General features: G+C 59.5%; 48 protein-coding genes, 1 tRNA gene and 1 pseudogene (2 of these 50 cut by a window edge). 29 read left to right on the top strand and 21 right to left on the bottom strand.

Annotated features, from left to right (window positions below; all coding sequences use genetic code 11):
- Positions 1-1,050 carry the 5' portion of a HigA family addiction module antitoxin gene (locus B9N72_RS07635; protein ID WP_085275829.1) on the bottom strand. 60 nt of this gene lie to the left of the window's left edge, so 1,050 of the gene's 1,110 nt are visible here — the first part of the coding sequence; it begins with the start codon at positions 1,048-1,050; its stop codon lies off the left edge, out of view.
- 620 nt (positions 1,051-1,670) lie between these two features.
- On the opposite strand from B9N72_RS07635, the gene B9N72_RS07630 reads away from it, so the two are divergent.
- The 4 genes from B9N72_RS07630 to B9N72_RS07615 all read left to right on the top strand — a co-directional run bounded on the left by B9N72_RS07630 (position 1,671) and on the right by B9N72_RS07615 (position 7,528).
- Positions 1,671-2,825 (top strand): ComEC/Rec2 family competence protein, encoded by a 1,155-nt coding sequence (locus B9N72_RS07630; RefSeq protein ID WP_085275828.1) that lies wholly within the window; start codon positions 1,671-1,673, stop codon positions 2,823-2,825.
- Positions 2,825-5,089 carry a ThiF family adenylyltransferase gene (locus B9N72_RS07625; protein ID WP_085275827.1) on the top strand — a complete coding sequence of 755 codons (2,265 nt, stop codon included), beginning with the start codon at positions 2,825-2,827 and terminating at the stop codon, positions 5,087-5,089. Before B9N72_RS07630 ends, B9N72_RS07625 begins: the two co-directional genes overlap by 1 nt.
- A complete protein-coding gene (locus B9N72_RS07620; protein ID WP_085275826.1) occupies positions 5,086-6,159 on the top strand; it encodes a patatin-like phospholipase family protein in 1,074 nt (357 codons plus the stop codon). Before B9N72_RS07625 ends, B9N72_RS07620 begins: the two co-directional genes overlap by 4 nt.
- Before the next feature lie 217 nt (positions 6,160-6,376).
- The gene (locus B9N72_RS07615; RefSeq protein WP_085275892.1) at positions 6,377-7,528 is read left to right on the top strand and encodes a protein NO VEIN domain-containing protein; all 1,152 of its coding nucleotides are present in this window, start codon (positions 6,377-6,379) and stop codon (positions 7,526-7,528) included.
- 65 nt (positions 7,529-7,593) lie between these two features.
- Here B9N72_RS07615 and B9N72_RS20680 read toward each other — a convergent pair whose 3' ends face one another.
- The 9 genes from B9N72_RS20680 to B9N72_RS07575 all read right to left on the bottom strand — a co-directional run bounded on the left by B9N72_RS20680 (position 7,594) and on the right by B9N72_RS07575 (position 16,139).
- Positions 7,594-8,070 carry a hypothetical protein gene (locus B9N72_RS20680; RefSeq protein ID WP_143477773.1) on the bottom strand — a complete coding sequence of 159 codons (477 nt, stop codon included), beginning with the start codon at positions 8,068-8,070 and terminating at the stop codon, positions 7,594-7,596.
- Complete coding sequence (locus tag B9N72_RS07610; protein WP_085275825.1) at positions 8,071-9,339, bottom strand: Y-family DNA polymerase; 1,269 nt, start codon at positions 9,337-9,339, stop codon at positions 8,071-8,073.
- The gene (locus B9N72_RS07605) at positions 9,336-9,731 is read right to left on the bottom strand and encodes a LexA family protein (RefSeq protein ID WP_159453028.1); all 396 of its coding nucleotides are present in this window, start codon (positions 9,729-9,731) and stop codon (positions 9,336-9,338) included. Before B9N72_RS07605 ends, B9N72_RS07610 begins: the two co-directional genes overlap by 4 nt.
- 427 nt (positions 9,732-10,158) lie before the next feature.
- The gene (gene istB / locus B9N72_RS07600; RefSeq protein ID WP_085275823.1) at positions 10,159-10,959 is read right to left on the bottom strand and encodes an IS21-like element helper ATPase IstB; all 801 of its coding nucleotides are present in this window, start codon (positions 10,957-10,959) and stop codon (positions 10,159-10,161) included.
- Positions 10,952-12,445: an IS21 family transposase gene (gene istA, locus B9N72_RS07595; RefSeq protein WP_143477772.1), complete on the bottom strand. Its 1,494-nt coding sequence runs from the start codon at positions 12,443-12,445 to the stop codon at positions 10,952-10,954. Before istA ends, istB begins: the two co-directional genes overlap by 8 nt.
- 720 nt (positions 12,446-13,165) lie before the next feature.
- A complete protein-coding gene (locus B9N72_RS07590) occupies positions 13,166-13,738 on the bottom strand; it encodes a hypothetical protein (RefSeq protein WP_085275821.1) in 573 nt (190 codons plus the stop codon).
- 1 nt (position 13,739) lies between these two features.
- Entirely contained in the window at positions 13,740-14,300 is a 561-nt protein-coding gene (locus B9N72_RS07585) for a hypothetical protein (protein ID WP_085275820.1), read from the bottom strand.
- 12 nt (positions 14,301-14,312) lie between these two features.
- The gene (locus tag B9N72_RS20675; RefSeq protein ID WP_143477771.1) at positions 14,313-15,905 is read right to left on the bottom strand and encodes a hypothetical protein; all 1,593 of its coding nucleotides are present in this window, start codon (positions 15,903-15,905) and stop codon (positions 14,313-14,315) included.
- A gap of 33 nt (positions 15,906-15,938) precedes the next feature.
- The gene (locus B9N72_RS07575; RefSeq protein WP_143477770.1) at positions 15,939-16,139 is read right to left on the bottom strand and encodes a hypothetical protein; all 201 of its coding nucleotides are present in this window, start codon (positions 16,137-16,139) and stop codon (positions 15,939-15,941) included.
- A 237-nt stretch (positions 16,140-16,376) separates the two neighbouring features.
- Here B9N72_RS07575 and B9N72_RS21705 point away from each other — a divergent pair, with 237 nt between their 5' ends.
- From B9N72_RS21705 to B9N72_RS07555, 4 genes and pseudogenes are all read left to right on the top strand, one after another.
- A complete protein-coding gene (locus tag B9N72_RS21705) occupies positions 16,377-16,637 on the top strand; it encodes a transposase (RefSeq protein WP_085275817.1) in 261 nt (86 codons plus the stop codon).
- Positions 16,638-16,762: 125 nt separating this feature from the next.
- Positions 16,763-18,199, top strand: a pseudogene (locus B9N72_RS07565) (IS1182 family transposase).
- A gap of 343 nt (positions 18,200-18,542) precedes the next feature.
- A complete protein-coding gene (locus tag B9N72_RS07560) occupies positions 18,543-19,862 on the top strand; it encodes a Fic family protein (RefSeq protein WP_085275816.1) in 1,320 nt (439 codons plus the stop codon).
- Positions 19,863-19,955: 93 nt separating this feature from the next.
- On the top strand, positions 19,956-21,044 hold the full coding sequence (locus B9N72_RS07555) for an IS5 family transposase (protein ID WP_085275815.1): 1,089 nt from the start codon (positions 19,956-19,958) through the stop codon (positions 21,042-21,044).
- A gap of 460 nt (positions 21,045-21,504) precedes the next feature.
- Here B9N72_RS07555 and B9N72_RS21700 read toward each other — a convergent pair whose 3' ends face one another.
- Positions 21,505-21,759 carry a helix-turn-helix domain-containing protein gene (locus B9N72_RS21700; RefSeq protein ID WP_200810900.1) on the bottom strand — a complete coding sequence of 85 codons (255 nt, stop codon included), beginning with the start codon at positions 21,757-21,759 and terminating at the stop codon, positions 21,505-21,507.
- A gap of 224 nt (positions 21,760-21,983) precedes the next feature.
- Between B9N72_RS21700 and B9N72_RS07545 the strand changes: the two genes are divergently transcribed.
- From B9N72_RS07545 to B9N72_RS07535, 4 genes are all read left to right on the top strand, one after another.
- Positions 21,984-22,610, top strand: a complete 627-nt coding sequence (locus tag B9N72_RS07545; protein ID WP_085275814.1) for a hypothetical protein — start codon at positions 21,984-21,986, stop codon at positions 22,608-22,610.
- 332 nt (positions 22,611-22,942) lie between these two features.
- Entirely contained in the window at positions 22,943-24,709 is a 1,767-nt protein-coding gene (locus tag B9N72_RS07540) for a pre-toxin TG domain-containing protein (RefSeq protein WP_085275813.1), read from the top strand.
- Between the two features lie 197 nt (positions 24,710-24,906).
- Complete coding sequence (locus tag B9N72_RS21580) at positions 24,907-25,041, top strand: hypothetical protein (protein ID WP_268808239.1); 135 nt, start codon at positions 24,907-24,909, stop codon at positions 25,039-25,041.
- Between the two features lie 450 nt (positions 25,042-25,491).
- Complete coding sequence (locus tag B9N72_RS07535; RefSeq protein ID WP_085275812.1) at positions 25,492-26,532, top strand: IS110 family RNA-guided transposase; 1,041 nt, start codon at positions 25,492-25,494, stop codon at positions 26,530-26,532.
- Between the two features lie 288 nt (positions 26,533-26,820).
- On the opposite strand, the gene B9N72_RS07530 is transcribed toward B9N72_RS07535, so the two are convergent.
- From B9N72_RS07530 to B9N72_RS07510, 5 genes are all read right to left on the bottom strand, one after another.
- Complete coding sequence (locus B9N72_RS07530) at positions 26,821-27,723, bottom strand: hypothetical protein (RefSeq protein WP_143477769.1); 903 nt, start codon at positions 27,721-27,723, stop codon at positions 26,821-26,823.
- A 189-nt stretch (positions 27,724-27,912) separates the two neighbouring features.
- A complete protein-coding gene (locus tag B9N72_RS07525; RefSeq protein WP_085275810.1) occupies positions 27,913-29,412 on the bottom strand; it encodes a site-specific integrase in 1,500 nt (499 codons plus the stop codon).
- The gene (locus B9N72_RS07520; RefSeq protein ID WP_085275809.1) at positions 29,409-30,008 is read right to left on the bottom strand and encodes a hypothetical protein; all 600 of its coding nucleotides are present in this window, start codon (positions 30,006-30,008) and stop codon (positions 29,409-29,411) included. The genes B9N72_RS07525 and B9N72_RS07520 overlap by 4 nt, the downstream gene beginning before the upstream one ends.
- Positions 30,008-32,197 carry a hypothetical protein gene (locus B9N72_RS07515; RefSeq protein WP_143477768.1) on the bottom strand — a complete coding sequence of 730 codons (2,190 nt, stop codon included), beginning with the start codon at positions 32,195-32,197 and terminating at the stop codon, positions 30,008-30,010. The genes B9N72_RS07520 and B9N72_RS07515 overlap by 1 nt, the downstream gene beginning before the upstream one ends.
- Positions 32,194-34,386 carry a hypothetical protein gene (locus B9N72_RS07510; protein WP_159453026.1) on the bottom strand — a complete coding sequence of 731 codons (2,193 nt, stop codon included), beginning with the start codon at positions 34,384-34,386 and terminating at the stop codon, positions 32,194-32,196. The genes B9N72_RS07515 and B9N72_RS07510 overlap by 4 nt, the downstream gene beginning before the upstream one ends.
- A gap of 236 nt (positions 34,387-34,622) precedes the next feature.
- On the opposite strand from B9N72_RS07510, the gene B9N72_RS07505 reads away from it, so the two are divergent.
- Positions 34,623-35,378, top strand: coding sequence for an aminotransferase class I/II-fold pyridoxal phosphate-dependent enzyme (locus tag B9N72_RS07505; protein WP_327078285.1), 756 nt, complete (start codon positions 34,623-34,625; stop codon positions 35,376-35,378).
- 269 nt (positions 35,379-35,647) lie between these two features.
- A complete protein-coding gene (locus B9N72_RS07500; protein WP_085275806.1) occupies positions 35,648-37,387 on the top strand; it encodes a cation:proton antiporter in 1,740 nt (579 codons plus the stop codon).
- A gap of 9 nt (positions 37,388-37,396) precedes the next feature.
- Here the strand turns inward: B9N72_RS07500 and apbC are convergent, their stop codons facing one another.
- Positions 37,397-38,485 carry an iron-sulfur cluster carrier protein ApbC gene (apbC, locus tag B9N72_RS07495; RefSeq protein ID WP_407681298.1) on the bottom strand — a complete coding sequence of 363 codons (1,089 nt, stop codon included), beginning with the start codon at positions 38,483-38,485 and terminating at the stop codon, positions 37,397-37,399.
- 539 nt (positions 38,486-39,024) lie between these two features.
- Here apbC and metG point away from each other — a divergent pair.
- The 4 genes from metG (at position 39,025) to B9N72_RS07475 (ending at position 42,327) form a co-directional block, all read left to right on the top strand.
- Positions 39,025-41,133 carry a methionine--tRNA ligase gene (gene metG / locus B9N72_RS07490; RefSeq protein WP_085275804.1) on the top strand — a complete coding sequence of 703 codons (2,109 nt, stop codon included), beginning with the start codon at positions 39,025-39,027 and terminating at the stop codon, positions 41,131-41,133.
- A 339-nt stretch (positions 41,134-41,472) separates the two neighbouring features.
- Complete coding sequence (locus tag B9N72_RS07485) at positions 41,473-41,658, top strand: hypothetical protein (protein WP_008953094.1); 186 nt, start codon at positions 41,473-41,475, stop codon at positions 41,656-41,658.
- A 153-nt stretch (positions 41,659-41,811) separates the two neighbouring features.
- Positions 41,812-42,096 (top strand): acylphosphatase, encoded by a 285-nt coding sequence (locus tag B9N72_RS07480; protein ID WP_085275803.1) that lies wholly within the window; start codon positions 41,812-41,814, stop codon positions 42,094-42,096.
- 154 nt (positions 42,097-42,250) lie between these two features.
- Positions 42,251-42,327 (top strand) — tRNA-Met (locus B9N72_RS07475).
- Between the two features lie 243 nt (positions 42,328-42,570).
- On the opposite strand, the gene B9N72_RS07470 is transcribed toward B9N72_RS07475, so the two are convergent.
- Positions 42,571-44,145 (bottom strand): methyl-accepting chemotaxis protein, encoded by a 1,575-nt coding sequence (locus B9N72_RS07470; RefSeq protein WP_085275802.1) that lies wholly within the window; start codon positions 44,143-44,145, stop codon positions 42,571-42,573.
- A 217-nt stretch (positions 44,146-44,362) separates the two neighbouring features.
- Positions 44,363-45,142: a peroxide stress protein YaaA gene (gene yaaA / locus B9N72_RS07465; protein ID WP_085275801.1), complete on the bottom strand. Its 780-nt coding sequence runs from the start codon at positions 45,140-45,142 to the stop codon at positions 44,363-44,365.
- 129 nt (positions 45,143-45,271) lie between these two features.
- Here yaaA and dtd point away from each other — a divergent pair, with 129 nt between their 5' ends.
- On the top strand, positions 45,272-45,724 hold the full coding sequence (gene dtd / locus B9N72_RS07460) for a D-aminoacyl-tRNA deacylase (protein WP_085275800.1): 453 nt from the start codon (positions 45,272-45,274) through the stop codon (positions 45,722-45,724).
- A 182-nt stretch (positions 45,725-45,906) separates the two neighbouring features.
- Here dtd and B9N72_RS07455 read toward each other — a convergent pair whose 3' ends face one another.
- A complete protein-coding gene (locus B9N72_RS07455; RefSeq protein WP_234985915.1) occupies positions 45,907-47,856 on the bottom strand; it encodes a lytic transglycosylase in 1,950 nt (649 codons plus the stop codon).
- A gap of 193 nt (positions 47,857-48,049) precedes the next feature.
- Positions 48,050-48,808: a hydroxyacylglutathione hydrolase gene (gloB, locus tag B9N72_RS07450; RefSeq protein WP_085275798.1), complete on the bottom strand. Its 759-nt coding sequence runs from the start codon at positions 48,806-48,808 to the stop codon at positions 48,050-48,052.
- A 19-nt stretch (positions 48,809-48,827) separates the two neighbouring features.
- On the opposite strand from gloB, the gene B9N72_RS07445 reads away from it, so the two are divergent.
- The 10 genes from B9N72_RS07445 to B9N72_RS07400 all read left to right on the top strand — a co-directional run.
- Complete coding sequence (locus tag B9N72_RS07445; RefSeq protein WP_085275797.1) at positions 48,828-49,568, top strand: methyltransferase domain-containing protein; 741 nt, start codon at positions 48,828-48,830, stop codon at positions 49,566-49,568.
- Entirely contained in the window at positions 49,565-50,008 is a 444-nt protein-coding gene (gene rnhA, locus B9N72_RS07440) for a ribonuclease HI (RefSeq protein WP_085275796.1), read from the top strand. Before B9N72_RS07445 ends, rnhA begins: the two co-directional genes overlap by 4 nt.
- 49 nt (positions 50,009-50,057) lie before the next feature.
- Positions 50,058-50,786 (top strand): DNA polymerase III subunit epsilon, encoded by a 729-nt coding sequence (gene dnaQ / locus B9N72_RS07435; protein ID WP_085275795.1) that lies wholly within the window; start codon positions 50,058-50,060, stop codon positions 50,784-50,786.
- Positions 50,783-51,469 (top strand): 2-C-methyl-D-erythritol 4-phosphate cytidylyltransferase, encoded by a 687-nt coding sequence (gene ispD, locus B9N72_RS07430; RefSeq protein ID WP_085275794.1) that lies wholly within the window; start codon positions 50,783-50,785, stop codon positions 51,467-51,469. The genes dnaQ and ispD overlap by 4 nt, the downstream gene beginning before the upstream one ends.
- Before the next feature lie 199 nt (positions 51,470-51,668).
- Entirely contained in the window at positions 51,669-52,145 is a 477-nt protein-coding gene (ispF, locus tag B9N72_RS07425) for a 2-C-methyl-D-erythritol 2,4-cyclodiphosphate synthase (RefSeq protein WP_008953083.1), read from the top strand.
- 86 nt (positions 52,146-52,231) lie between these two features.
- The gene (gene rpiA / locus B9N72_RS07420; RefSeq protein ID WP_008953082.1) at positions 52,232-52,891 is read left to right on the top strand and encodes a ribose-5-phosphate isomerase RpiA; all 660 of its coding nucleotides are present in this window, start codon (positions 52,232-52,234) and stop codon (positions 52,889-52,891) included.
- 65 nt (positions 52,892-52,956) lie between these two features.
- Positions 52,957-53,661, top strand: a complete 705-nt coding sequence (gene phoU, locus B9N72_RS07415; RefSeq protein ID WP_085275793.1) for a phosphate signaling complex protein PhoU — start codon at positions 52,957-52,959, stop codon at positions 53,659-53,661.
- Positions 53,662-53,748: 87 nt separating this feature from the next.
- Positions 53,749-55,242 (top strand): exopolyphosphatase, encoded by a 1,494-nt coding sequence (gene ppx, locus B9N72_RS07410; RefSeq protein WP_234985914.1) that lies wholly within the window; start codon positions 53,749-53,751, stop codon positions 55,240-55,242.
- Positions 55,239-56,312, top strand: coding sequence for a magnesium/cobalt transporter CorA (corA, locus tag B9N72_RS07405; RefSeq protein WP_085275791.1), 1,074 nt, complete (start codon positions 55,239-55,241; stop codon positions 56,310-56,312). The genes ppx and corA overlap by 4 nt, the downstream gene beginning before the upstream one ends.
- Before the next feature lie 130 nt (positions 56,313-56,442).
- Positions 56,443-57,671 carry the 5' portion of a heavy metal translocating P-type ATPase gene (locus B9N72_RS07400; RefSeq protein ID WP_085275790.1) on the top strand. Its footprint extends 1,126 nt past the window's final position, so the window shows 1,229 of its 2,355 coding nt (coding positions 1-1,229); its start codon is at positions 56,443-56,445; its stop codon lies beyond the right edge, outside the window.

The raw sequence follows: 57,671 nt of genomic DNA, 5'->3' as shown, positions 1-57,671 counted from the left end.
ATGCCCGTCATGCTGCAGTCTTCCCACAACAATACCTGGCGCAATTCCTAGTAGCCTAGCAAAATCAATAATCGACTCGCGATCGAAGTAACCAGAGTTTACAAAGCGCCGATACTCCTCACTTGAAATTAAAAAACCTGAGGCAAATCTGTCCGCTTCTTCCTCTTCAACACTCTTGATAGTTTTTGTCTGCTCTACAAATACATCCCTTTTTCCGTGTAATAAAATATGCCCAGCCTCATGGAAAAAGGAAAACCAAAATTGGTCATTTCGCTTGTAGCGAAGGCTTAGTTGGATCAGTGCCTTATCAGGAGAAATCCACCTAGTAGCCCCACAAATACCAAGCCTAGGGAACTCTGGCACAAGAACAACGGCAACACCTGCAGACCGGCACTCTTCAACCATGAAATCGCAGGTTTCATGCACATCTATGTCTGCTGTTTTTAATCTTATTTTAGTAAGAGCTGCCTTAAATCGAGCCGCATCAAATGAACTACACTCTAGTTCGCGTCCTTCAATTTCACCTTGTCTCAGCCAAGTAGCTACCAAACCAAGATCAGTCACATTCTGTGCTGGTGATCTACGAAATGCTGTAGCTTCTTTACCCCGCTGCCAAAGCTCGGACCACGCCTCGGGTGAAGCCACGCCAAAATAGTTTAATAATTCTTGAACTAGCTCGACTTTATCACTTTGATTTTCTATCCATCCCCTTTTAATCATTTCTTTATATGGGAAACTGGATAGCCATCCCACGTGCTCTTTAAGACGCTCCTTTTCTTCCAAACGTGCAAGAGCTGCACGATAATTCTGCTCTAGAGAATTCCAGAAGGAAGAGGAAATACCTAAAACTCTCTCAAGCTGAATAGCAGTTTCAGGCGTAATAGCTGCCTTGCCTTTTGCTATTTCATTAATTGTTTTTTTAGGCCGGCCTGTTCTTTCTGCAAGATCTGCTTGCGAAAGACCTCGAGCCTCCAATACCTCGACGAGACTTTCTCCTGGAGGTACGGCGAAATTCGGAACGAATGGGTGCAGGGTGGTGTTAGCGGGCATGGGCGCCACCTAAGGCAAGAATTCTAATCGCAGTAACAGATGACAAATCGCTGTCATCTCCCGGTAAGGCAGGGATGCTGCTGAGGTAAGGCTCAAAGACGATGTGATGTACAGATGAGATGCTTACAGAAAAGCGCGAGCCCCCTGCGAGCCTAGTCAGCTTCAGCATGGGCAAGGTAGCAGCGATGGCAAGGCTCTCTATAGCTGCAAGCTCAAACAGGCGTTGACAAGCTTTCCGGGCACTTGGCCCAAAAATCCTGCTGAGATGTTCCTCTGAGCATGCAGCAGCCTCCATATCGGAAGATGCAAACAGTATGTCCATTGTCTCCCCAGCATACCTCAAAAGCAACACCTGGACAAGCCATTATAGCAACGGAAAGGGTTAACGAAATTTGGTTAACCCATTGCGTTAACAATACTTGACATTAACCTATGGGGTAAACAATACTTCAGACATCGAAGCCAGCCACGCGCCCTTCGTTTGACCGGCCTCCCCACCGTCCGCACCACTCATAAGTAGAGAGGTCCGTCTCTGAAGGAGGATGACGGATATGAAGAACGGGCATGCCGGCTCGCAGCATCAATTCGTTTGATGCATTTTTATCGAAGGAAGGGTTCATATGCCAGAAAAGCATCAAATCGTTTTCTACCCGGTGGGCAACGGAGACACATCTCAGGTTGTGCTCAGCCAGGGGCGTCGGGTGTTGTTCGACTTCTGTCATCGCAAGAAGGCCAACGGTGCGGACACGCCCGAGATCGACCTGAAGAAGCGGCTCAAGGAAGAGCTGGATGCGGCGGGGCGTGACTACTTCGACGTGGTGGCATTCACCCATGCCGACGCCGACCATATCCAGGGCAGCACCGAGTTCTTCGAACTGCAACATGCGGCCAAGTACAAAGGTGCGGGGCGGATCAAGATCAAACAGCTCTGGGTGCCAGCCGCGATGGTCCTGGAGAGTGCGTCCAACGACCAGCAGAGCGAGGAGTTCGTCATCCTGAGGCAGGAAGCCCGCCATCGCCTGCTCGAGGGTAAAGACATCCTGGTCTTCTCGAAGCCTCAGGATCTGATGGACTGGCTCGTTCCGAAGCTCAAGGAGCGTGGCGAGGCGCCCAATGCTCGTGACCATCTGTTCATCGATGCCGGCACGCTGGTGCCCGGCTTCAGTCTGACATCGGACGGTGCTGAGTTCTTCTGCCACTCGCCCTTCGTGAAGCACTGCGAGGATGGCGACATTATCCGGAACTCTGCCGCCCTAGTGTTCAACGTCCGCCTCCAAGCGGGCACCAGCACCTTCGATTACCTTGAGATCGGCGATGCACATTGGGAAGACCTAGAGGACATTGTGCGCATCACCAAGTGGCACAAGAATGAAGATCGTCTTGCATGGGACCTGATCAATATCCCTCACCACTGCAGCTACCTGTCGCTCAGCGACGAGAAGGGCGAAAAAGAGACCGAGCCGAAGCCACTGGTGAAGGAGCTGCTGCTGGCGGGCAAGCGTGACTCATATATCGTCAGTTGCAGTAAGCCTATCGTGGACGTGAAGGAGTCCTACGACCAAGTTCAACCACCCCACATCCAGGCGCGCAAGGCCTACGAGCGGTACTTGAAGGAGGTGAAGGGCCGGAAGTTCCTGGTGACCATGGAAGAGCCCAACGCTACCAAGCCTGAACCCTTGGTGTTCGACGTGACCGCCGGTGGCGTGTCCTGGGCAAAGATGGCATTGATCGGTGCTCCCGCCATCGTGGCCAGCCGTCCTTCGCGAGCCGGCTAATGAGCGAGGAGTTTTACGAGCTGACTGACTTCGGGGAAGTGGCTCACCCTGACTTACTGGTCCTGCGCCGGGCGCAGGCTCTGGCCGCAGCAGTGCGAGATGCGGCCGACTACACGCTTGTGCAGTTGCTGTCGCGCGGGATGCCAGGGGCGGAGCAAATCGAGGCCCTAGTCGTCGACATCGAGTGCGATGGTGTGCCGTCCAGGAACCCAGTGGGAATCCAGTACCGCGAGCGCCTCGCCTTGCTGGTGCCTGAGGATCAGGCGGCACTGGTCGAAGTGATTGCGCTTCGCAAGTCGTTCCCGGTACTGATGCACCAGAACCACGGCACGCGCGACGGGGCGGCCAGCATTTGCCTCTACTTCGAGCCAACACCGACGGTGATGCGGACGTGGACGCCGCAACGGTTCCTCCGCCGCATCCAATGGTGGCTGGAGCAAAGCGCCAAGGGCGAACTGCACCCGGCCGACCAACCCGTAGAGCACCTATTCTTCGCTTCTAAGTACGAGCTCGTGCTGCCATGGAACCTCGACGCACTCCGGAGCGCTGGCGGCGCGAAGATGGCCGTCGTGCGCAGCCAGGCCAGGCCAGACGGCGGTGGCACTTTCTTCTTGAAGCCCGTCGGCGATGGCCACAACGTGCCACCGAGCTTGGCATCGCACATTGAGTTGACTCTGCCCTCCGTGGTGCAGGGCTTTGTTGAGCGTGATCCCGCGACCCTCGGAGATCTGGCGGATCTGCTGGCCCGGCGAGGGGTGGATCTGCTGCCGCGGCTGATTGCGGCGCTGAGCGATGGCGTTGGAAGCGCGGGCGTGCCTGCCGGTTCTTCGGATTCCTTCGCCGTCATCATCCTGCACATCCCCATGGTGCGCGAGGCCGGCGGAGAGGTGCAGCGAGTCGCCCGTCGCGCCTTCCTGGTCCAAGGTGATTTGCGCCAGTTGGGTGTAAAGGCCGGGGCCCTGTACTTGCATGACAAACGCTACTTTGCCGAAGTCCAGGGGTCAGTCCTGGCGCGTGATCCGGCGACCGAATGGAAGAGTGAGCCCATTTTTCCGATGGATGTGCTGCAGTTCCCTGACAGCTCTGCTGCTCGCAAGCAGTCCAGCCTCGGCGATGAAGGGCCGCGCGGTGTATTGGTTGGGGCAGGTTCCCTCGGCAGCGCCATGCTGAATTTGTGGACCCGCGCCGGCTGGGGTAAGTGGTCGGTGATCGACAAGGACCACATCAAACCGCATAACTTGGCCAGGCACGTCGCATTTGCACAGCATGTTGGCGAGCTGAAGTGCGACGTTGTGGCGGAGCTGAGTTGGGCGGCAACGGAGGGAGCTGCCACGGTCACATCAGTCAGAGGGGACGCATGCGACCTTGGTGCCTTGGCCGTGCAGGATACGTTGACGAGTGCCAACTTGGTCGTGGACGCGTCCGCTGCGTTGGAGTACCCGCGTCAGGCCAGTTTTCAGGACAACCTGCCGCGGCACGCCACGTCGTTTGTGACTCCTAACGGCAATGGGGCGGTGTTGATGATGGAAGACCAGGGTCGCACAACGCGCCTGCGTACCTTGGAAGCCCAGTACTACCGCGCCCTAATTCGCCAAGCCTGGGGTGCCAAGCACCTGGAAGGCAATCTGGGAACCTATTGGAGCGGGGCAAGTTGCCGGGACATCTCGGTGGCCATGCCGTATTCGCGCATTGCGGTTCACGCCAGCACGTTGGCTGAGCAGGTCATGCTGCGGGGTCGATCAGAGGAGGCCTGCATCCGTGTCTGGGACCGCGAACCCGAGACGGGACGCGTCTCGGTCCACGACGTGCATCCGGCTACCGAACGCCGCCTCGACTTTGGTGACTTGAGCGTCTTCTATGACGAGGGGTTGGCGACACACCTGAAGTCGCTCCGACTTGCCACCCTGCCAAAGGAAACCGGTGGAGTGTTGCTGGGCTATCACGACTTCAACGTTGGAGCCATCGTGCTGGTCGATGCGCTGCCCGCGCCGCCGGACAGTCGAGCGAGCGCCGGCACCTTCGAGCGCGGCACAGCTGGCTTGGTGCAGGCTGTCCAGGAGGCTTCGGCGCGCACCGCGGGCATCGTCGGTTACGTCGGCGAATGGCACAGTCACCCTCCCGGGCACTCAGCCATGCCCAGCCGAGATGATCTGGTCCAACTGGCAGAGATCAGTCTGGGTATGCATGGTGACGGGCTCCCTGCGCTCCAGTTGATCGTGAGCGAAAACGACATTCAAGTCATGCAAGGCAGGGTGCAACCATGACGGCGCCACAAAAGCCGATTGCGCTGGCACTTTCGGGCGGTGGCATCCGGGCCATGGTGTTTCACCTCGGCGTCCTGCGGCATTTGGCTGAGCGAGGTCTCCTGGAATCCGTCGAAAGGATCTCCACGGTCTCTGGGGGCAGTCTGCTGGTCGGACTGCTGCTTCAGCAGAATGGAATGCGCTGGCCGACTTCCGAGCGATTTCTGTCGTACTCGCTACCTGCACTGCGAGAGGCGCTGTGCGCGCGCAGCCTCCAATGGGGTGCGGTACGACAGCTGGTAAGCCCGCTCAACTGGCGGTTCTTGCTCTCTCGAGCCAATCTGCTGGCACTGACGCTTCGGCATGAATGGCGGGTGACAGCCACCCTCTCCGATCTACCGGAGCTGCCGGAATGGTCGATCAACGGGACCACTGCAGAAAGCGGAAAGCGGTTCCGCTTCAAACGCAGCGACATTGGCGAATACACATTGGGCTACGCCTCGGCAGCGCGCTTTCCATTGGCGAGTGCGTTGGCAGTTTCTGCAGCCTTTCCCGGCGGCTTTGGCCCCTTGAGTTTAGAGACAGGTCGCTACGAATGGCGAAAGCGCGAGTGGGATGTGCCCGTTGAGGCTGCCGAGCCAACATCCCCAGCATTTCATCGGCTACATCTCTACGACGGTGGCGTGTACGACAACATGGGGCTGGAGCCATTCTTTGACGCCGGCCGCCAGATACCAAAGCAAGAGGGCTGCTTCCTGATCTGCTCAGATGCCGGCGCACCGTTAGCACCGGGGTTCGACATGGGGCCACTCAATGCCTTCCGACTCAAGCGCGTCGCAGACATCATGTCGGACCAATCGAGATCACTGCGCGTCCGCACGCTGGTGCATTACCTTCAGCAGGCACCGTCATCCGGCGCCTACCTCAGCATCAACACGCCGGTCTCATCGAACAATAACTGCCCATCGGCGCAGTTTGCCTCGTCGTTTCCGACAACCTTACGCCGCCTTCGCTCCGACGAGTTTGACAAGCTCGCTGCGCACGGGGCAGCTGTTGCAGAGCGAGTTCGGACTGAGTTTGGGCTGCTGTAATGCTCATCTTCGGATCAGTCTTAGTCAATGCCGGAATGCTGATAGACGCCGTAGGTACGGGGTATAACGCACCTCCGGTGGTTATAGGCACGCCATCCACACAATTCCATTCGCATTTTAATCGCCGGATACCGGAAGCAACATCGCACCGAGCTTGATACTATGATCATTGTCTTTGTACAGAGCCCAGCCGGATGGGCAACAAGGGAAGGTCATCATGGCGACACGATCATCGTTCAATTCCGCACAATTGCAGGCGTTTGAGCAGGCTTACGACATCACCCACGAAGATATTGCCGCACAGACGCGTGGCGAGTTCCTAAAGGCGTTCCCTCTCAAGAGCCTGCCGAAGATTAAACTCGATGAGTATGTCATCGGCCATCAGCAGCCAACCTTCTGTGCTCACGTTGAAGCCAAAACACGCCCCTGGGCAAACATACAAGGCGCCACTGCAGAAAAATTTGGCATCTACTTCGGTAAGACAAAGAGTGATCCCAACAAGATTTACCGCTTCACGCGCAGATTTGGGAATACAAAGGATGAGGCATTTCGTTCGATCAAAGGTGCTCTATTAGAGTTAGTTCAACTCGGACAACGGGCTGAACTCGACTTCGAGGCGATTGATGCCAATCTACTTTCGCAAATGTTCAAGGCAAAAATACTGAGCCTGTACTTTCCTGATCGCTTTCTCAATGTTTGTAGTGCCGAGCACTTGGAACTACTTGGAATGGAACTCGGCTACGGGGACGGACTGCCCGCCAGCGAGTATCAATACCTATTGCTCCAAGAAAAGTTCTCGAATCGCAATACACGGGAGTGGAGTAACCCGAAATTTATGGCGTTTCTCTACGACAAGTACATTCACACCGACCGCAAACCCACTGCGACCATTCAAAAGCCTCGCAAGAAGGCAGCTCATCGCACGATAAATTTCGAGGACGTTCAGTCCCAGAGGGACGCGATTGGAAAAGCCGCCGAAGCGTTTGCGCTCGAATGGGAAAAGCAGCGCCTTGAAGGTGCTGGGCTGACTCTCCTAATTCCGAAAATCGAGGACCGTAGAGACCGGCCAGGGTTTGGCTATGACTTCCTGTCACATACAGCACCGCAGCGGCAGCGATACATTGAGGTCAAGTCAGTCGGAAAACTGACAAATGGCGAAGGGCATCGATTTTTCTTATCAGGCAATGAACACATAGTTTCTATGTCTACCGAGCATCGTGGAGCCTATTTTTTCTACTTGGTTTTCTTCGACAGAAACGGCCTACCTGAAGAACTACGGCCGATTTGCGCTGATGAGCTTTATCAGAATAGCGAAATTTCGCCGGCTTCCTACGTCGTCAGATTTGATTTCGGACGGCCTGACAGGTAGCCCCCGCAAATTAACGAGCATGTCACCTGGTGTGAAGGAGTAATTCGAGAATTATTTGCTGCCATCTATTTAGACTCTGAGCCCGGGAATAATGAGTATTGCCTTGAAAAGTCGGGTTTTAGGACTGGAAACGGCTCCGAGCAAGGAGGTCTCTCATCTCCCTTCAAGGCAGGAATGGCAATGCAAGCGGATTGCATTAGGACTTGCTCATCATTTTGCGTGATACGCAATGAGGTACATTGTCCTCGAATGACAGGTTTATTCCAGTTAACTCCCAGGCATAACTCCCGAAGTTCATCATTCCAATAACCTTGATAGAACTGGTCCGCCAGCGCTTGGACGACCTGCATTTCTTCGTCAGTGAAGAGCAGAGCCTTGTTGGCAGCCTGAATTGCACGCTGCTTGAGAACACCATAACATTCGGCTAGCTCTTGCGCTAAAACAGGGTCGTCTTCTGGGTTTTCTTCGGGGGGACATTCTTCATTGAGTTCTATCCATGCGTGCCATTCTTCGTCTGGCGCATTGAGGGCGGGGCGTGGCATTTAGCGTACCTCTATGAGTTGGTCCCAGCGTGTCGTCCAACACGGGGATTTTAAGTCCTGCCGCATTTCCCACCGATTGCTCAACCCTTCCGCGCCTAGGTGTATCGTGCTGCGCCCGTACTCTTGGTTGATAGCATCCAGTGCCGCCATCAGGCGGTGTCGGCGAGGGCTGGGGAGCGGTGCAAACATATCCGTCTGCTGCACTTCTCTAGGGCCAATCTCCATGAGGATGACCCCGGCCCGGTGGTACAGGTAACCGTGTTTGTAAATACAGCGTAGGCCAGCGAGAGCGCTATGGGTCAGCTCGATGGTATCGTCCGTTGGATGTACCAATGGCACTACCGTATACGGGTGATACTGGTCGTGCTCTGAAAAGGTGCTGGTACTGATGCTTACGCCAATGAGCCGTGCGGTGCTCTGCTGCTCTCTTAGTTTCTCCGCTGCCCTTGCCGTGTGGTGAGCAATGGAGGACGCCAGTGTGCTCAGGTCCTTAACCTTATGCGCGAAGCTTCTGGAGGCGATTATCTGTTGTTTAGCCGGGGTGACATCCTCCAGAGCCAGGCAGCTTACCCCGTTGAGTTCCTGCACCGTCCGTTCCGTTACCACATTGAAGCGGCGTTTAATCCTTCTGGGGTCCGCGTGCTTGAGCTGTAAGGCGTTCGTGATGCCCATAGCGCCTAGCTTCTCTGTCAGCCTCCTTCCGATGCCCCAAACTTCCCCAACCTCGATTTCAGAAAGCAGCCTGTCTTGCTCGCTCTCGCTAAGCCAGCTCCAGTCAAACACCCCGGACCATTCAGGGCGTTTTTTCGCTGTGTGGTTGGCTAGCTTTGCTAAAGTCTTGCTTGACCCAATGCCAACACAGGTAGGGATACCGACACGGCGCAGTACCTCCTGCCTCAAGCGGTGGGCACGGTCCTCAATATCCTGCACCCCCGTGAAGTCCAAGAACGCCTCATCGATTGAGTAGACCTCCATATTTGGCGCGTGCTCTGCTAGGACGGTCATCAGCCTGCCGGACAGGTCGCCATACAACGAGTAGTTCGAGCTGAACACGGCTACATTGTGGCGCTTGCACAGGGCTTCGACCTCGAAGAAGGGGCCGAACATGGGGATGCCTAACGCCCGCGCTTTCTCACAGGCAGCAACAACACAGCCGTCATTATTGGAAAGCACCACCACGGGTCTATCTCGCAGGTCCGGCCTGCCGACCTTCTCGCAGTTTGCGTAGAACTTATTCGCGTCCACCAGCGCAAACACTTGGGGTTTCATCGCGTCCTCACGAACTGATGGATGGAACTGGTTACCACGCCGAATACACGTAGCTCCTGCCCCTCCTCGAATAGCGTTGCTCGGTGGTGCTCACCATGAGACACAAGCGCCATACGGTTGCCACGTTGGCGGAACTGGCGCACGACAAATTCCCCATCCAGCTCCGCCACCACGATTTGCTCGTGTTGGGGAGTGCGGCCCCGGTCTACCACCAAGATGTCCCCCCGCTGTATTCCGAAACCCTTCATGTCATCCGTCGCCACACGCATGAAGAAGGTCGCCGGTTTGTCTTCCACTAGGTAGTCATGCAGGTTCAGGCTCTGGTCTAGATAGTTGCTCGCGGGCGATGGAAAACCGGCATGGGCCACACGCGCCAACAACGGGATGGTCATGGGCGGGGGAGCCAAGGCAACTTGCCGAATCCGACCAGGGAAGCTACGCGCAAGGTCCGCTACGGTGGCTGTGGTTTTGCTGGGGCTGCTCATAACGTCTAGAGTTAATCTTGATTTTGTACATAATCAAAACTAGCTCAATAACCCCAGAAGGGGAAGCGGAATATCGTAAAAGTTCTAGATATGCAGCCTGGAAGTAGCTGCCGGCAGGCAGGGGGACGGTGCTCTATCACTCTCTGAGGTTGCCCTGTCCGCTGCGCGTCCGATATTACCCACCTCTGCGCGTTGAATTTTACCCAGGGAGGAATGCCACTTCCGTATAGGGGTGGCTGTGGATAAGTCTAGTACATTCAGCTGGCCAGATTCGGTTCTGTGTCACAGATACCGGGCTCGGTACCGCGATCCTCACCCCCCGGTTGGTCAGTGCTTAGAATGGATCGGCTTCATCCAACCCTTCCATCCGCTTTCTCTCCCTAGCCTTGATTCTCGATTTCGCCGTATCGCTGCTGTGGCGGAACCGATAGGACTCGTTACCCGTTTCGACGATATGGCAGTGGTGCGTCAGTCGATCGAGCAATGCCGTCGTCAGCTTGGCGTCGCCGAACACGCTGGCCCATTCGCCGAAGGTCAGATTGGTGGTGATCATTACACTGGTATGCTCGTACAACTTTGACAGCAGGTGAAACAGCAAAGCCCCTCCTGCCTGGCTGAATGGCAGGTAGCCCAGCTCGTCGAGGATCACCAGATCAACGCGCATCAACGCGAACGCCAGCTTGCCCGCCTTACCGGCCGCTTTCTCCTGCTCCAGCAAGTTCACCAGATCGACCGTGGAGAAGAAGCGTACGCGTTTGCCGTGACGCGTGATGCCTGATACGCCCAGCGCGGTGGCCAGGTGCGTCTTGCCGGTGCCTGTCCCACCGATGAACACGACGTTGTGCGCGCTGTCGGTGAACGACAGGTCCGCCAGCTCTGCGATCAAGTGCTGATCCACCTTGGACTGGCTGAAGTCGAAGCCGGCCAGGTCGCGATGCGCAGGGAACCTGGCCGCGTGCATCTGGTAGCTGACCGAACGCATGGCGCGGTCGGTTTCCTCCGCCGCCAGCAGGTGCTCGATCAGCCAGCGCGATGACTCGATGGCCGTTTGGGCATCTTGCGCGACGATCTCATCCCAGGCACCCGCCATGCCGTAAAGCCGCAATGCCTTCAGCCTGCTCGCGATCTCATGCATGGTTGGCCCCCGTGCGCAGACTGTCGTAGCGTTCCGGATCGGCCATTGGCGCTTCCTGGACGGCCAGCACCGTTTCCGCCTGCTCTGGCATGGGCGCCTGCTTGAGCCGGTTCAGCACATTCTCGATGTGTTCGACGCTCGGGTTTCCCGACTCCAGAACCAGTTCGACGGCAACCAGCACCTCCTCCAGCCCCGAACGCGGCACGGTGGCAAGCAGCTTGGCCATGATGCGGACTCCACCTTCGCGCTTGAGCAATAGCCGCCGTAGCCGCTGGAACGGACCCGGCATGTCGGCAAACGGCGCGCCGTTGCGCAACGCGCCCGGTTTGCGCTCGATCAGCGGGATGTAGTGCTGCCAGTCGTAGCTCGTGTGGTTGTTGCCGAAACAGCGTAGATGGGTGGCTACCACAGCATCGTTCGCCACCAGGTCGAGCCGTTCGGAATAGACGTGGATGCTCACCATCCTGCCGACCTGCTCACAGGGCACCGAGTAGCGGTTGCGGTCGTAGTGCACCAGGCAGATGCTGTTGACCTTGCCCAGTGTCTCCACATAGCCGTCGAACGGCGTGACCATGGGCATCATCTGTGGTTGCTCATGTTCGAGCATTTCAGCAACGGTAAGGCCCTCGTACTCTCCGTGGCGTAGTTCCTGCCACAGCGCGCGGCAACGATCGAGCAGCCAGACGTTGAGTTCGGCGAAGCTACTGAACCGTTCCTTGGCGGCTTCCTGCCAGATACGTGGGCGACTGTCCTGCACATTCTTCTCGACGACGCCTTTCTCCCAACCGGAGGCGACGTTGCAGAAATCTGGATCGAACAGGTAATGCGACGCCATGGCGGCGAAGCGGGTATTGACCGCACGGGCCTTGCCACGTTTGACCTTGTCGACGGCGGTCTTCATGTTGTCGTAGATGCCGCGGCGTGGAATGCCGCCGAGCGCCGTGAATGCACGCGTGTGCGCGTCGAACAGCATCTCATGGCTTTGCGTGGGATAGGCTTGCACGACGAAGGCGCGGCTGGCGCACAGCTTGAGATGCGCGGCCATGATCTTGCGCCAGATACCACCGATCACCAGGCGCTCTTCGCTCCAGTCGAACTGGAAGGCCTCGCCCAGCTCGAAACGCAGAGGCACATATGCCTTGGCCTGACTAGCCCCGCCATCGGCCCGCCACTGCCGGATGAAGGCCGTGACCCGGCTATAGTCGCCGGTGAACCCGGCCGCCTTGAGCTCGGCAAATAGCTTGAGCGCACTGCGGCGCTCGCGCTTGAGACGGTGCTGGTCTGTCTCCAGCAGCCTGGTGAGCTGCGCCGCATACGGTGCGATCTTGGTTTCAGCCGGTTTCCGCTGGTACTTCGGCGCCGTGCCTTCCGCCGCCTTGAGCCAGTGACGAATCGTCTTGCGGGTCAGCCCGGTTCGCCGTTCGATCTCAGATAGCGATAGGCCATCCCGGTAGTACAGCCTGCGAACAATACCCAGTTCTTTCATGGTGATCACTCCATTCTCCTGCTGAAAAATTCAGCAGGGGGATTGAACACCCTGGGTAGTTTTCAACGCGCACTAGCCCCTGAAAACTGGGTAATTTTCGATGCGTACGCACAGGCGTGTCTTCTCTATATCGTAAAGCACTGATCTATAGAAAATAGTAAGCCAATTTCGTCAGTGGTCTACGTAATTTTGGTAAGCATTGAAAATACGATTGGCATGTCATATGAAAAACGGCAGTTGACAAGGAGATTTATATGTTATTCACGAACTCAGGTAAAATTATTAAAAAGAATATATTTTATATATAAACTTTAATACTCGTCATTATTTCAGGGTGTGGCGATGGCATTACACAGCAAGCGAAAGCAGCCCTTGGCCAAATGCTGCCGGGTGACTTCTCCACAGAGCAGCCATCTGAATGACCGCTGTACTCCTTAGCAAGTCCTTGGAGACAGCGTTTTACAGGCCTCAAGCATGCATGGGCAGTAGGTGTTGCGGGGCGTAGAGGAGAATCGGGCGGAGATCCGTTGTTGACGATGGGTTGCAGGTGCGTAAATACTCCACAGATCGCGGTTGAATTTCCAATCATTGAGGCGTGCCACCTTGCAACTATTCAGCCTTGAGCCTGTATAACTTGTAATGGGGCTGATAAACCAATGCCAGTGTGCAGTACCTCACGCTATGATATCGGACGGGACTCCGTCCAAAGCTCAAAAAGCGTCAGCAACCAAAAATGCATCGTGGGTTTTCAATGACCTTTCGCACGTCTCCGCCAATTCCAAGTCCATTCAGAACTTGACTTCGTGCCTGTGGCACTAAAGCAGTCTCACCACCAAATGGAGTGCCACCAAGTATTTGACTCACGTCTACGTGTGCCGCAGCAGGTGGTAAAAGTTGAGACATTCCACCCGTCAGAAAGAATACGCCTGTATTAACTATCTGCTGATAAGGCGCATAGCCGGCTTCGCATTGCTGAAAGCCCTGAAAAATCGCACCGAGTGCGGTATCTCTTTGGGTTGCCAGCATTTGAATTAGGAACGGTATATTGATTATTTGGACAGAGCCATCAGGCATCGCCTGCGGAAAATTCGCCGGGTTTACCCCTTTGGCTTGCAAGGCCCCAGCGATCCTTAACCAGAAATCAATCTGGTTACCGTAGCTTATGCGAATCTGGAAGTCCTGCTGTCCCGCCGCCTGCCTGCAAGCGTCCTGAGCAAACGCACTGCCGTTGCCAAGTAGTGCTGCTAAAGGCAACGCGAGGTAGATGGCAAGTCGTCTAGTTATTAAAATCATCTTAGCAACCTCCTCGGATAAATTTCAAAGGATCGCGAATGCCACAAGCTACATCCCCATGAATGCCGAGCCCATTCAAAATGTCCTCGCGGAGTTTTGGGATCAAAGCCCCGGGCCCGCCTAGTGGGTTGCCGCTGAGGATTTGACTCGCATCAATTTTCGTCATCGTTGGCGGAAGGATCGCTGAAAGTCCCCCGGTAGCAAAATACACTGCAATATCCAGTGCCTTTTGATAAGGTGCTATACCCCGGTTGCAATCATCTCCAGCGGTCTGAATCTGATTATATGCTTCAGCCCGCTGCTTTATGAGCTTCTCCACCACATCTACTAGATCAAGCAATTCGACCGATCCATCTGGCATTATTATAGGATACTTTCGTGGATCTAGCCCCTTGTCCTTTAATGCCTTGCTTACTTTGATCCACAAGTCGATCTTCGGCAAATAGATTTGATCGACATTCTGCTTAGCCCCATTCGCGGCCTCATCGCATTTATCTGCCGCGAATGCCAAGCTGGAGAACGCCGACAACAAAAGCAGAAATAGCCAGATTCGATATTTCATCTAAACTCTCCGTTAGTACATAAACGCTTGACGCCCAGTCCGATTGCCTTTCCCGTCAAAGAAGGTGAAGTCAAGTGCGGTTTGAAGCCCGCCAGTATTCGCGGACTGAGCCCCGAAGAGGAAGCTTAATGTCATCTCTCGGATACTCCATCCTCGAGCTTTTGCAGCGGCGATCGATCCGATTGTTTCGCCAGTGACCAGTTCAAGAAATGCGCCCTCGGTTAAGGCACCGCCATACTGCTTATTCATCTCCTCATAGGCGCTACGGAGGTCAATTGACTCCGCTGAAACGACTGGCGTGTATCGCTGGCCGAATCTGTCTATTGCGTCGACGTTAGAGATGTTGGCCCACTTGGCTACGCCTCGGAATACGGACGTTTGGCTGCACTGGAACTTGACCTGAAAGGAAATTGGTCCGGGTGATTCGTTGCATTCTACGGTCTTCTTGCGCTGGACAAGAGTACCAACCGGGTCGAGCTTAGGCCAAGCAACACTGGGTGCGGTGAATGCAACTGCAGAAATACATTTCTTCTCGTCATCTCTACAGGCCCTGGCAGTTTGTACGATTTTGGCTATGAGGGCGTCACTATCCGAGTACGCCTTTTTAAGTGTGTTCGTCTGATCCGTAGTGAGTTCAATTTGCCCCTGCGCCGCCATATTTAACAAATCGTATGCCTTCCGTTTTATAATATCGATATCTCGATAGGTAATATAATAGTCACTTAGGGCGATATCAGCGATACTAAAGTCAACAACGTTTCCGCCCCAGCCATAACGAGTCATCTTTGTCGACTGGTATGAAGTCGCCTTGGAGTTGTCGAATGAGAGCTTTGCTGTGTAAGTGCGCAGTATCTGGCTGATCGCGGCCAGATCAGAGTAATCTGTAAAGAGAGCCGCCAAGTCAGCCGCGCCACTACCTCCAACAGTAACGACATCTACGGTGATTCGACTGGTCTTGGCTGCTTCTTTGACGAAGTTTCGAAAGCTTGTTGACGCCTCTACACTAAAAATGGCTGTATTGGCTTCGCCAGAAAATTTGCCTTCAAGAGTCTTACGTTGCTCTTGCGATATGTTGCTTATGCTAAATATCGCTGAAACAGATGCTTTTCGACGCTCTTGTGTTATAAGCTCTTGTCCGCAACGAGTGGCAAACTGAGCAAAGTTTTTTGATTCTATAAGTTGACTTGCGAAAGCTTTGAGGCTTTCATCATATACTTCTGATTTCCCAAGATCGGTTTGTAAGTAGACAATCCAAGTCAGACTGTCGGATGAAAATGAATATTTCTCGTCGAGTGAGCCAGATGCGGCGCCGCTGAAGAAGGCATATTTGCCTGCGGCTGACGCAGATACACTCAATTCTCGCAAAAAATCCGTGCGAGTCTTGATCAGGCTGGTCCTAAATAGGGAAGAACCAGCCGAGCCTGGAATCAAGCGGGTCTTGAAGTCGAAGCAATAGGGGAAGCTATCGGTTGGGTCCGAAGGAGTTACACCCGCCCCCAGTCTCAAGGACAGGGGAAAGCCATACTCGGAAGCGTTGCACGAAAGGGAAGAGACTAGACACAGAGTGATCGCGCCCCCCTTGAACCATCTGCATTCTTTGACCATGCACGTCTCCCGCCTCTTGCCTGGTATTTTTATTTATACTGAGTATTGTGAGAGCGGCAAGTTAATTTTTGGGATATCCGCTTCGTGACGAAAGTCGCAGTCCATCGCCTCGACGACGCCGAACTGTAGAACGCCGTGCTGCACTATTTTCTGCATGCCATCGAACAAGGCTTGCGGCAACGCCTTCCGGAATTGGATAGCTAGGCGCGCATCGGCGCCGTCGTCTTCATCCACCGTTCTGAGAGTTGATGAATACCCATCGCACATTCACGCGGTAGTCATCAATGTCTGTCCGAAAGGATGCCGAGAGCCTGCGTTTTCAGGAAGCGCGCCTCACTCCGGAAGGTCTGGCACGACTGCAGGTAACCCTCAGCAAACTGATCGCCAGACTCTTCATCCGGAGCGACCTGTTGGACGAGGCCGAGGTCGAGGCCATGCGCCGCTGCGACCACGACAGCGGTTTCTCTCTCGATGCCGGTGTGCGCCTTGACGGGAGTGACCGGCGAAGATCGGAAACGCCTGTTACGCCACTGCACCGGCTCGGCCTTTGCGCAGAAACGTCAGCGGCAAATCGATCTGGAGCTTCTCGTCTATGAAAGCCCACAGCCGGGGTCGGGCGGACGCGTCAGCAGGATCCTGACGCCCCTCGAACTAATGGACCGCCTCGCCGCGCTGATCCCGCCGCCCCGGCGACACCGGCATTGCGTCTCTAGAGCTGGTCCTGTTGCATGACCGCTTCTACTCGTGAACCTGCCGTCGAACTACCCGAACGTCGAATGACTACAACGGGTCCAGGCTGTGTAAAAACGTCCTATCCGCCGGTAGAGTAGGGTCTTCGGCGCAAGCAGGATGTCGGCATGAAGCGGTTCATCGAGGAGGTTCCCCGCGCACAGGTCAGTTTGCTGCCTGAGTGTCTCGACGACTACGTCGGGGAGGACAACCCCGTGCGGGTGGTGGAAGTCTTTGTCGATGGGCTCGATCTCGGCCAGCTCGGCTTCAAGGGCGTTGATCCCCAGGCGACCGGTCGGCCGTCGTATCACCCGTCAGTCCTGCTGAAGATCTACATCTACGGTTACCTCAATCGTATCCAGTCGAGCCGCCGCCTGGAGCGCGAAGCGCAGCGCAATGTCGAACTGATGTGGCTTGTCGGTCGGCTGACGCCGGACTTCAAGACCATTGCTAATTTCCGCAAGGATCACGGTGCGGCGATTCGCAAGGTCGGTAGCCAGTTTGTCGCGCTATGCCGCAAGTTGGAGCTGTTCTCCCAAGCCATCGTGGCCATCGACGGCAGCAAGTTCAAGGCGGTCAACAACCGCGACAAGAACTACACCAACGCCAAGGTCCAGCGGCGCCTGGAACAGATCGAAGCCAGCATCGACCGTTATCTCGCGGCCATGGATACCGCCGACCGTACCCAGCCGGCGGAGGCTGAAGCCAAGACAATCCGGCTGCAGGAGAAGATATCGAAGCTCAAGGCGCAGATGGCGCAGCTCAAGGAAATCGAAGCGCGGCTGCGTGAAGAGCCGGACCAGCAACTTTCCCTGACCGATCCAGATGCCCGCTCCATGGCCACGAGTGGCCGGGGTACCGGCGTGGTCGGCTACAACGTGCAGACGGCGGTCGATGCCACGCACCACCTGATCGTTGCCCATGAGGTGACCAATGTGGGCAATGACCGCGCGCAGCTCGCCTCCATGTCCGAGAAGGCCCAGGCCGCCACCGGCATCCAGGACCTGACGGTCGTCGCGGATCGCGGCTACTTCAAAGGCGAAGAAATCCTGCAGTGCGAACAAGCCGGCATCACGGCCTACGTGCCCAAGCCGCTGACCTCGGGCAGCAAGGCAGAAGGACGTTTCGGCAAGCAGGATTTCATCTACCTGGCGCAGGATGACCAATACTAGTGTCCGGCCGGACAGCGCCTGATCAAACACTACTCGACCGTCGAGAAAGGGATGACCCTGCATGCCTATTGGTGCTCGGTTTGTCCAAGCTGCTCGATCAAGGCGCAATGCACCACCGGCAATGAGCGACGCATCAAACGCTGGGAGCATGAGGCGGTACTCGATGCGATGCAGGCACGGTTGGATCGCGAGCCCGAGAAAATGGGCATCCGGCGCCAAACAGTCGAACACCCGTTCGGGACCCTCAAATTCTGGATGGGCTCCACGCACTTTCTGACCAAAACCCTTGAGCACGTAAGGACCGAAATGAGCCTGCATGTGCTCGCCTACAACCTGAAGCGGATGATGAAAATCCTGGGAATCAGGCCTCTGATGCAGGTCGTTCAGGCCTGAAAGGCCTACCTTTACGCTTGAACCCTGACCAACTGGACCGACCGCTCACCGCGTTGAGGCCCAACACGAGGTCCGAAGCCAACCTTGGGGCGCAAACCGCCAGACGACACTTATACTCACGCCCCGCGCAGCTAGAGCACCGGGCGTTTTTACACAGCCTGGGTCGGAAGCAGCAGCTTCCAAGGAAAGAAAGTTGGCATTCGGCGTCGGGGCACAAGAATGACTGGGATGTTGCCTTGGATATCACCGGCTCAGCGGTCAGAAGGGGGCAGCGCCTGCAACTAGTTTGCAGCACGAATAGTCATTGGTACGCAGTGAGGATGCAACTAGGTGTGCAGTTGGAATGCTATTTCGCACTGAACAAAAGATCGAAAAAAACAGGCTCAATATGGTTGATTTTTACGACAATCCCGTTCAAATGGAGCCGCTCGTCATAGACGACTCCCGCCCAATCTTCAAAGATCTACTCGGGCTTGCCCACGAGCTTTCAGAGGCGTCTGCGTGCCTCGACGCGGCGGTCATTCCAGCAACGGCCAAAAGCCTCTCTGAACTCGTCGAGGGCCTGAACTGCTACTACAGCAACCTCATTGAAGGCCACAAAATGCATCCCAGCGACATCGACAAGGCATTGCACGAGGTCACGGAGAAGGCCGACAGGAAGAATTTGCAGAGCCTTGCGCTGGCTCACATCGAAGCGGATCGCTGGGCCAAACAGCAGTCTCTCGGCAAAGAGACACTCGAGTCATTTCTACTCAACGTCCATCGAACATTTTGCCAGCACCTTCCGGAAGAGCTCTTGCGGCTCGACGATGGCTCCATGATGACGCCTGGCGAGTTCCGCACTCGGGAGGTGCAGGTGGGACGGCACCTCGCGCCCAAAGCCGAGACCCTTGGACGCTTCATGGACCGGTATCAACAGGTCTATGGGCAACGACTTGAATGGGCTCAAAAGGGGGGGCTGCCAAAGCTCACCAGCATGGTATCGACGTTCGCCGCACACCACCGGTTAGCCTGGATTCACCCCTTCCTGGATGGCAATGGCCGCGTCGCCCGGATCACCCTGGACGCGATGCTTCGGGCGTGCGGAGTCAATGGCTCCAGCCTGTGGTCGATGTCCCGCGGGCTGGCGAAGACCTCGGACCAGTACAAGGCTTACCTGGCCGGTGCCGACGAGGCCCGACATGGCGCCCTGGATGGACGAGGCAATCTGACAGAAAAGGGGCTGGCCGAGTTCTGCCGATACGGCATGCAAACCGCGATTGATCAGGCGAAATACATGGCGTCGATGTTCTCCCGGGAACACTTCCAGGCTCGCGCCTCGGGATACTTTCAAAAGGTCCGGCACACCGACATGAAACCGGAAGCCGCCCACTTGTATCTGCACGCGTTTGTGATGGGCGAGTTTGAGCGTGGGGAAGCCAGCCGGATTACGGGTCTTGCCGAGAGAACAGCACGATCCGTACTGAGCGATCTCATCGGCGAGGGTTTCCTGGTGTCCGACTCGCCCAAAGGCAAGGTTAGCGCCGGGTTTCCGGTCCATGCCCTCGGCTCGCTGCTCCCGAATCTCTACCCCGCCTGTGATTTCGACATCACACCAGAAGAGCTTGCCGAGATTCGTCATCGCAAGAAAATCGCAACGAGCAGATTTGCATCGGGTCGATAACACATCGACAACAAGACCGAGTCCTAACAGGCCGTTGAAAAAGCCGGCCATCCATTTGGTATAATTTCCTGATCCCATAAGCCAGAGCGACCGATGCGAGGCATACACGACGAACAAACCGATCTGTTCAGCTACGTGCAACTGGAGGAGCGCATTCCCCAGTCGCACCCGCTGCGCAAGATCCGCCAGATGGTCGACCTGGTGCTCGCCAGCATGGATGAGCTGTTCGATAGCCGCTACTCGGCCATCGGTCGGCCGCCGATTCCGCCCGAACAGCTGCTGCGGGCCTCTCTGCTGCAGGTGCTTTATTCGATCCGTTCGGAGCGCCTGCTGGTCGAGCAACTGGACTACAACCTGCTATTCCGTTGGTTTGTTGGCCTCTCCATCGATGCCCGTATCTGGGACCATTCCACCTTTTCGCAGAACCGCGACCGTTTGTTCACCGAGGAGGTCGCCAGGAGTTTCTTCCTGCGCGTCCGCACCCTGGCCGAGTGGGGCAAGCTCACCAGTGATGAGCACTTCAGCGTCGATGGCACCCTGATCGATGCTTGGGCGTCACACAAAAGCTTTGTGCGCAAGGACGATGACAGCCCGCCGCCGAGCGATGGCAGCCGCAATCCCAACGTCGATTTCCATGGCGACAAGCGCAGCAACAAAACCCACCAGTCACGCACCGACCCTGAAGCCAAATTGATGCGCAAGAGTTCCGGCGATGCCAGTCGGCTGTGCCACATGGCGCACATTCTGATGGAGAACCGCAACGGTCTGATCGTGGACGTCACCGTCTCCGAAGCCAACGGCACCGCCGAACGCCAGGAAGCTCTCCGAATGCTGGCTCGCAATGCCAAGCGCGGCAGCACTGTCGGGGCGGACAAGGGCTACGATACGCGCGACTTCGTACGCGGCTGCCGCAAGCTGGGCATCACGCCGCATGTGGCGAGCAAGAAAAGCGGCAGCGCCATCGATGGTCGGACCACGCGCCATCCGGGTTACCAGGTCAGCCAGCGCATTCGCAAACGGATCGAGGAAGGCTTTGGCTGGCTGAAAACCGTGGCTGGCTTGCGCAAGACCAAGCTGATTGGACGCGCCAAGCTGGCAGGGCAGACGCTGTTGGCATTTGCCACCTACAACCTGATCCGTATGGGCAGTCTGTCCGGTGCCTGGGGTGGATCGCATGTATAGGGCGAATTGCGCCCAGAACCGCCGGAAATCCGGCGTGAAACACAGCAATCCCGGCAAATAGCCGCCAAATCTGGCTTCGGGCCGTTCGAATTGACCCACTTTGTTCAAAACGAAGTGGGTTGGGGAAGAAATAAGCGACTATTTCAACGGCCTGCTAATGGTCCTGGTGGTGAGTTACCTTACGTGGAAGTTCCGGCAACCCTCCGGAGACTTCGGCAGCGGTAATGAAACAGTTGCCGTGCTTCGACGCATCTACTGGCATCGGTGCGAAGCAAGTCAGGCAGCAGCACTTTGCGTGCTAGCAACACATCTGTGTATGACTGAGGCCATGCAGCAATGCATCGCCGACGTCCGCCCTTAGATTCATCGCGGACTTGCTTGGATCCTGCGGCCAATAGCCACAACGGCCGGACAAGAGACTATCGAACCGTTCTGCCAAGAACTGTTTAGTCCCATTCGGCTACCTGTTCCGATTCAGATATTCCTGTTCCGTCTCACGGACCAAATCCGCAGCGGAGACACCCAACGCCTGGCCAATTCCGATCAAGGTCGTGATGGTTGGCTGTCTGATGCCACGTTCTAGGCGAGATACGTATGTGCGGTCCACTCCTGCCTTAAAGGCGAGTTCTTCCTGAGAGATGTTCTGAGCCGACCTGTATCGGCGTAAAACCTCCCCAAAAATCTGCCCGATATCCAAGATTTGTGCATTCGACATATACAGCGAATGTCGTTTTCTTGTAGCCTATGGTCCACGGCCTATAGGCACATGTGCCCATAGGCCTCAATCGGCACAGCCCAAAATTGCAGTGCAATGCGGAGGACTCCGACTCGCGGCCAGCGGTGCAGGTCACTCCGGGTAATGCTCGTCCGCAGGGTTCTAGCGCATACCGGCGGCGCGCATCCCCAACCTCATCTCAACACCAACAAGAAAGGAATCTGATGAAGATCGCTTCGATCGCCCCGTGTGCCGTAGTCCTGATGGTCGCCCTGACCGGCTGCTCGGACCCCAAGGCCGCCTCCAAGGACAATTTCAGCAAGGCGATCAACGCCTACTACGAGGCGAATCCCGCGTGCCTGTACGTGACGAATAAAACGCTGCCCCTCAAGGTCTGGACCGGCCCAAATTCCTTTGACATGAATGTTCACTCGTTGCCGAAACTGGATGCCCTGGTGAAAGTGGGCCTGCTGACGGTTACGGAAACCCAGGAAGCCTCCGGCTCAGGCCTCATGAAAGCCAACCACACCTACCGAACCTATGCCCTGAGCGACCAAGGCCAGAAGAGTTACGCCAGTTGGGGCAAGGAGAACAAGGGTTTCTGCTACGGCAAGCTCGAGGTGGTGGACGTGACCAATTTCACCGAGCCCTCGCAATTGATGGGCTTCACCGTGAGTCAGGTGAACTACACCTTCCGGGCCAAGGAGGCCGCCGGCTGGTCCCAGGATCCGGCGGTGAAGGCCGCCTATGGCAAGGAGGTGGTGCTGCAGGGTGACACCGTCAAAGGCAAGACGATCGTGGTGAAGACCGGTGACGGCTGGGTTCACGAGCGCATGCTGGACAAGTCCTGAGCGACCGTCCGCTTCACGGCTGAAGATGGACGTCGGCCGAGGGGCGGGTAACAGACGGCCACCGCGTCGCACCCCCTCGTCGCCCGGTAGGCCACTGGCGTGGCCCGGTTCGGTGGGGAGGTCGTGGTGCGCCCGGCACACCGCGGTGGCGCCCTTCCGCACCGGCTCATTCAGCCTCCCCGGCCCCGCTTGACCCGATACCGGCGACGCTCTCCTCGCCTCTGGTGCGAGGGGGCGCCTTGAAGGCTGGGGATAGTGCCCACCACGTGGCCGATGCCAGGGAAAGCCCTGTCCGATAAAACCACCCGACCCATCATTCATAAGGATAACGGATGTCCATTGACCCACTGCGCCGGCTGCTCCTGTCGACGCCGGTCCTGGGCGTGGCCGGCTGCGCCACCCCCGGTAACGGCACGCTGGGGAAGCTGTTGGGACCGAAACTGGAGTACGACTCCGGGCGCGCCATGACGCCCGAGGAAGCGCGGCAGGCCGAACTGGCCGCGGCGATCTTCGACCAGTTCCTCAAGAAAAAGACCCTCGCCGGCGGCCTGGACCCGGCGGTGACGCCGACGTCATTGCGGCTCGCCGTCGCCAACTGGAACCGGGCCTTCAGCGTGGCCCAGCGCCAGGAGACGCTGACGCTGTCGGAGTTCGCCGCCTTGTCGCAGGCCTTTGTCCCGCTCTTCCGGCAGCTCGATGCGGCGTCTGCCCTCGTCGAGGCCGGCGGCAAACGGCTGATCACGCCGACGCCGGGCGCGTTCGGCATCCGTAAGGGTGTGCTCACCCTGCCGGCCGGGGGCGCGTGCCAGTTTACCGAGCAGGGCTATTGCCTCGACCCGTGCATCCCGGCGCCCATCGCCGGGGAGCGTTTCCGGCTGGTCCCCCTCGACCGACTCTTGCCGAGCGAACTGTACCCGCTCTATCGCGACATGCTGGTGGCCAGCAAGACCGATCGGGCGCTGCGGGCCGACTTGCAGGCCCTGCTCTGGTTGTTGCGGACCGTCGGCGACAAGACCGTGAACGTCGGGCTGACCGACCGCACACGCCAGCTGTTGAACAAGGTGCGGCCGACCGGGGCGCTGGAGTTCGAGCTGGCGCGCAACAAGGAGGCACTGTTGGCACCGCTGCGGGACATCGCCAGCCTGGTCGACGACCTGTCGGGCGCGGGCCAGGGCTTCGACCTGAACCAACTGCACGACGTCGCCTCGGCACAGCAGGCCGTCGCCGACCTGATGCAGCGCATGATCACGATGAAGGCGGACACGCCGATCCCGAACGACCTCAGTCACTTCTCCCTGCCCGCCCCTGGCGTGGCCGTGATGTGCCTCGGTTCGGGCATTCTGAAACCGACCGTGTCGATCGTGAACACCAACGACCGCTCTATCGATCTGGATCTGACGAAGCATGTGGCGGTGTCTACGCGCCGGGTCCAGCGCGTGGCCCTGACGCTGCCGGATAAGCTGAACGGCAGTCAGTTCCCCATCGACAAAGGGGGGAACACCGACGCCTTGGCGCGGCTGCTGCCGAACATAGCCCAGGGCCTGGAGAAGGATCTCGGCTGGTTTGCCGGACAGAAAGTGCGGGACAACTTCCCGTCCCTCCTGGAGAAAACCTCGGCACTGTGGCGGCGCCATCCCCGGGTCCCGGAGCTTCTTCCTGCTATCCCTGAAAAGTTAGGGAAGTTCAGAGCATTCCTCTCCGGCAGGGGAAAGACGGTTGTGGAAGCGGTGCCTTTTGTGGGGAATTTCTTGTCGGTCTATGAGTTGTACACCGGGACGAATTGGTGGACCGGCGAGCCCCTCACCCCGGCGGAGCGCATCCTGGCCGCGCTGGGGACCGTGCCCGGGGTCGGGCAAATGGAGCGTCTGGCCGGACAAAGTTCGATCGACCTGGTGAAATGGGCACTCAATTCCGCCAAAGGACGTTACGTGCTGAAGGCGGCGGACCTGCGCAGCACCCTCAATGACATCAACGATTTCTTGACGGGAGCCACCGCGAACGCCATTGGCTTGACCGTGGTGTCGGACACGGAGAAGCGGGCGATGTCGGCGCTGGACGACGCGATCCGCACCGGACTGACGTCCCTCCGCGCGACCTGACACGGCCCAGGTCAAGCCGGCTACCCACTGGGTCGGCTTCCCTAGATGAGGCCATTTACCGAGCGGGCCAAAGGGCATGCTGCCCCGGCCTAGCGGACCATGACGGGAGGCCACCCCTTGAGACGGCCTTCGGGCTTGCTACCATCCTTCTGAAGGTCTACCCGTTATCCTGTTCGTCACGCACAAGGAGCCCGAGCATGTTTACCCCACACGACATTCTGTTGAGCATGTCGCTGACCCTGGGTTTCGCCGTGGGCGTTTTGCTGACCGCCGCCCTGGTCTGGAGGTATTGCAAGACCCGCCACGGTCAGCGCTCCACTCCAGACGAATGAATCCTCAGAGGCGAGAAATACTCGCACCTGATGTGTCGTGCTGAACGGCCAGCAGGCTGCCAACTCGGAAACCATCCGCGTGGCTAAACCCAGTGCAGCCAGTTTCCTGCTTTCAGGCGCTGGTTGTCGCTGACCTGCAAGCATAGGCGGATAGTCTTGCTGCAGGCCCTGACCACCGTCTCATAACGGCCAAGAGCGGAAGCTCACAACAGACCTAGAAGTAGTCTCCAGTTCGGCCGATGCTGACCTTGGTCTCTGGCCAGAATCAGGCAGCAATGTGCCGCTTACCAGCCGTTCAGCCACAGATGATGGTCAATAGCCGCTTTCGTCATCGGCGTAGGACGGCACCCGGCCCAAAGCAATGGGATGGACTCCTCCCTCCTGATACGGCATCAACGTGCCAGACTGGAAGCGTCAACAAACCAGTCAAAACGAAACGAGGAGTCCACCATGAAGATTATGCGCATCGGCATCGATTTGGCCAAAAACGTTTTCCAGGTTCAAGGTGTGGATGCTCATGAGCACCCAGTGTGTCGCCGGCAGCTGCGTCGTCATCAGCTCTTGGAGTTCTTCCAGAAACTCGACCCCTGTCTGATCGGCATGGAAGCCTGTGCCGGTGCCCATCATTGGGCTCGCCAGTTGCAAGCAATGGGACACACGGTCAGGTTGATTGCCCCGCAATTTGTGAAGGCTTATGTGAAGGGCAACAAGAACGATGCCAACGACGCTGAAGCGATCTGCGAAGCAGTCAGCAGGCCGGGAATGCGTTTTGTGCCGATCAAAACTATCGAGCAGCAGGATCTGCAGGCGCTGCACCGCATTCGGACCGAACTGATTCACCAGCGCACCGCCAAGGTCAATCAGATTCGAGGCTTGCTGGCAGAGTATGGGATCGTGATCGCGGTGACCGTGAAACAATTGCGCAAAGCATTGCCGCTCATCCTGGAAGATGCGGAAAACGGCCTCTCGGCGCGCTTCCGTCATCTGCTGGACGGGCTGCGCGAAGATCTGGTGTATCTGGACGAACAGATTGCCATCGTAGATCAGGACATGGTGCGCCAAGCCACTGACAATGCGTTGGCCAGAAAGCTGCAACAACTACGCGGTATTGGCCCCATTACAGCCACCGCACTGGTGGCCGCCATTGGAAACGCCAAGGACTTCAAACGGGGGCGGGATCTTGCTGCATGGCTGGGGCTGGTCCCCGGTCAGCACAGCAGTGGCGGCAAGGACCGGTTGCTGGGGATCAGCAAGCGAGGGAATACCTATCTGCGTACATTGGTCATTCACGGGGCGCGAGCTGTAGTTCGCGCCGCTGCGACACAAACAGACCGACTCAGTTGCTGGATTCAAAGCCTGTGCGCTCGTCGCAACAATAATATTGCCGCGGTCGCCCTGGCCAACAAGACAGTACGCCTAGCCTGGGCGCTGATGACGCGAGAGGCGGATTACGACCCAGATTATGGGCTGGCCGGAGATACAGCGGCCTGAGCATTCAGGCTGGACAGGGCCTCGGCAACGAGATGATCAACGCTTAACCCATCTTCACGATTGCACAGCATGAAGCAGTGATGGCGAACAGGTCGAACCGGCGTCGGAGTAACCCAAAAAGTGACCAAGTGCAAACAGCACGACAAAGCAATAAGGATCTGGCGCGCGGATAGCCCATTATGGCCCGGGCGATTAAGCCCAACTCAGAGGCCGGATATACGTAAGCAGTCGATCCGAACCCCAGAACTGTGAAATGTGTGCAAACCGGGAGGAGTCCATATACAGCCGTCAGACCTCGTGGGGGCACTCTATTTCGTCAGGCAGCTCTGCAGCGACGGCCTTGTTTTTGAAGACCATGCGAAAGGCCCAGTATCCACCACCATCGCGTTCGGTAACGTTGTAGGAATGTTCAGCCAAAGCCATAAGGTTTGCATCAGCTTCAGGACGGAAATACTTGTATGCGTTCAGCACGTGGTCTTGCAGGGCAGTGATCGCGGATGCCGAATCTTCATTGTCATCCAAGCTGTCAAAGACCTCTTGAGGGCTAAGCATTCCCGTCGTAGTGAATCGATTTCGCTCAAAGTACCGCTGGCACCCAGTACACACGTCCATAAGGAGCTGATCGTTTGACCATTGGGCCTCGCCGTGCCGGTTGTAGTTCTGACCCAGCAGAGCTACGCAGGGGATAAGGTGGCCGCCGCAATCGGTGCAGGGCTTAAAAGCGAGATCCAGGACATCAATCACTTCAAAACTACTCTGGTTAAGCAGGGCAATCTTGTACCGGGGACCTTCGCCCATGAAGGGCTCGTAGGTAGAAAAGTCCTTGTAGGCAAGGTTGGTTGTGACATCGAACCGACAAATTTGACCTTGATACAGCCCACTGAAGTCGGCATGCTCACCCATGTCACCGGCAACAGTTAGCTGCAGTTCCTTTCCGTACCCACGGTAAAACGCAAGCTCGGCCTTAAGTCCGCGGTAGTGTTTTGGATCCAGCTGGGAACGGTACGTGGACTCAAGCCACTTCAGCGCCTCATCGAATCCGTGCTTATGGACACCCGAGAAGATGATTCTGCGGATGGAGTTGTACTTCTCAGCCGGGTGCATAGCTTCTCGTCCTTGTTCTGGAAGATGAATTCTCGCAGACGCGACTCGGTCGATCAATGTCTGGTAATGGCTGCGGATAGCAGTCATCCTAGCGCATTGGCATGCTCGTCCGCTTTGGCCGATAACCAAGCGATCAGAATGAATGTGTTGAGCGCCTGCTTCGATCGAGCAGGAGACTGACTACCTGTAGCAGAGGTCAGTCACCACAAGCACAGGAGGCCAGAAATGGCCAACTTTCGCCGGAATGAATGGTCAGTTGCACCGAAATCTGCAGTTTCACACTTTGCATGCTTTTCCGCCCGGCTCATTTCCCTCTATTTGCTCTTTGGCTGGCGCAAGGATATCTGCAAGTCGGTCAAGGAAAGGCTGTAGTTCTTTCGGGAGATGCTTTCCGGACAATTCGAGTTCATATTTGAGCAGAAGGCCGTCTGCAAATAGCTGGTCAAACGCGTGGAGCCTTGCTAACGCCTTGTCCGTGCTGGCCCAGACGCCAAGTTCCTCCCAGGCTAGATCGATGTATTGCCAAAGGCTTTTTACCGACCCGTGGCCGGTCTTGTCAGAGACGCGTTTCAGGATGGATTCGTAATCGATGTCGGTCATCATCTGGCGCGACTTGCCTGAATTCTCGATAAATTCCTTTAGGTGAACTGTGACCTCATAGGTGATGAACCGGTGACGGAACATGCTCAGACAAGCCTGAATATCCTTGTGACCCGCCAGCACGACCAATCGCTCAAAGTCTTTTTCAAGGGACGTTTTTTGGAGTGGCTTGCCTCCGAGGGTGAGGAAGAATGCTGTTCCGGGTTCAGGATCGATCCCAGCTCGCTTGAGCGCGTCGCAATAAGCGGTTCTGGACAGCAGGTAGCGGTATATGACCGTTGCTGCATCTAGCAAGATCGGGAAGTGTCGGATAGGGGCCGTTACCTTGCGCCGCTTCTTGGTCGGGATCTTCAGGGTTCTAGTCGTAAGGATATTTTCGTGATCCTTGACGCTCATCTCGATCAATTCGGCCGGTCGCAAGCCGGTTCGCATCATCATCCAGATCATAAACATGCGGCGCGCTCGGATGTATTCGAGTTGCGCCCGCAACAGATCGCGGTTGTTGGCATAGCGCTGTGTGAATCGCTCACTCCGTTCTTCAAGGACACTTTGTCGATAAATGGCTCGTTGTATGTCTTCGATGATCGGGCGTGCGATGGGGCGCTTTGGCTCGCGATTTTCCGGGGGGGGCATGGCCGTGTGTGTGTAGTAATACTCGCTGTGCCTCCCCCTACTATAATCACGGTCATTCTTGACCCGCTTGACTATGATCTGCGGAGAAACAGATTGCTCGCCAATAAGCGGGGTACTCAGGTGCGGCATGAACGTCTCCTGATACCACAGCAGGAACTGGATCGATCGACTCAGGATGCCGCGAACGGTGTTCCTGTCGCGCGCCGGTTCAAGCGGATGCCGGTGCGAGCGTTTCTCTTGTAGTTGCTTGGACAGAGCATGGAGGTGGGCACCGTTCAAGTGTTCAATCCCCACGTTGTTCACCCCGCAGTACCTTACCAAGTGGCTCAGATCGGACGCATAGGTCTTGAGAGTACCCCCGGTGACTCCATGGGCAATGTCGAGGAGGTACATGTTGACCGGCTCGCATGGCTTGTTGCTCGGCCAGTACATGAATGGGAAGGCAGGGATGATCTGGGTCGTGACATGCGTGCCGGCATCGTGCCTGATGGCGGAAACGGGCAGCTCCATTGTTGGCAGAACGTGAAACAGTTGCCTGTTCATTGCGACTTGCCTAGCTCGTTTAGAGTCTGCTCAACCTGAGGATTGGGGGCGTTGGGATCGAAGAGGTCGGCAAACGCCGCATGGTGGTTCTCAAGGATGCGATACAGCCGCTGCTGAGCCTCTACAGGCATGTGTCTATCCTTGATCAGCCCATTGATCGCCGTGTATAAGCTGAGGTAGGCCCGTTGGCGTTTCACGCCCTGTATTTCTGCGGCGGTGAGCCGCGCCTGCAAATGCTTAGTCTTGTTCTCGACGCGCTCGGTCCTGGCGGCGGTGGTCCGCACCACCGCCACGCCTGCCAGAGACTCGTTAAGTCGTACGCGCAGCGCATTCAGGTACTCGAAACCCGTGCGCCCCTCATCGTCGGGCTGAGTGAAGGTTTCGTTCGAGAGGCTCTTGATGGTATTGAGGGCAATTGGCGTAATCTTGAGCCGGGGGAGATTAAGCGCGGCAAAGGCCCGCTGCCCGATCATCGCGTCACGGGCGGCCTTGTCGACGCTGGCGGGGGCCAGAATGCCATCGAGCAGAAATTTCTCCCGTGCTTGGACATTCTGGAGGTTTAGCGCCTTCTTCTGGTATGCGCCGCGTCCAGCCATTATGACTGTTCCCGCATGACAAAACTGACGTTGATCCCTACCACCACGCCGTCTTCATCTCGGATCGAGTGCGGCTCAAGATGAAACGTGCCTGCCTCTCGGAGTGCGCGCACGTAGCCGGTCCACTCGGTGTCGGGGATCATGGTCAGAGAGTTCACGTTAAAGTGCTTCAATACCGTCTCGTACAGAGCGTTAGCACCGTCTTCAACTCCGGACTGTCCTTTCTCAAGCCGGCGCAGGCGCTCCTCAGAGTATTGCGCCTCGATCTGCGGCAGCGACTCGCCTGGGAATTCCTTTTCGATGTAGGCGTAAATATGAGCGGCATCGGTGTGGCCGGCGATCCAGCGGGCGGCGTCGAGTACGTCAAAGCGGCCGGACCAGAAGAGCAGCAGCAGGAACCATTTGCGCATTTCGTGGATGCGGACATACCAGCGCCGGCCTTCACTGTCGGGGGGTAAGCCTACAAAGTCACAAAAGTCATCAAGATGGGTGTTGAGGAGTTTGCTATCCGCGCTTAAAGCGCTGTTCCCGGCCATTGTGGGCAGGTAAAACAGATTGTCGGCATGCTTTGTGGTGCCGCCGAAGATGTCGCACAGACCTGCACCCAGGCGCTGCAGCAGCTGGATGGCTCTTGCCGTGATGACCGGAACCGGGCGGTCCGCTTCCTGCCACGCTTCAACGCCTTTCACGTTACTCTTTCCGAGTTGGAAGTTCAGCCAGTAGCCGTTGTCATCCTGACGGAGGCAGTTGCGTTTCAGGTGGGTCAATTCCTCTTCGCGTGAGGGCTTCAGGATCGCCATGCAGACGATACAGGATCCAATCAGAACCCGAAGCCCCTCATCCAGTGTCGGGTTCGCACGATAGCGATGGAAGTCGCGTCTAACCTGCCTTCCAGGCCCTGCAAACTGCGTAATGTTGAGAATGGTCGTGATCGGCTTACCGGATGCGACACACCAGTGTTGGGCCTGCCGTTTGAGGGTGGTGTTTAGGGCATCGGGTCTGCTCTTACTTTTCACTTGAGTGTTGGAAACCACATCCAGATACAAGCCCACTATAGCGTCGCCATAGAGATGGACGAAGCGCATCGCCACATCGAGGTATACCAGCCCCGTGTTGATTGGCATTAAGGGTGTATGACCATTAGGACGAGTGAATCGTTGTGCAAGGCGATTGGCGCGCCGCAGGGAAAGACCTGCAGGATCGGGTATCAAAGTCGGCAGGTGGCGATGCGCATCCAGAAGTGATCCAAAATGGTAGGTGAACTGATAGAGTGTGCTTTCCGTGGTGCAGTCGGATTCTTCACCCGCTAACACGGTGAGATGGCTGGGAAATTCCGTCTTTTGCTTTAATGAAATAAGTAGCGAATTCCCTGCCAACTCCAACTCGAACTGCCGGCAGAAGCGACTCACTCTGCAACCCTGCACGGCGCGGGGATCATCGTGGATAAGACTAGCCAGCCATTTACGGCTCAGCATAGCCTTTCCCGAATACTGCCCCATCTTTAGTTTCTCGTACCCCCCTTGGCTTTCGATCCAGTGAACCAAGGGGGTAATCTCTGAGGAGGGGAGTGCGTAGGGATTCGCCAGTAGCGGCTCCGGGCAGGGCAGCCCATGGGCCCCAAGGTAAACGGCAGTTAGGGCCCGCTGCGGAATCTGAAGCAAGCACGTAGCGGCGCCTTGCGCGTATTCGTAGAAGATCCAGTCCAGCGCCGCTTGGTCAATCAGGCTCAGACCATGCGTTGTGGGCTTAAACTGTTCCTCATGCAAAACCATCAAACGTGTAAGGACAATTAGAATATTTAAGCTATAGAGCCAAGCTCTTGGTGCCGACGGACCACTAATCAACCCGTTACGACTGAAGAAAGCGACCTTCTTGATGGTGGTCAGAAGCGTTACATACCGCGCATCGGTCAGTAAGCGCCCATTGGGTAGCTGAACCCGCCAATCTGCCACGATTGTGTTTTTCCACGCCCCATCGATCAACTCTTCCCGCCCGCGGTTCGTCGTATGCCAGACATTGTTATCAAATGGAACCAGTAGCCACGCGGCCTCGAAGCTGCCAGTGTAGGGTCTCATCTGTTGCCGTGCGGATTCGATAAGCAACTGAGTCAATTGCTGGTCTGCCGGATTCAATGATGTTGTAATTTCCGGTCGCGGCAGGCAGTCGATCAATTCAGCCAAGTCTCTCATGTCGCCTCCCATTTACGTTTCAGCGTCAGCTTGGAAAACTGCATGTCGATCTCTCCCTTCAGCGCCAAGGCTCGACCGTGGGTTTCGATCAACTGTGTCACATCCAGACTATCGCGCAGGGCAGGATGGAGTTTGGTGTTTTCTGCCGCATGCGTGAGAAGTTTTGCCATATCGATGAATTGTCGGGGGGACAGGCCGCTTAGGGCATCCACTTTGTTTTGCTGCTCGGTAGACAGTGTCTTAAGCGCCAAGTCTCGAAACGCGTAAAGGTAGGCTAGGCTTTTGGGGGACAATCTGACGTTAAGGAAACCTGGTGCGGATGGGGGCGTGGCGGACGGTGATGGTGACGTACCTTTCAAGCGCCGCTGTACTTCGTCGGCCAAAGGACTTGTGTTGGGGGGATAGTCGAGAATCAGTTGGGCAATAAAATGCTGGAGATCGGCGAGGCTCGAGAAGTCCGCCACCTCCAGCAGATAAGGCTCATCATGAGCCGCCAGCACAATCAGGGTGTTCTGAAAGCGACGGATGATGCGTGTGTTCCAGGCGTGCAGCAGAGCCGCCGGCAGATAATTATTCAAGGCGACCTTGCGCGTATTGCCGAGCGTGCGGCTCATTTCAAGGATTGAGCCCGTTTCAAACCATTTCAAGACCCCAAGGGTGTTGCGCAGGCGCCGGAAATCAAAGGCTCCCGACATGAGCTTATTCTGCGTGAGCAAAGGATAGAGTCGTGGCAAACTGATCATGGTGCCGGCGCCATGCAACAACGCGGTACGCACGTTCAGTACCGATAAAATGCCTACGCGGGATCTTCCATAATCATTCAGCGCGCCGAGAAACAAGTAGCGCCACCGCTTGTCCCCGGCACGCTTGAGCACTTCCCGGACCGGTGCTGTGGTGCGGATGATGTCTTGAACGATTTCCTGCGCCAGCTCCGACAAGGCCGCCGACTTGAGCTTGCCAGCGCGCGGTTTGTCGATCACAAGAATCGCGCGTTCGGTATTGTCCGTCACGAGCAGGCGAGGCTTGCCACGGACGTTAAGGAGCATTGCGTTTTGCAGTGACTCAGACGTGAACTGCGGGTGCTCGATGGTCAGTATAGCGCACGCTGCCGCCGCATCTAGCCCGGATAGCAGTCCGGCGAACCGGTATAAACGTGCAGGACCGGAGAAATTTTCCCACTGTTCGGTTGTCAGTATCGTCAGTCCTTCAAGGACCGAATATTTGTACTTGATCCCATGGAAAACCTGCGTATTGAAGAACGGCGACCGCCGCATTGTCGGCGTACTAACACAGTTCCGCGTGTTACCTCGCTTCAAACTGTGCCGTACCCATGCAAGAGCCCACGCGATGCCTTGAGGATGAGCAGGGCTGGCGTACTTGGTAAGTTGTCCACGGCTCGACTTCAACACCTCCCCGTAGCGCTCTTCTGCTAGAGCCCGGTCGATCATGTCATCGCTCACCTGGGCAGCCAGCTTGCGGCCAGTTTCAGCATCCTGCATCGCTCCCCGCCAATGCAGCAGGCAAACCTCCTTAATGACGCCGACCAAATGGCGACACCGTTCCTCTAAGGCGTCGAGGTAATCTGTGTCCGTCATGCCAAAGGACACATCAACCAGCAACTTTTGGGCGGATATCGCGGGATCGGTGACTCGCTGTTGTCCCTGGCCCAGGAGCTGCTTCCCGCCCCCCTCAAGTCTCGCCAGTTTTTTGGTTTGCACGCGGGGGATGACTACATCCAGAGGAATGATCTCGGCGTCCTTGAGACAGTCAAGCCACGGCACCAGAATACTGCTCCACACCGTTGAACGTATGTCTGTTCTAGAACTCGACTCAGAGTTGGTGAAGTACCACTGGAAGAAGTGCAGCACAAAGATTGCCCACTCCTGTGAATGGGTCGGCCACGACACCCCAGTCGCACGGAATCCTGCAAAGAAAACAACTACTACTTTTGTCGCGGACGCTTGTGTGCTCAAACTATAGCCGTGTCTCGAATCCACCGTCGCATCCAGCATTGGTGTGATTTGTGCGGGAGTCAGTCCAGTTCCCGCGAACGAAGCCCGGCGGATATTTGGATTGTCCCGCTTCGGATTGTCTAGGTAGAAAGTCACCACCTCGCCATCAATCTCATATCGCATAGGGGCTTCCTTAACGAAGTCACAGACATGATGGAACACTTGCAACTGCGGCACCTTGAGCCCCGGTGAACATCTGTGGCCGTTCAAGGCAGGCCATCCCTCGGTACTGAGGCTCTCCGGCCAACTTCCTAACCGTTTGCTTTACAAGTATGGATGTCAAGTGAAAAGTGTCAAGAAAATGGTTGGTGTATGGCCAGGATCCCAATAATTTAGCGGTATTACTCGCAAGTTAATTTCATTTGACATCATTAGTGTGTCGATAAAACACGGACAATCGCCATTTCGTCAGTCTGCTGGGCGGAGTGCCGCGCGCGGTGGAGGTGGGGCCCGAGAGCCGCTACCAGCTCACGGCGGCACAGTTGGACGCCGCCTGGAACGAGCGCACGGCGGCGGCAATGGTGGCGAGTCCGGCCAACCCCACCGGCACATTGCTGAGTGCACCCGAGCTGGCCGAGCTGGCGGAGGTATGCCGCCGCCGGGGGGGCGCGCTGATCGTCGACGAGATTTATCACGGCCTGACCTACGGCGTGGACGCGCCAAGCGTGCTGCAGGTGGCGGACGACGCCTTGGTGATCAACAGCTTCTCCAAGTACTTCCAGATGACCGGTTGGCGCCTGGGCTGGCTGGTGGTGCCGTCGCAACTGGTGGAACCGGCAATCCGGCTGGCGCAGAACCTGTTCCTGTGCCCGCCGGCGCCGGCGCAGCGTGCGGCGCTGGCGGCGTTTCAGCCCGAGACGCTAGCCTTGCTGGAGGAGCGGCGCGCCGAGTTCGGCCGGCGCCGCGACTTCCTGCTCGAGGCGCTGCCCAGCCTGGGCTGGCGCATTCCGGTACAGCCGGAAGGGGCGTTCTATGTCTACGCCGATGTCAGTGAGGTGACCGACGACAGTTTTACCTATTGCCAGCGCATGCTGGACGACGTGCACGTGGCGATTACGCCGGGCGCGGATTTCGGCACCTACCGCGCCGAGCGGCACGTGCGGGTGGCCTACACGACGGGTATCGACCGCCTGGCCGAAGCGGTGCGGAGGATGGCGCGCGCAGGCTGAGTGTCGTGGCCGTGCAGGCAATCCTCTTGGTTTGTGACGGCAAGCCAATGAAGATCAAGCGCTATTTTTCTGTATTTTTATTTTTTCGGTATTTCGAAATTTATTTTGAAAAATAGACAAAAAAACGGTTTTAATGGCGATTGAGCGGGAACTCTCGTGCATGGAAAGGTTCCCTCTTTATAGGAAGGGTATGGCCGTCGGTCATATTCGTATCGATCACCCCGCCGTCGTTCTGTACCGACGGCCTCGACTGCCCAGGGAGGAAGCCCATGCACGCCACGTCCTTCATCCACGACCTTGCCGTGATCATGCTGATAGCCGGCCTGGTCACGGTGTTGTTTCATCGCCTGCGTCAGCCGGTGGTTCTGGGCTATATCGTGGCCGGGGTGATCATCGGTCCCTACACCCCGCCGTTCGCTCTCATCCAGGACGAAGCCACGGTCAAGACCTTGGCCGAGCTCGGCGTGGTGTTCCTGATGTTCTCGCTCGGGCTGGAGTTCAGCCTGAAGAAACTGGCCAGCGTCGGCGTCACCGCGCTGTTGGCGGCGCTGACCGAGATTGTGGCGATGGTGGCTATCGGCTTTCAGATCGGCAAGTACTTCGGCTGGGCGACGATGGACTCGGTGTTTCTCGGCGCCATGCTGGCGATCTCCTCGACCACCATCATTGTCAAGGCGCTGGACGAGCTGGGGCTGAAAAATGAGCGTTTTGCGCAAATGATTTTCGGTATCCTCATCGTCGAGGATATTCTCGCCATCGGCATGATCGCGCTGCTGTCGGGCATCGCCATCAGCGGACGGGTCGAGGCGGGGGCGGTGCTGAGCACGCTGGGGCAGCTGTCGCTGTTCATGGTGGTGGCGCTGGTGCTGGGCATTCTGATCGTGCCGCGCCTGTTGGCCTACGTGGCGCGCTTCGAGAGCCGCGAGATGCTGCTGGTGACGGTGCTCGGGCTGTGCTTTGGTTTCTGCCTGCTGGTGTTGCAACTGGAGTACAGCATTGCGCTGGGGGCGTTCCTGATCGGCGCGATCATGGCGGAGTCGCGCGAGTTGAAGCAGATCGAGCACCTGGTCGAGCCGATCCGCGACATGTTCAGCGCGATCTTCTTCGTCGCCATCGGCCTGCTGCTCGACCCGGCGGTGCTGCTGCAGTACGCCTGGCCGATCGCACTGATCACCGTGGCGGTAGTGGTCGGCAAGGTGGTGACTTGCAGCCTCGGTACCTTCGTCGCCGGCAACGACGGCCGTACCTCGATGAGGGTGGGCATGGGGCTGGCGCAGATCGGCGAGTTTTCCTTCATCATCGCTGCGCTCGGCTTGTCGCTGAAGGTGACCAGCGATTTTCTCTACCCGGTGGCGGTGGCCGTCTCGGCGCTGACCACACTGTTCACGCCCTATTTGATCCGCGCCGCCGAGCCGTTCGCCACGCTGGTGGGGCGGCTGTCGCCCGAGCCGGTGAAGCGCGGGCTGGGGTATTACACCGCGTGGTTGCAGAGTATTCAGCCGCAAGAGGAGCGCGCCGAACTGCTGGCCATCGTCCGCCGCATCGTGCTGCACGTGCTGGTCAACCTGTGCCTGGTGACCGCGATCTTCCTGGCTGCCGCCTACTTCGGACCGGAGTGGCTGACGGGTCAGGGCGACGCGCGCCTGGTCAACGCGCTGCTGTGGAGTGCAGCGTTGCTGTTGTCGGTGCCGTTTCTGGTGGCGATCTACCGCAAGCTCAAGGCGCTGGCCATGTTGCTGGCGGAACTTTCGGTTCGTCCGGAGATGGCCGGCCAGCTCACCGCGGCCTCGCGGCGGGTGATCGCCGAACTGATTCCGGTGGGGGCGCTGATCGGCATCCTGCTGTTCCTGTCGGCATTGAGCGTGAGCATCCTGCCGCCGAGCGAAGTGCTGCTGGTGATCGTGCTGGCGGTGGGAGCGGTCGCGGTGCTGTTCTGGAAGCGCCTGATCCAGCTGCACTCGCGCCTGCAGATCGCCTTGTACGAAACGATGAATCCGCCGGCACCGTGATGACGGCGATCAGTTGTTCTGGATCACGATCTTCGGGAACTTGCTGGAGAAGTCCTGCGCCTTCTCGCCGACCTTGACCGCCACGCGGCGTGCGATGGCCTGGTAGGCGGCGGCAATCGGGCCGTTCGGATCCGCCACCACGCTCGGCTTGCCTTCGTCCACCGCCTGGCGGATGGCGAGGTCGAGCGGCAGCGAGCCCAGCAGCTCGACACCGTACTCCGAGGTCATCTTGGCGGCGCCGCCGCTGCCGAAGATGTGCTCGGCGTGGCCGCAGTTGGAGCAGATGTGGATCGCCATGTTTTCGACCAGGCCCAGGATCGGCACGCTGACCTTCTCAAACATCTTCAGCCCCTTGCGCGCGTCCAGCAGGGCGATGTCCTGCGGCGTGGTGACGATCACGGCACCGGTCACCGGCACCTTCTGTGCCAGCGTCAGCTGGATGTCGCCGGTGCCTGGCGGCATGTCGATCACCAGGTAGTCCAAATCGTCCCAGCGCGTGTCGTTCAGCAACTGCTGCAACGCCTGGCTCACCATCGGGCCACGCCACACCATGGCCTGGTCGGTGTCGACCAGATAGCCGATCGACATGGTCTGCACCCCATAATTCACCACCGGCTGCAGCGACTTGCCGTCGGTTTCCGGTTTCCGCCCCTGCAGGCCCATCATCAGGGGTTGAGACGGGCCGTAGATGTCGGCATCCAGCAGACCGACGCGCGCGCCTTCGGCCGCCAGCGCCAACGCCAGGTTGACGGCGGTGGTGGATTTGCCGACCCCGCCCTTGCCGGACGCCACGGCGATGATGTTCTTCACCCCCGGCAGCAACGGCACGCCGCGCTGGGCGGCATGGCTGACGATCTGGCTGCTGACCCCGACCTTGACGGCGCGGCCTTCGGCCAACGGCGCCAGCGCGTTCTCGAAGGCGCTGCGCACGGCGTTGAACTGGCTCTTGGCCGGGTAGCCCAGCACCACGTCGAGCGCGATCTCGCTGTCGCTGACGCGCAGGTTCTTGACCGCCTTGGCCGCGGTGTACGGTTTGCCGGTGTTGTCGTCGATCAGGCCGGAGAGGGCCTGGAGTACCTGGGTATCTGTCAGTGCCATGGTGTCGGAAGAGTCGGAAGTGGCGGCGTCGCGGCCGAAGAGTCGGGTCAGTTTCTGGAACATGGCCGGGGACCGGGTTGAAAATACCTGACCAGTTTACTCGAATTCGGCCATACGCGCAGGGCATGGGCGGGCGTTTGGCGCCGGTGCGGCAAGGCGCCGCAGCCCGCTGCGAGCCGTCGGCACTTCAGCGCTGCGGGTGCTAGCCGTGTGCTGCGCGATGCATTAGAATGCCCCTCACACGTTGTACCCGCCACGGACTACCACCGTGGCGCCCCCTGAAGAGGCCGGCCCGTTCCACAAGGACGAGTCGGCCTCTTCCGTTGTGTTCTCCCGAAACGGCGGTGCGACTTAGAATCGCTGACAAAACCCAGCACCGCGATCTTGGCTAGGCGCGCGGCCGCAGACAGTACAAAGTAGTACGGCAAGGCCGCGCAACAACGCCAAGAGGGTTTTGTTAGCGGTTCTCAGGCCCGCTCCAAGGCGGCCGGTCCTGCTGTTATAATCGATCGCTTGAGATTCGAACCAGGGACCCCCGAATGACCTCCCCACGCAAGATTCTGGTGACCAGCGCCCTGCCGTACGCCAACGGCGCGATTCACCTCGGCCACATGGTCGAACACATCCAGACCGACGTTTGGGTGCGTTTCCAGAAAATGCGCGGCCACGCCTGCCATTACGTCTGTGCCGACGACACCCACGGTACGCCGATCATGCTCGCCGCCGAGAAGCAGGGCATCACGCCCGAGCAGCTGATCGAGCGCGTCAAGGCCGAGCACCTGGCCGATTTCACCGGCTTCCACATCGGCTACGACAACTACTACAGCACCAACAGCCCGGAAAACAAGCACTTCGCCGAGCACATCTACCGTACGCTGCGCGCCAACGGCAAGATCGTGTCGCGCACCATCGAGCAGTTGTTCGACCCGGAAAAGCAGATGTTCCTGCCGGACCGCTTCGTCAAGGGCGAGTGCCCCAAGTGCGGCACCAAGGACCAGTATGGCGACAACTGCGAGAGCTGCGGCGCCACCTACAGCCCGACCGAACTGAAGAACCCGTACTCGGCGGTATCCGGTGCCACGCCGGTGCTGAAATCGTCCGAGCACTATTTCTTCCGCCTGGGCGATTGCGCCGATTTCCTCAAGGCCTGGACTGCCGGTTCCACCGAGCGCGCCGACGGTGAAATCCAGCCGCACCTGCAGCCCGAATCGCTCAACAAGATGAATGAGTGGATCGAAGGCGGCCTGCACGACTGGGACATCAGCCGCGACGCGCCGTACTTCGGCTTCGAGATTCCCGACGCGCCGGGCAAGTACTTCTATGTCTGGCTCGACGCGCCGATCGGCTACATGGCGAGCTTCAAGAACCTGTGCGAGAAGAGCGGACTCGATTTCGACGACTACTTCCGCCCGGATTCCGACGCCGAGTTGTACCATTTCATCGGCAAGGACATCCTGTACTTCCACGCCCTGTTCTGGCCGGCGATGCTGAAGTACTCCGGCTATCGCGCCCCGACCGGCGTGTTCGCCCACGGCTTCCTGACCGTGGACGGCCAGAAGATGTCCAAGTCGCGCGGCACCTTCATCACCGCCAAGAGCTACCTCGACTGCGGCCTGAACCCGGACTGGATGCGCTACTACGTCGCCGCCAAGCTGAACGCCCGCATCGAGGACATCGACTTGAGCCTGGACGACTTCGTGGCTCGCGTGAACTCCGACCTGATCGGCAAGTTCGTCAACATCGCCAGCCGCGCCGCCGGCTTCATCACCAAGCGCTTCGGCGGCCGCCTGGCCGAACGGGTGTCCGAATCGGCGCTGGCGAGCCCGGTATGCCACGCCGCCCAGTGCGAGCACCCGTTGCTGCAGCAACTGGCCGAAAGCAGCGCGACGCTGGCCGCCGCCTACGAGGCGCGTGAATACGCCCGTGCGCTGCGCGACGTGATGGCGCTGGCCGACGAGGTCAATGCCTACGTCGACGCCAACAAGCCGTGGGAACTGGCCAAGCAGGAAGGCATGGAAGCACGCCTGCACGAAGTCTGCACCGTGCTGATCAACGCCTTCCGCCTGTTGGCCATCTACCTCAAGCCGGTGCTGCCGAAGCTGGTCGAGGACGTGGAAGCCTTCCTCAACGTTGCCCCGCTCACTTGGTCCGACGCCGACACCCTGTTGCTCGGCCACACCATCAAGCCGTACCAGCACCTGATGCAGCGCATCGACCCGGTGCTGATTGAAAAACTGATCGAAGCGAACAAACAAAGCATGGACCAACAAGCCGCTCCGGCCGACACCTCGGCCGATTTTGAACCGCTCGCCGACACCATCACCATCGACGACTTCGCCAAGCTCGACCTGCGCGTCGGCAAGGTACTGGCCTGCCAGTTCGTCGACGGTTCCGACAAGCTGTTGCAGTTCACCGTCGACCTCGGTTTCGAGACGCGCAACATCTTCTCCGGCATCCGCCAGGCCTACCAGGAGCCCGACAAGCTGGTCGGCCGCAACGTCATCGTGGTGGCCAACCTGGCGCCGCGCAAGATGCGTTTCGGCGTCTCCGCCGGCATGATCGTCTGCGCCTCCGGCAACGATAGCGGCAGCGGGTTGTTCCTGCTCGATACCGACGACGGCGCCCAGCCGGGGATGCGCATCGGCTGATGTCCGATTCCGCCTGCGGCGGCTCCTCGCCCGCGAGCGTTGCCGACGTTTGTGGAAGGTGAGGCCGCCCATCCGGTGGGGTGTTGGCTAAATACTTGTTGTGTAAAAGAAAAATTCGGGTATAATATCCAATCGACGCCTTGCCAGCCTCTTTGAAGCTGACAAGGCGTTGTCCATTCTAGAAGTCATCAAGCTGTCATCTCACACTGTTACAGTGTGTCCATTCAACAGGGAACGCCGTGTTCCTGCCGTTGTCTATTGATTTATGTTGAGATTTCGTGAAAAGTTAAATGTTGGTATGGCAATGTTGTTGTTATTGAGAACAACAAGGAGAAAGTAATGCGTGTAAGTCAATTGCAGCCCGGCTGCAAAATTGTCGAGCGAAAAGACGACGGCCATGAGATCCGTTACGAAGTGATCAGTATCCGCCAGATCGGCAAGCAGTTCGAAGTGACCTTCCGGTCGGTGCTGGGCATGGCCAGCGCCCTTTATTCGGCCAACGCCTTCATCCCGACCGCGGCCTGATCGTCGTCTGCCGACGGCCCCCTTGGGCCGCCGCCTCCCGGATCGCCCCCCACACCCCGTTCGCGCTCGGCGCCAACGGGGTGTGGCGTTTCTTAAGGGTATTGCCATCGTCTGTGGCGACTGCTATCAACAGGACAGGGGGAGGAGGCGGACATGAGACAAATGACACGGCTGCTGCGCATTCATGGCAGGGTTCAGGGCGTGTGTTACCGCGACAGCGCCGTCGCGGAAGCGTCCCGTCTTGGGGTCAGCGGCTGGGTTCGCAACCGCCGCGATGGCACGGTCGAGGCACTGATCAGCGGCGAGCCGGAGAACTTGCTGGAGTTTGTTACCTGGGCGCGTAACGGCCCGCCTGCCGCCGAGGTCAGTATGGTCGAGGTGCAGGAGTGCGTGGTGGATGCTTCGCTGGAGGGTTTCTGCCGCTGGCCGACACTCTGAGGCGGCGGCTAGGGAGGGCGTGTTTCGCCTGGAATCATTAGTCTGACTTTTTTTTCGAAAAACGCTTGACCGATCTGTAACCGAAGTTTATAGTTCGTCTCCTCGCTGCACGAGACGCTTCACAAAGAAGTGATTGGCAGCAACAGGTTTCTGACGCGGGGTGGAGCAGTCTGGTAGCTCGTCGGGCTCATAACCCGAAGGTCGTAGGTTCAAATCCTGCCCCCGCAACCAACATCAAGCCGTGAATTCTGCCAAGAATTCACGGCTTTTTGCTTGGGATTCTGTTTCCGTTTGCCCCGCCCGCTGCCGCTACTCGCTTCCTTCCCCTGGTAGATAGTCCCCAACGTCGCGGCAGGCGTGGCCGGCGTCGTGCTGCTGCCTGGACGCAGTGTCGCCGGCGCCTCGATCTGCCGCTGGGGCAGTGCGGGCCGGGTGTCGTAATGCCTCGTCTCCCCCGGCCCGCTTTCGCCACCGTTAATGAATCTCGAATTGTCCCGCTAATCTGGCGAGTTGGCGCGACTGGCAGGCCAAGCGAGTGATCACCTGGCCGGCTTCTTCGACATGCTGGTGTGATTCGGCAATCTGGGTAGCGACGTCGCCCATGCGCGCCGACAATTGGGCGGCGGAGGCCGACTGCTGGCTGTTGGTCATGGCCACATCCCTCATCATGTCGTTGACCTGCAGCGTGGTGTCGCGCACGGCGGCCAGTTGCTGGGCGGTGCTCTGCTGCGTGGCAACGCCGGCGCGGGTAGCCTCGGTGACGGTCTTCATGGTGGCGATGGTGCCTTCTGCCGCCTGGTGCACGTTGCCGACCAGGGCGTTGATCTGCTCGGTACTGGCGCTGGTGCGTTCGGCCAGCTTGCGCACTTCATCCGCCACCACGGCGAAGCCACGACCGGTTTCTCCGGCGCGCGCCGCCTCGATGGCGGCGTTGAGTGCCAGCAGGTTGGTCTGTTCGGCGATGTCGTGGATGGTTTGGGTGACCTGGCCGATGGCGTTGATGGCGTCGGACAGGGAGCGGATGGTGTCCTGTGCCGTTTCCACCGCCTGGGCGGCGTCCAGACTGCAGGAGCGTGAGCGCGCCATTTCCTGTTCGCCCGACTGGATCGCGTCGCGTGAGCGGGCCGACAGCTGTGAGGTATCGCTGGCATGTTGTGCGACTTGCTCGATCGACGAGGACAGCTGTTCGATGGCGCTGCTCATTTGCGTGACGCTGTGATTGCCGGCCTCCATGCGCTGTCGGATGTCGTTCAGGCTGTCGTTCATGTCGCCGGTGCCGGCGGCGAGGGAGCGGGCATTCATCTGCAACTCGTCGATCATCACCTTGAGATGCACCTGCATGTAGGCGAGGGTCTCTTCCAGATCGCCGCATTCACCCAAGCGATGGATGGCCAGCTCGTTGTTCAACCGGCCTTCGGCGATGTCGTGGCATACCGCACGCAGGCGGGCAAAGCGTCCGGCCCGCTGCCGCTCGAAGACTACCCAGCCCGCCAGGGCCAACAAACCGCCGCTGGCCAGGGCGTAATCGACGGGCGAGCTGCCGCGCCAGGCGAAATAGCCCAGTATGAGGCTCGTCAGTACGCCGAAAGCCATGCGTACGCGCGTTTCCCGTATGCCGCCCGGACGGGGCTTGACCAGTTTCTGGCCGGCTGCCAGCTCGGCGTACCACTGCTCGGCATGACGAATGGCCTCGTGTGAGGCCGGGCGGCGCACCGACATGTAGCCGATGGTGCTGCCTTCCTGGCGTACCGGGATGACGAGAGCGTCAACCCAATAGTGGTCGCCGTTCTTGCAGCGGTTCTTGACGTAGCCGCGCCAGGGTTGGTCTGCCTTGACAGTGCGCCACAGGTCCTCGAACAGCACCGACGGCATCTCTGGATGGCGCACGATGTGGTGATGGCTGCCGAGCAGTTCCTCGCGGCTGAAGCCTGACACCTGCACGAACAGGTCATTGGCGTGGGTGATGACCCCCTGAGGGTCGGTGCGCGTGACGATGATGCCTTCGGTAAAGGGTTTCTCGACGCCGCTGATGGGTAGATTCACTTTCATTCCCGCCCCTTTTTTTGATTCATCGTTCTGGCTGTTCCATTTTGGTTGGCCGAACGATAGGGGTGGTGACATCGTCATGGTATGACCTAGATCAACTCAGACGCGCTTTCGTTTTTCATGTAATTACCTGTTGTCAATGGAGTTTTTATTATTAACAACAGGCGTAATTTAAGGGGGGGCGGGGGGCGAGAAAAAACCGGGCAGGATGCCCGGTCGTTCAGCAGAGTGCCGGATCGCGGCGGAACACCCAATGCCGCGCATCGGAGGCTTGGTCATCGAAGGTGTAGCCCTCGTAATCGAATGCTTTCAGCCGCTCGGGATCGGTGACGCGATGTTTGGCGGCCCAGCGTGCCATCAGCCCGCGCGCGCGCTTGGCGTAAAAGCTGATGATCTTGTATTGGCCATTCTTCCAGTCCTGGAACACCGGGGTGATCACGGTGGCCTCGAGTTTCTTCGGCTTGACCGCCTTGAAGTATTCTTCAGAAGCGAGGTTGACCAAGACCGGGGCAGGGGCTTGGGCCAGGCGGTGGCGCAGGGCGTCGGTCACGATGTCGCCCCAGAATTCGTACAGGTTCTTGCCGCGCGGGTTGGCGAGACGGGTGCCCATTTCCAGGCGATAAGGCTGCATCAGGTCGAGCGGCTTGAGCACGCCGTAAAGCCCGGACAGCACGCGCAGATGTTGCTGCAGATAGTCCAGTTCGTCCTCGTCCAACTCGTTGGCATTGAGCCCTTCATAGACGTCGCCCATGAAGGCGAGCACGGCCTGCTTGGCCTGGCCGGGCGTGAAAGGGCGCGCCCACTCGGCGTAGCGGCCGGCGTTGAGCACGGCCAGCGGATCGCTGATGCCCATCAGCTGGCCGATTTCGGCCGGGCTGTGTTCACGCAGCACCTCGATCAGTTCGGCGCTGTGCTCGAGAAAATCCGGTTGGGTATAGCGCTCGGTGCGGGGCGGGGTGGCGTAGTCCAGCGTCTTGGCCGGGGAGATCACCATCAGCATGGGCGGGAGTCCTCGTGGTTCCGATGAGGCGATTGTACCGGATGTGCGCCGCCCGTACGGCGCGACAGCCGTGATCCGATGCCGGAGAGACGCTAGAATGCCGGCAGTCGAGATACAGGAGATCGGGCAATGCGGGTGCTGGTGCAGCGGGTGAGTGAAGCGAAGGTCAGGGTGGATGGCGCGGTGAGCGGGGCGATCGGGCCTGGCTTGCTGCTGCTGGTGGGGGTGGAGGAGGTGGATGAGCAGAGCGACATCGATTGGCTGGTACGCAAGGTCGCCCAGTTGCGCATTTTCAATGACGAGGCCGGGGTGATGAACCGCTCCGTACTCGACGTGCGGGGCGAGGTGCTGGCCGTGAGCCAGTTCACGTTGTTCGCCAGCACCAGGAAAGGCAACCGGCCGTCGTACAGCCGGGCTGCGCGTGGCGACATCTCGGCGCCGATGTTCGAGCGCTTCGTGACGGCGTTGGCCGAAACCTTGGACCGGCCGGTGGCGACCGGGGTGTTCGGAGCGGACATGAAAGTGGGGTTGGTGAACGACGGCCCGGTGACGATCTGGCTGGACAGCCGGCAACAGGAGTGAGGCCGTGCCGACCTGCTCGCCCCACAAAAAAAACAGCCCCGTGAAGCAGGGCTGTTTTTTTGTGGGGCATTGATTCCAGAACGTGTACGGTAACGCGGTGGCCACCGAGCCTGGCGCTGGAGGCTGCGGCAAGGAATCGCCCGTGTCGCCGACCAGGTGCCCGGGGCGCAGGCGTATGGGCGTTACAGGCCCTGCAGGCGGACGCGCTGGCCCGGCTGCAGCGAGACCACTTCGTCCGAGCCATTCCAGCGTTGCAGGTCGCTGTGACGCACGCCGAACTTACGGGCGATGCTGAACATGGTATCGCCACGCTGCACCACGTATTCGGCGGGTACCGCGCCGGTCGCCGCGGTGGTGGTGGCTGCGACCCGCATCAGGCTGTCGCGCGATGCCGAAGCCAGGTAGCCGCTGCCGGCCGGGGCTTTCAGTTGCAGGGTCTGACCCAGACGGATGCCGTTGTCGGCCAGTCCGTTGAAGGCTTTCAGATCGCTGACCGTCAGATTGTAACGACGTGCGATGTTGAAGAGGGTGTCACCCGACGCCACGATGTGGGTGGAGGTAACCACCGGGGCAGCGCTGCTTGCCACCACGGCGCTGGTTTCGTTGGCCTTGTTGCTGGCGACACTGACCTCGTTGACCTTGACCACCGCTGTGCTGCTCGGAGCGGCGGCGCTGCCGGCGACGCTAACTTCGCCGGCTTTGACGGGCGGGGGGCTGTTCGGCGTCGCGACGTTGGCGGCGACGCCGCTCTCGCTCGGCTTGCTCGCCGGGTTGCTGCTCTGAGGGGCCGGGCCGGCGCTACGCGCTGCGCCGGTATTTTCCGGCATGGCGGCGGCCGGCGGCGGAGCCACGGGGGTAGCGGTGGTCGTGGTGCGCACGGTAAGGGCCACGGGCTGGACGATGCCACTCGGGGTATTGCTCACCATGACGGCCGGGCTGGCGCTGGCGACCAGCGTGGCGGCCGGAAGCGTGCCGGCCAGGGTGGTGTCGCTGCCGCTATCGGTATCGGTGGTGGTGCTGTTGAGGTCGGCGTTACCTTTGAGTGCTACCAGCAACGGCTTGCCGGCGCTGATGGTGGACCCCTTGACGCGGTTTACGGCCTGCAGCTGGGCCGGGCTCATGCCGTAGCGGTCGGCTACGGCGGCCACGTCTTCATCGGTGGCCGGAGTGTAAACCTGCCAGCTCAGCAGCGGCTTGTCCCACTTGTTGAGGTTGGCTTCGAACTTGTCGACGCGGTTGGCCGGGATCAGCATCTGGCGCCCGGCCTTGTGGGCGTAGACCGGCAGGTTGAAGGCAGGATTGAGTTCCTTGAACTCGCTCACCGACATGCCGGCCATTTTGGCGGCGACGTCCAGGTCCATATGACGACCGGTGGAAACCGCGACGAAATAGGGTTTGTTGGGGAATTTGTCGAGCTTCAGACCGAACTTGTCTGGGCTGGCGAGCAGGTTGCGCACCGCCAGCAGCTTGGGCACGTAGTTGCGTGTCTCGTTCGGCAGCTTGAGGTTTTCATAGGTAGGCTCGAGGCCGGCGGCCTGGGCACGGGCGATGGCGCGTGTCAGGTTGCCTTCTCCCCAGTTGTAGGCGGCGAGCGCCAGGTTCCAGTCACCGAACAGGCCGTGCAGGTAATCGAGGTAGTCCAGCGCGGCGGAGGTGGAGGCGGTGACGTCGCGGCGGCCATCGTACCACCAGGTCTGTTCCAGTCCGTAGTGGCGCCCGGTGGAGGGCATGAACTGCCACAGCCCGGAGGCGCCGACCGACGACTGGGCGGTGGCGACGAAGGCGCTCTCGACCGCCGGCAGCAGGGCGATTTCGGTCGGCATGCCGCGCCGTTCCACTTCGTTCATGATGTGGAACAGGTATTTGTGGCTACGTTCGAGGATGCGGCTGAAGTATTCGGGACGGGCGGCCAGGCTGCGTTCGTGGCGGCGCACCAGTTCGGCGTTGACCTCGTCGAGCTGGAAGCCCTCGCGCACGCGCTGCCAGACGTTGTCGCCGTTACGCAGCAGGCTGGAGTTGAGCAGCATCATGTCGAGGCCGGTGGCCAGACCTTCGTCCACCCCGATTGACTGGCGGAAGGCGCCCGAATCTTCCGCGTGGACCAGTGGGGCGGCGGAAAATACAAATGACAACGAAAGTGCCAATGGTGTGATTCTTTTCATTTGGCGGGCCTGAAATCAGAAATTCTGGCCGATGCTATCGGCCAGAAAACGGGGTGTCAACACGAAAAAGCAAATAATTTCATGAGCTTTCGTCATATTTGACCAAGCTCATGAAGCGTGCCATTTCCCTCTTTCCATATGGGGAATATAGCTTTTTTCTGTTTTAACGAAAGCTGTTTTTCCACTCGCGCAGCACGGCGAATACCGCCACCGGCGTCGTCAGGGGAGTGCCGGCTTGCTGGGCGGCGCGGAGCGTCACGGTGTCGACCTCGGTGCGCAGAAAAGGGTTGGTGGCGCGCTCCTTGCCCAGTGTCGACGGCAGCGTCGGCTCGCCTGCCGCGAGCGTGGCCTGGTCTTCGGCCAACCTTTGCCGGATGGCGTCATTATCGGGCTCCACCGCGGCGGCAAAGCGCAGGTTGGACAGGGTGTACTCGTGCGCCGGGTAGAGCCGGGTGTTGTCGGGCAGCGCCGCGATGCGGCCGAGCGAGGCGTGCATCTGCTCGGGCGAGCCCTCGAACAGCCGGCCGCAGCCGGCACCGAACAGGGTGTCGCCGCAGAACAGCCGGTCATCGGTCAGGTAGGCCAGGTGGTCGAGGGTATGGCCGGGTACTTCCAGCACGTCGAACTGGGCGCCCAGCAGTTCGAACCGCGAGCCGTCCATCACGGCTTCGTTGACCTGGGCGATCGACGCCGGGCCGATGATGCGCAGGCGCGGGGTGTGCCGCGCCAGTTCAGCCAGGCCGCCGACGTGATCGGCGTGGTGATGGGTCACCAGCACCGCCTCCAGCGTCAGGCCGTGCGCCGCGAGATGGGCCAGCACCGGTGCGGCGTCGCCCGGGTCGACTGCAACGGCGCGGCCGGCTTGCTGCAAAAGCCAGATATAATTGTCGGAAAAGGCGGGCACGGGCGTGACGGTGAACATGAGTAGAGGTCGTCCTTCGATGATGGAATCATTTGGCCACTGGCTCACCTCTAGCGAGCTGGGGCAGTATCTGCTCGCCAGGGAGCAGGCGTTCTACGACCGCACCGTGGCCGATGCCTTCGGTTTTCGCGTGGTGCAGGTGGGGCTGCCGCAGCTGGACTTCCTCGCCGCCAACCGTATTCCCTGGAAGTGTCGTGCCGGCCAGGAACCTGGCGCCGACGTGCGTTGTCTGCCCGAGCAGTTGCCGTTCGAGAGCCGCAGCCTGGATCTCGTGGTGTTGCCCCACATCCTCGATTTTAGCATCCATCCCCATCAGGTATTGCGCGAGGCCGAGCGCGTGCTGGTGCCGGAGGGGCGAGTGGTGCTGACCGGCTTCAACCCGGTGTCGCTGTGGGGCGTGCGCCGCCTGATCCAGGGACGGCAGTCTGTGCCGTGGAACGCCCAGTTCCTGTCGCTGGTGCGCATCAAGGACTGGCTGACCTTGCTGGAGCTGGAACCGGAGGGCGGCGGCTTCATGGGCTACTGTCCGCCTTTCTCGCGAACCGATTGGATCGAGCGCTTCCGCTTCATGGAGACGGCCGGCGACCGCTGGTGGCCCTTGGCGGCCGGCGTGTACGGCATCCAGGCGATCAAGCGGCAGCGCGGCATGCGGCTCATCATGCCGCAATGGAAACCGGCCAAGGCCGCGAAAGGTCTGGCAGTGGCCGGTGGCAACGACCACCGCCACACCGCCGGCCATCAAACAAAAGAAAGCGTATGACTCAAGACATAGTCGAGATTTACCCCGATGGCGCCTGCAAGGGCAATCCCGGGCCGGGCGGATGGGGCGTGCTGCTGCGCTTCAAGGGGCGCGAGAAGGAACTGTTCGGCGGCGAGCAAGGCACCACCAACAACCGCATGGAGCTGACCGCCGTGATCGAAGGCCTAGCGCAGCTCAAGCGTCCCTGCAAGGTGGCGGTGTACACCGACTCGCAGTACGTGCAGAAGGGCATTTCCGAGTGGATTCACGGCTGGAAGAAGCGCGGCTGGAAAACCGCGGCCAAGGAGCCGGTCAAGAACGCCGACCTGTGGCAGAAGCTTGACGCGCTGCAGGTCGGACACCAGATCAGCTGGCATTGGGTCAAGGGCCATGCCGGCCACGAGTTCAACGAACGCGCCGACCAGCTCGCCAACCGTGGCGTCGAGGCCTTGAACGCCTGAACCATCACTTTCGGCCAGCCTGACGAGTGGCCACGCAGCACAGAGCACTATGAGACAGATCATTCTCGATACCGAAACCACCGGCCTCGAGCCGTCGCAGGGCCACCGCATCATCGAGTTCGCCGGGTTGGAGATGGTGAACCGCAAGCTGACCGGCCGTTCCCTGCATCTTTATATTCATCCCGAGCGCGATATCGACCCCGATGCCGAACGCGTGCACGGCATCTCGCTCGACTTCCTGGCCGACAAGCCGCGCTTTGCCGCGGTCGGCCCCGAGATCGCCGACTTCCTGCGCGATACCGAGCTGATCATCCACAATGCGCCGTTCGACGTCGGCTTCCTCAACGCCGAGTTCGAACGCCTTGGCATCGAACGCATCGACACCTTGTGCGCCAACGTGATCGACACGCTGGTGATGGCGCGCGACCAGTTCCCCGGCAAGCGCAACAGCCTCGATGCGCTGTGCGACCGCTTCGAGATCGACCGCTCCAACCGTACCCTGCACGGCGCTCTGATCGACTGCGAACTCCTCGGCGAAGTCTACCTGTGGATGACGCGCGGCCAGAACAGCCTGGTGATGGACATCGATCTCGATGTTGGTGGCGGTGCCGATCTGGGGGCGCTCGAGTTCGAGCGCAAGCCGATCACGATTCTTCGCCCCAACGCCGAAGAGCTGACAGCGCACGCGGCCTATCTCGATGAGCTCGACAAGGCGGTCAAGGGCACCTGCCTGTGGCGCAGCCTGGAAACCCCGCCTCCCGCGGAGCCGCAGGCATGAGCCGCTATCACGCGCTGGTGCCGGCCGCCGGCTCCGGCTCGCGCTTCGGCGCGCCCAGCCCCAAGCAATACCTGCAACTCGACGGCAAGCCGCTGATGTGGCACACCCTGGCGACACTGGCCGCGGTGCCGGCCATCGAGCGCGTGGCGCTGGTGATCTCTCCTGGCGACGAGTGGTTTGATAGCTATCACTGGGACGACATCGCCAAGCTCGAGGTGCATCGTGTCGGCGGCGCCAGCCGCGCCGAGAGCGTTCAGAACGGGCTCGCGGCGCTGGCCGCGGCGGACGACGACTGGGTGCTGGTGCATGATGCGGCGCGCTGCTGCCTGAGCGTGGCGGCGGTAGAGCGCCTGATCGCCACGCTGGCCGACGATCCCGTGGGCGGTCTCCTGGCGCTGCCGGTCGCCGATACCGTCAAGCGCGCCAACGCCGAGCAGCGTGTCAGCGCCACGGTGCCGCGCGAACGGCTGTGGCTGGCGCAGACGCCGCAGATGTTCCGCGCCGGCTGCTTGACCGAAGCACTCGCCAGGGGGCCGGTCGACGTTATTACCGACGAAGCCTCGGCCATCGAGCAGCTCGGCCTGCAACCTAGGCTGGTGGAAGGCGAGGCGCAGAATTTCAAGGTCACCTGGCCGCGCGACCTGGCGTTGGCCAAGGCCCTGCTCGCCACCCGGCGCGGCTGAGCACCTATCTCATCAGGCGGCGGCGCCTTCGCATCTTGAGCGCCGGCAGTACTGCGTGCCAATCTTCGATTGGCTCAGCGATCAGGAATCCTCATGTACTCCGTGTACATTCCGGTTCCTGTGCGCTGGCGGCACTCAACCTGCTTTGGCTCGCTCAGCCTGCTGAAATAGGCCAAATTAGGAAAGGACAGTAAAAGAGATGTTCCGTATTGGACAGGGTTATGACGTTCACCAGCTGGTGGAAGGGCGCCCACTGATTCTCGGCGGGGTCACCATTCCCCATGACAAGGGACTGCTCGGCCATTCCGACGCCGACGCCCTGCTGCACGCCATCACCGACGCGATTCTGGGGGCGGCGGCGCTGGGCGACATCGGTCGCCATTTCCCCGATACCGATCTACGCTTCAAGGGAGCAGACAGCCGCGTGTTGTTGCGCGAGGCCATGGCGCGCGTGCGCGCGGCTGGCTGGCAGGTGGTCAATGTCGACGCCACTCTGATTGCCCAGCGTCCCAAGCTCGCCCCGCACATCGATGCCATGTGCGCCGCCATCGCCAGTGACCTGGGCTTGGCCGTCACTGCCGTCAACGTCAAGGGCAAGACCAACGAGAAACTGGGCTACCTGGGACGCGGCGAGGCCATCGAGGCGCAGGCCGTTTGCCTCTTGATGCCGGCGTGAAGCCCGTTGGCAATTTGTCCGACAATTACGGCCCCATATGGGATAATCAGGACAGGACCATTACATAGAAGACCGAGGAGGCCACGATGCTTACCCAGAACCAGCTCAAACTTGCCGTCGCCCAGAAGGCGCTGGAATTCGTCCCCGACAACTGCATCGTCGGCGTCGGTACCGGCAGCACCGTCAACCTGTTCATCGAAGAGCTGGCGACCATCAAGGGGCGCATCAAGGGAGCCGTCTCCAGTTCCGAGGCCTCCACCGAGCGGCTCAAGGCCCACCATATCCCGGTATACGACCTCAACACCGTGGACGAGGTGCCGGTGTACATCGACGGCGCCGACGAAGTGAACCACTACCTGCACATGATCAAGGGCGGCGGCGGTGCGCTGACGCGCGAGAAGATCGTCGGCGCGGTGGCCAACGAATTCATCTGTATCGCCGACGAAACCAAGTACGTCGACGTGCTGGGCGGCTTCCCGCTGCCGGTGGAAGTGGTGCCGATGGCGCGCAGCTACGTGGCGCGCGAACTGGTCAAGCTGGGCGGCCACCCGGAGCTGCGCGAGCACTTCGTCACCGACAACGGCAACATCATCCTCGACGTGTACCGCCTGCATATCTCCAAGCCGGTGGAACTCGAGGAGACCATCAACCAGATCGCCGGCGTGGTTACCTGCGGCCTGTTCGCGCGTCGCCGTGCCGACGTGCTGATCCTCGGCCGCCAGAGCGGGATCGAAGTTCTGCGCTGATTGTCATCCCTGTGTCACACCACGCGCTTATCCTGTAGCGTTACCGCTATTCGTACGAGAGAGTCATGGCTGAACATACGTCCAAGCAGTTTGACCTGGAACTGGAAACCATCCGCACCCGCGTGCTGCAGATGGGGGGGCTGGTCGAACAACAAATCCAGTCCGCCGTCGATGCCCTGATGTCGGCCGACATCGAGCGGCTCGACAAGGTGGTGGCCGATGATGCGCTGGTGAACTCGCTCGAGGTCGCCATCGACGACGATTGCCAGCACATCATCGCGCGCCGCCAGCCGGCGGCCAGCGATTTGCGCATGGTGATCACCGTGATCAAGACCATTACCGACCTGGAGCGCATCGGCGACGAAGCGCAGAAGATCGCCCGCCAGGGCAAGATCATTCACCAGTCGGAGCGTTACCAGCTGCCGCGCTTCCGCGAGGTGCGCAAGATGGCCGACGTGGCGCTCGCCATGCTGCGCCGCGCGCTGGATGCCTTCGCCCGTCTCGACGCCACCGCGGCGCTGGAACTGGCCGAGGAAGACCTGATCCTGGACGAGGAATTCTCGGCCGAACTGCGCCAGCTCATCACCTTCATGATGGAAGACCCGCGCACCATCAGCATGTCGATCGACACGCTGTTCATCGCCAAGGCGATCGAGCGCATCGGCGACCACGCCAAGAACATCTCCGAGTACGTGGTCTACCTGGTCAAGGGCAAGGATATTCGCCATACCACGCTGGAAGAGATCAAGCGCGAGACGCAGACGGGCTGACATGCTCGTGACGTTGCAGCGACAATGGCGGTAACATTCTGGTTACCGCCATTTTTTATGTCCAACTCAAGAACAAAAGGGGTGATCTTGACCAGTCCAACGCCCCCCCATGATGTGCTCGCCACGGTCGATCTGGGGTCCAACAGTTTCCGTCTGCAGGTCTCCCGCGTGGTGGAAGACCAGCTCTACACCCTCGATACCCTTAAGGACACCGTGCGCCTCGGCGCCGGCCTGAACGACGACAAGACCCTCGACGACGATACCCAGGAGCGCGCCCTGGCTTGCCTCGCCCGCTTCGGTGAACGCCTGCGCGGGCTTGGGCCCAAGCAGGTACGCGTGGTCGGCACCAATACCCTGCGCGTGGCGAAAAATGCTCCCGCTTTCATCGCGCGCGCCGAGACCTTGCTCGGCTTCCCGATCGAGATCATCGCCGGGCGTGAGGAAGCGCGCCTGATCTACCTCGGTGCCGCCCATTCGCTGCCCGCCACCAAGGAGCGCCGCCTCGTGGTCGACATCGGCGGCGGCTCTACCGAATTCATCATCGGCAGCCAGTTCCGCGCACTGGTGACCGAGAGCCTGCCCTTGGGCTGCGTCAGCTACAGCCGGCGCTTCTTCGCCGACGGCAAGCTCAACCGCAGCAATTTCCAGGACGCGATCATGGCAGCGCGTGCCGAAGTGCAGCGCATCGTCCATGAATACCGCCCGGAAGAGTGGCAACTGGCGGTCGGCACCTCCGGCACTGCCCGCGCGCTGCGCGACGCGCTGGAAATCAACGACTATTCCGCCGACGACATCACCCTGGGGGGTATGGAGCAACTCAAGAACGAGCTGATCCGCTTCGGCAACCTCAAATACGTCAACCTGAACGGCCTCAAGGCCGACCGGGTGCCGGTGATCGCCGGCGGGCTGGCGATCATGATCGCCATCTTTGAAGAACTGCTGATCGACAAAATGATCGTCGCCGAAGGTGCCTTGCGCGATGGCGTGCTCTACGACTTGTTGGGCCGTCACCGGGAGAAGGACATGCGCGACACCACGGTAGCCCAGTTCAAGCGTCGCTATCACGTCGATCTGGCGCAGTCGCAACGCGTGACGGCGCTGGCGGAACGTCTGTGTGGCATGCTGTGCGGCGTCGAGTGCGACCCGGATACCCTCAAGCGCCTGCAATGGGCCGCGCGCCTGCACGAAATCGGCCTCACCATCGCGCATACCGCCTACCACAAGCACTCCGCCTACATCCTGCAGAACGCCGACATGCCGGGCTTCTCCAAGCGCGAACAGGCGACGCTGGCCAGTATCGTGCTGGGGCAGCGCGGCGACATGGGCAAGATGATGTCGCTGTTGTCCGAGCCCGGTCACTGGCAGGCGATGGTGGCGCTGCGGCTGGCGGTGTTGTTCTACCGCAGCCGCAACGATGTCGTTTTGCCCGACGTGCTGGAACTGCGTCAGACCTCGCGCGGCTTCGAACTGACCCTGGACAAGGCCTGGCTTGTCGCCAACCCGCTGACCGCCAGCGCCTTCAAGCAGGAGGTGAAGCAGTGGGACAACGTCGGATTCACCCTTGATATCGTGCGGGCATGAAGCGCTATGAACGGCTGAAGGGCAAGGTACCTACGCTGGGCGAGGCGCCGGGCACGCTGCTGGCGGTGGGCGAGCCCACGCTGGACCAGCCCCGCATCACCCTGGTGGAGTACGGCCCTTCGGCGTTGCGCGAGACCACCTTCGCCTCGCTGCAAGAGGGGCTTGCCTACCGGCCTGGCGAGCCGGTGCTGTGGCTCAACGTCTACGGTCTGCATGAGCCCGAAGTGATGCGCACCATCGGCGAGCGCTTCGGTCTGCATCCGCTGGTGCTGGAAGACATCCTCAACGCCCGCCAGCGTCCCAAGGTCGAGGATTACGGCGATTACCTGTTCATCGCCAGCCGGGTGTTCCAGTTTTCCGGCGAGGGCAATGGCCGGCTCAAGCACGACCAGATCTATCTGGTGGTCGGGCGCCATTTCGTGCTGAGCTTCCAGTCGCGTCCGCTTGGCGTGTTCGAGCCGGTGCGCGAGCGTCTCCGCACTGCGCGCGGCCTGATCCGTTCGCGTGGTGCCGACTACCTGGCCTACTCGCTGCTCGACGCCGTGGTCGACGACTATTTCGGCGTGCTCACCCAATTCACCGAGTACGTCGAGCAGACCGACAGCCAGCTGCTGGTCGGCCGCGATGCCAGCATCCTGCGGCGTATCCAGCGTCTCAAGCACGATTGTCTCAGGCTGCGTCGTTCCATCCTGCCGGTACGCGAGGTGCTCACCTCGCTGGCGCGCGGCGATTACGGCTTTTTCCAGCCGGAAACCCTGATCTACCTGCGCGATGCCTACGACCATACCGTGCACGTGATCGAATCGCTGGAGATGTCGCGCGAACTGGTGGGCGACATGCTCGATCTTTACCTCTCGACCCAGTCCAATCGCCTCAACCTGCAGATGCGGGTGCTGACCGCCTTGTCGATGATCTTCATGCCGCTGACGCTGATCGTCGGCATCTACGGCATGAATTTCGACTACATGCCCGAGTTGCACTGGCACTACGGCTATTTCCTGATCCTGGGGCTGATGCTGGTGCTCGGGGCGGGATTGTACTTCGTGTTCTGGCGCCGCAAGTGGTTGTGATGCGCGCCTGTCCCTGCCGCGAAGGCCCTGCTCGTGCAGGGCCTTTTTCATGTAGCAGCGGGAAATTCCGCTTGCTTTCATATACCCTGTGGGGGTATATAGTGAGTAAACCGCATTCATGGAGCGAGCGATGAGCCGGACCCAGCTGACCCTGCCGATCGAAGGCATGACCTGCGCTGCCTGCGCCAACCGTATCGAGAAGGTATTGAATCGCCTCGATGGGGTCGACGCACACGTCAACTTCGCCAGCGAAACCGCCCGGGTCGAGTTCGACTCGCAGCAGCAGACACCGCAACGGCTGATCGAGCGCATCCGCCAAAGCGGCTATGCGGTTCCCGAGGCGCGGCTGGAGCTGGATATCGGCGGCATGACCTGTGCTGCCTGCGCCAGCCGCATCGAGAAAGTCCTGAACCGCCTGCCCGGTGTGCACGCCAGCGTCAATTTCGCCACTGAAACTGCCGTGGCGCACTTCCCCGCCGGGGCGGTGGAGCAGGACGCGATCATCGCCGCGGTGCGCAAGGCGGGCTACAGCGCGACGCCGCGCGCCGCGGCTGGCGACGAGACCTTGGCCGAAAAGCATCGCCAGGCCTATCTCAAGGAACGGCGCTGGTTCTGGCTGGCGGCGCTGCTGACCGCCCCCTTGCTGCTGGAGATGGTGACGATGCTGGGTGGCGCCGCACACGGCATGCTGCCGCGCGGGGTACAGCTGGCTTTGGCGACGCCGGTGCAGTTTCTCGCCGGCTGGCGCTTCTACAAGGGCAGCTGGCACGCCCTGCGTGGCGGCGGGGCGAATATGGACGTGCTGGTGGCGCTGGGCACCAGCATGGCCTATCTGCTGTCGGCGGTGGTGACGCTGGCGGGCTGGCACGACCAGCATGTGTATTTCGAGGCCGGCGCGGCGGTGATCACGCTGGTGTTGCTGGGCAAGCTGCTCGAAGCGCGCGCCAAGGGCAAGACCTCGGGCGCGATCGAGGAACTGATCCGCCTGGCGCCGAAAACGGCACGCGTGGAGCGCGACGGCCAGCTACAAGAGGTGGCGGTAGCGCTGCTGCAGCCGGGCGACGTGCTGCTGGTGCGCCACGGCGAGCGCATCGCCGTGGACGGCGAGGTGATCGCCGGGCACGCCGCCGTCGACGAGAGCATGCTTACCGGCGAGAGCCTGCCGGTGACCAAGGGCGTGGGCGATGCGGTGTACGCCGGCACTCAGAACCAGGACGGCATGCTCACGGTGCGTGCCACCGGGGTCGGCAGCCAGACCCAGCTCGCCGACATCGTGCGCCTGGTGAGCGAGGCGCAAGGCTCGAAGGCGCCGATCCAGCGCCTCGCCGACGTTATCTCCGGCGTGTTCGTGCCGGCGGT

Source organism: Pseudogulbenkiania subflava DSM 22618 (genome assembly GCF_900177275.1).
GTDB classification, from domain to species: Bacteria; Pseudomonadota; Gammaproteobacteria; order Burkholderiales; family Chromobacteriaceae; genus Pseudogulbenkiania; species Pseudogulbenkiania subflava.
The sequence above is the reverse complement of the archived record's forward strand: the minus strand, read 5'-3'. Positions and strand labels throughout refer to the sequence as shown.

What these genes read in the sequence shown, in the direction of transcription:
- B9N72_RS07630 (WP_085275828.1), top strand. Translation starts at nt 1,671, where the DNA reads ATGCCAGAAAAGCATCAAATCGTTTTCTACCCGGTGGGCAACGGAGAC.
- B9N72_RS07625 (WP_085275827.1), top strand. Translation starts at nt 2,825, where the DNA reads ATGAGCGAGGAGTTTTACGAGCTGACTGACTTCGGGGAAGTGGCTCAC.
- B9N72_RS07620 (WP_085275826.1), top strand. Translation starts at nt 5,086, where the DNA reads ATGACGGCGCCACAAAAGCCGATTGCGCTGGCACTTTCGGGCGGTGGC.
- B9N72_RS07615 (WP_085275892.1), top strand. Translation starts at nt 6,377, where the DNA reads ATGGCGACACGATCATCGTTCAATTCCGCACAATTGCAGGCGTTTGAG.
- B9N72_RS20680 (WP_143477773.1), bottom strand. Translation starts at nt 8,070, where the DNA reads ATGCCACGCCCCGCCCTCAATGCGCCAGACGAAGAATGGCACGCATGG.
- B9N72_RS07610 (WP_085275825.1), bottom strand. Translation starts at nt 9,339, where the DNA reads ATGAAACCCCAAGTGTTTGCGCTGGTGGACGCGAATAAGTTCTACGCA.
- B9N72_RS07605 (WP_159453028.1), bottom strand. Translation starts at nt 9,731, where the DNA reads ATGACCATCCCGTTGTTGGCGCGTGTGGCCCATGCCGGTTTTCCATCG.
- istB (WP_085275823.1), bottom strand. Translation starts at nt 10,959, where the DNA reads ATGCATGAGATCGCGAGCAGGCTGAAGGCATTGCGGCTTTACGGCATG.
- istA (WP_143477772.1), bottom strand. Translation starts at nt 12,445, where the DNA reads ATGAAAGAACTGGGTATTGTTCGCAGGCTGTACTACCGGGATGGCCTA.
- B9N72_RS07590 (WP_085275821.1), bottom strand. Translation starts at nt 13,738, where the DNA reads ATGATTTTAATAACTAGACGACTTGCCATCTACCTCGCGTTGCCTTTA.
- B9N72_RS07585 (WP_085275820.1), bottom strand. Translation starts at nt 14,300, where the DNA reads ATGAAATATCGAATCTGGCTATTTCTGCTTTTGTTGTCGGCGTTCTCC.
- B9N72_RS20675 (WP_143477771.1), bottom strand. Translation starts at nt 15,905, where the DNA reads ATGGTCAAAGAATGCAGATGGTTCAAGGGGGGCGCGATCACTCTGTGT.
- B9N72_RS21705 (WP_085275817.1), top strand. Translation starts at nt 16,377, where the DNA reads ATGCCGGTGTGCGCCTTGACGGGAGTGACCGGCGAAGATCGGAAACGC.
- B9N72_RS07560 (WP_085275816.1), top strand. Translation starts at nt 18,543, where the DNA reads ATGCTATTTCGCACTGAACAAAAGATCGAAAAAAACAGGCTCAATATG.
- B9N72_RS07555 (WP_085275815.1), top strand. Translation starts at nt 19,956, where the DNA reads ATGCGAGGCATACACGACGAACAAACCGATCTGTTCAGCTACGTGCAA.
- B9N72_RS21700 (WP_200810900.1), bottom strand. Translation starts at nt 21,759, where the DNA reads ATGTCGAATGCACAAATCTTGGATATCGGGCAGATTTTTGGGGAGGTT.
- B9N72_RS07545 (WP_085275814.1), top strand. Translation starts at nt 21,984, where the DNA reads ATGAAGATCGCTTCGATCGCCCCGTGTGCCGTAGTCCTGATGGTCGCC.
- B9N72_RS07540 (WP_085275813.1), top strand. Translation starts at nt 22,943, where the DNA reads ATGTCCATTGACCCACTGCGCCGGCTGCTCCTGTCGACGCCGGTCCTG.
- B9N72_RS21580 (WP_268808239.1), top strand. Translation starts at nt 24,907, where the DNA reads ATGTTTACCCCACACGACATTCTGTTGAGCATGTCGCTGACCCTGGGT.
- B9N72_RS07535 (WP_085275812.1), top strand. Translation starts at nt 25,492, where the DNA reads ATGAAGATTATGCGCATCGGCATCGATTTGGCCAAAAACGTTTTCCAG.
- B9N72_RS07530 (WP_143477769.1), bottom strand. Translation starts at nt 27,723, where the DNA reads ATGACTGCTATCCGCAGCCATTACCAGACATTGATCGACCGAGTCGCG.
- B9N72_RS07525 (WP_085275810.1), bottom strand. Translation starts at nt 29,412, where the DNA reads ATGAACAGGCAACTGTTTCACGTTCTGCCAACAATGGAGCTGCCCGTT.
- B9N72_RS07520 (WP_085275809.1), bottom strand. Translation starts at nt 30,008, where the DNA reads ATGGCTGGACGCGGCGCATACCAGAAGAAGGCGCTAAACCTCCAGAAT.
- B9N72_RS07515 (WP_143477768.1), bottom strand. Translation starts at nt 32,197, where the DNA reads ATGAGAGACTTGGCTGAATTGATCGACTGCCTGCCGCGACCGGAAATT.
- B9N72_RS07500 (WP_085275806.1), top strand. Translation starts at nt 35,648, where the DNA reads ATGCACGCCACGTCCTTCATCCACGACCTTGCCGTGATCATGCTGATA.
- apbC (WP_407681298.1), bottom strand. Translation starts at nt 38,485, where the DNA reads ATGGCACTGACAGATACCCAGGTACTCCAGGCCCTCTCCGGCCTGATC.
- metG (WP_085275804.1), top strand. Translation starts at nt 39,025, where the DNA reads ATGACCTCCCCACGCAAGATTCTGGTGACCAGCGCCCTGCCGTACGCC.
- B9N72_RS07485 (WP_008953094.1), top strand. Translation starts at nt 41,473, where the DNA reads ATGCGTGTAAGTCAATTGCAGCCCGGCTGCAAAATTGTCGAGCGAAAA.
- B9N72_RS07480 (WP_085275803.1), top strand. Translation starts at nt 41,812, where the DNA reads ATGAGACAAATGACACGGCTGCTGCGCATTCATGGCAGGGTTCAGGGC.
- B9N72_RS07470 (WP_085275802.1), bottom strand. Translation starts at nt 44,145, where the DNA reads ATGAAAGTGAATCTACCCATCAGCGGCGTCGAGAAACCCTTTACCGAA.
- yaaA (WP_085275801.1), bottom strand. Translation starts at nt 45,142, where the DNA reads ATGCTGATGGTGATCTCCCCGGCCAAGACGCTGGACTACGCCACCCCG.
- dtd (WP_085275800.1), top strand. Translation starts at nt 45,272, where the DNA reads ATGCGGGTGCTGGTGCAGCGGGTGAGTGAAGCGAAGGTCAGGGTGGAT.
- gloB (WP_085275798.1), bottom strand. Translation starts at nt 48,808, where the DNA reads ATGTTCACCGTCACGCCCGTGCCCGCCTTTTCCGACAATTATATCTGG.
- B9N72_RS07445 (WP_085275797.1), top strand. Translation starts at nt 48,828, where the DNA reads ATGATGGAATCATTTGGCCACTGGCTCACCTCTAGCGAGCTGGGGCAG.
- rnhA (WP_085275796.1), top strand. Translation starts at nt 49,565, where the DNA reads ATGACTCAAGACATAGTCGAGATTTACCCCGATGGCGCCTGCAAGGGC.
- dnaQ (WP_085275795.1), top strand. Translation starts at nt 50,058, where the DNA reads ATGAGACAGATCATTCTCGATACCGAAACCACCGGCCTCGAGCCGTCG.
- ispD (WP_085275794.1), top strand. Translation starts at nt 50,783, where the DNA reads ATGAGCCGCTATCACGCGCTGGTGCCGGCCGCCGGCTCCGGCTCGCGC.
- ispF (WP_008953083.1), top strand. Translation starts at nt 51,669, where the DNA reads ATGTTCCGTATTGGACAGGGTTATGACGTTCACCAGCTGGTGGAAGGG.
- rpiA (WP_008953082.1), top strand. Translation starts at nt 52,232, where the DNA reads ATGCTTACCCAGAACCAGCTCAAACTTGCCGTCGCCCAGAAGGCGCTG.
- phoU (WP_085275793.1), top strand. Translation starts at nt 52,957, where the DNA reads ATGGCTGAACATACGTCCAAGCAGTTTGACCTGGAACTGGAAACCATC.
- corA (WP_085275791.1), top strand. Translation starts at nt 55,239, where the DNA reads ATGAAGCGCTATGAACGGCTGAAGGGCAAGGTACCTACGCTGGGCGAG.